Below are 43,570 nucleotides of genomic sequence, written 5' to 3'. Positions count from 1 at the left end.
GCTGGCATTGACCACCAGTAGATGGGGAACGCCAGCACCAGCGCGTCGGCGCGGTCTATGCGGGCCTGTTCGGCCTGCACGTCGGCTGGCGGCGTCGCCCGAGTACGGTGCACCCGATGGTCGGCGATGGTGTAGCGTGGATCGAACCCTTCAGCGGCAAGGTCGGCTATTTCAAAGGTGTGGCCAGAGGCGGTCAAGCCCGCGCCCACCTCGGCGGCCACACTGTGGGTGAGAGATTGCGGGTCGTGATGAGCAACTACGATCAGTGCGTGCATGACTTTGACTCCATTTGAGCTTAATCTACTTTTAGTAAGTTACGTCGAATAATACTTTGGGTATATAAGCATGTCAAGCAGTGAATCCCCTGCCCCACGTCGTCGTTTGTCCCGTGAAGATCGGGGTAACCGGAATATCTGGTTGATATCTCCTTTGCTGGCAGCCTGTAATTCCCACTTTCTCACCGGAGAATATGGTTGATCAGCCTCCCTTCGCGGGTTAGTATCAGTCCATCTATAGGAGGACGACCTCCCCCACCTTGGGAAGTAATGACCAGGACGACCTGGCCCCGTTATATTTCGGAGGGGTCAATGCCTTGGGTATATCTTCTCGTTGCCGGTGTCCTTGAGATTGTGTGGGCTTACACAATGAAGCAATCTCATGGCTTCAGTCGGCTCTTACCATCGATCATCACGATTTCTACAATGGTGGCCAGCTTCTGGCTGTTAGCAGTCGCCATGCGAACTATTCCACTCGGAACTGCCTACACAATCTGGACGGGAATAGGAGCTGTAGGCGCTTTTCTTGTCGGAATCGCATTTTTGGCTGAACCGGTTAATGCAGCGAGAATCATTGCTGCGATCCTCATTGTTTCAGGGTTGGTGTTAATGAAACTATCCAGCGCCTGACATCGAGGTTATTAATGATGGGTCTCGTTACTGGCCTTATTAACCTCTCAAATTATGAGGTCAGGGACTCCAAGTCGACAGACGACGAAATGCACTTCCAGGTGGACGCACCCGATCCCATCGCGTGCGAGAAATGTGGCGTGCAGGGTGAAATCGTGCGGTTCGGCAAGCGTGATGTTCCTTATCGTGATTTGCCCATCCACGGCAAGCGGGTCACCCTCTGGGTGGTTCGTCGCCGGTACACCTGCCGGGCCTGCAAGACCTCCTTCAGGCCCCAGCTACCGGAGATGGTGGACGGCTTCCGCATGACGCGGCGGCTGCATGAGTACGTGGAGAAAGAATCCTTCAACCACCCCTACACCTTCGTGGCGGCGCAGACTGGCCTGGACGAGAAGACGGTACGCGACATCTTCAGCGCTCGCGCCGAGTTCCTGGGGCGCTGGCACCGATTCGAGACGCCTCGCATTCTGGGTATAGACGAGCTGTACCTGAACAAGCGCTACCGCTGCATTCTGACCAACATCGAGGAGAGAACCCTGCTCGACCTGCTGACCACCCGCCGGCAGGACTTGGTGACCAACTACCTGATGAAGCTGAAAGACCGGCAGAAGGTCGAGATCGTCAGCATGGACATGTGGAACCCCTACCGTACGGCGGTCAAGACGGTGCTACCACAGGCCCGTATCGTGGTCGATAAATTCCATGTGGTGCGCATGGCCAATGATGCCTTGGAGAAGGTGCGCAAGGGCCTAAGAAAGGAGCTGAAACCCTCCCAGAGCCGAACCCTCAAGGGAGACCGGAAAATCCTGCTGAAACGCGCTCACGAAGTCTCAGACCGAGAGCGGCTGATCATGGAGACCTGGACAGGCGCATTCCCGCAACTGCTGGCCGCCTACGAGCACAAGGAGCACTTCTACGGCATCTGGGATGCCATCACGCGCTCCCAGGCAGAAGCCGCCCTGGACGAGTGGATAGCCACCGTCCCGAAAGGCCAGAAGGAAATCTGGAGCGATCTGGTCAGAGCGGTGGGCAACTGGCGCGAAGAGATCATGACCTACTTCGAGACGGATATGCCCGTCACCAATGCTTACACGGAATCCATCAACCGACTGGCCAAGGACAAGAACCGTGAAGGGCGTGGTTACTCCTTCGAGGTGATGCGGGCACGAATGCTCTACACCACGAAGCACAAGAAGAAGGCCTCAACTGCGAAGGTCTCTCCATTCTACAAGAAAACCATCTGTTACGGACTGTCGGATTTCGCAGAGGAACTCAATTACGGGGTCGATCTATCAACCATCTGAGGGTGGTATAAGGTTGGTGGGGTGAAGGAGCCCCATCAACCATTAAATCCGGATACCCGTTTTTTTCTGGCTGTGCTTACTTGGCGTTTCGCGTGCTGCGAAACATCAGCTTGAACAGCGAGCAAGCTGGGGGCACCAGTAGGGAGGCTATGCCGATCAGGATAAGCACGCTTGGCGTCTCAAATCCGGCGATATGCGATCCGGCGATAACTTGCACCATGCTTTCAAATGGCACGTCGGGATCAGATGGTGCGACCATTGAAAGGTTGATGCCCATACACAAGCCGAAGACGCCGGGGAACAACCAGAATCCGAAGTAGGCGGCAATATCGGCCACCATCTTGAACAGCGCGAAGACGATCAATGCCGGAACCATCAGGCAGAAAATCAGGAGTTCAAACAGTGCTGCCAACATGAGTAAGTCCCTGTCATAGTTGCTTAGAAAAAGAACGCGCCGAGCATTACGCCGACCACGAACGAGAAGAAGCCCGAAGACCCGCGCCGAGGTTCCCGCGCTTCCAGCACTTTGCGGCGCAGCTCGCGGCGGCGATCTTTCACAGCCTGACGTTCTGCCGCGATCCGTGCCGCTTCTTGGGCCTCGCGCCGCTCGATGCGGTATTGGTGCAGTCCGACCGTCAGCACGCGCGCTATCGTGTTGCCTGCGCCTGCCACAGCGGCGGCCGCGACGATCCAGACCGCGAAGCCCATCAGCCATTGCACAAGCCCTAAGCCCAGCTCGGCCGTGTAGGCCAGAGGGTTGAAATGGTCTACCGGCTTAGGCTGGCCATACGTTGTGTCCATGAAGTGACGCATAGCCTCGAACACCGGCATGGTCACATTCCCAATGTCGCCCAAACAGAACCGTACCGCTTGCCATGCCACCGCCAGCGCGGCGACCCCGGCCACCACCTTCACGGCACTTGCTGCTGTTGTCCGCTGCATACCGTTACCTCTCGTTTTTCCAGTAGGTCACACCGTCGTCGCACAGGTAGCCGGTCTTATCGGGCGTACTGTCACCCACGATCAGCGCTACGCTACCGCGTGTCGTGACACCGACGCCGTTGTTGCTATGGCCGTCACTCTTGCCCACGACCTTGCAGTTGTGCGCCTCTTTGAACACCGCCCATTCGTCCGGCTTGGGCTTGTAGCTGGCCCACATAGCCGATCCCATCAGCGCGATGGCGACCAGTGCCGGAGCGATTGGCAAGTTGTTGCCGCGAACAGCGTCCGCAGCGATCCACGCAAAGCACCCGATCAGTGCCAGGGCGAAGACGAGCACCACCCACGGGCTGAATTCTGCCGGGTTGATTCCACCGTCCATGCAATAAGCCTCAGTATGGAAGCACCGGGCCGTAGCCCGGTTGCCTCAGTCTCATTTGAGTAGCACCACCACCAGAGCGGCGACGGCCACCAGAGCCGCTACACCGGCCAACGCGGCCGCCATGTAGGCCCCGGTTTTGGCAGCCTGCGCATCACGGCCGCTGGCCACCGCTTCGCGGTTTGCGGCCTGTACCTCAGCAACTTGCCGCCGCAGGTCTTTGCCTGCGTCCTTGACCGCCTCGGCGACCGCCTGCCGCAACTGGTCGCTGACGTAGTTTGCGGCATCGGTGATGATCTTCCCGGCCGTGTCCTTCGACTGTTCGACCTGCTGTTGCAGGGTCAAGGTCAGCGTGCGGTTCGCTTCATCGTACTGTTCTGAAATCAGGTCGAGATAGCGACTAAGCACCAGCTCGTTGACCGTGACCGTGGCAAGGATAGGGTCATCCTTGCCGAGCAGTAGATTGTGGCGAATAGCGACTTCTTTTCGTATGTCGTCAAAGTCGATCATCACGACCCCCTTAGATGATCGTGTCGAGTTGCTGGAACAGTGAGGACTTGACTTTGTTCAAGCGCGACTTGGACATAAGACCGAAATCGGACGACTGTTGAATTTCGTCAAAGGTCAACTTGCTGTCGAGCATCAGCTTCACGTCTTCGCCATAGGTGCTGCCAGTTTGACGAGCAATGCGAACAATGCCATGGACGCGCTCTTTATTGGACTGGTAGACCTTCATTTCCTCGAACGACTTGCCTTCGGCTTCAATGTCGCCAAAGAACTCATTCATCCAAACAACCAAGCGTGCATCGCCCGGCATTTGTTCACACAGCGAAGCAAAACCGCCCAGCGTATCGCGCAACGCCTGACCGCCAGTAATAACCGTGTGGATATAAACCTGTTTGCCGTTTTCGGCGATCAGGTTTATAGCATCGTTCTCGGCCAGATAGTAAGAAAGCGGAATAAACGAAGCCGCGCCGTTATCAACCACGAAATCAGAATCTTGTTCTACGATTTGTTCAATGAGACGGTCGAAATTACGTTCGACAAGCGAACCATCGCGCATAAGTTCGAGGCGTTGAGTGTCCAGCGCCTTATAACCGGCGAGGGTGGCATTTACAGGGTCAGTGTCATAAACAACTACCGGGCGCGCTTTGCCTTTGATGTATTGCGCAATCACCGAAGCGATCAGAGATTTACCGACGCCGCCTTTACCTTGCAGGATGTAATGAACTTGGCGGACAAGTTCGGTAACGGTCGAAGGGGTCGTGTTATTAGCCATAAGTTTATCGCTCCTGTTAGATAAGGTCGTCGCGGTTATTTCCGCTATTTGGGTTGTGCTCGAATCCGGGGCGTTTTGCGCCGGGTTTTGGTGCCGTGGCTGGGGTTGCCTTGGCTTGGCCTCCTGCGCCTCCTGTAGAGGCTGGGGAGGGGCTTGGTTGGGCGATTTGCTCGCCGCCTTTCCTTTGGTGCCCATCGTCTTTTTCCTTCCGTATGAACTTGCCGACGTATTTCGTGAACTGCGGGTATCCGATGCCGAGGCGTTCGGCGTAGTCGTCATAGATCGCCCGCAATGGGTGCCCTGCGTCTAGCAGCTCACGGAAAGCATCGACATGGGCCAGAAAGGCAGCTCGGCCAGCGCCGCGATACACCTTCTTTGGCTCGGTTGTCATTGATTCCTCCTGTCGCTGTCGCCGCTTGTTGTCTGCGGCGACTCAAATATACCCCGCAAGGCAACTGTAGGCAACTTTAGGCAATTTTAGGCAAAAGCGCAAGCCATTTAGCGCAACTCTGAGAAATTAAGGGCAACTCAAGGCAATAGAAGGCAACACCGCCCGCTTAGGGCGGGCTTTTATCGCCTTTAGGCGATAATCCGCTGGCATGGTCAGCCACGATTGCCTAAAATAGCGCAGAGACAGACGGCAAGATGTGTGTTGTGGGCCTACGCTGCTCCGCAGCTACGACCCCCACCACCGCCCCTTACTCGCCTGCGGCTCGACGGATCTTGCTCTGCGAGGCTCACAGTCGCTGCCGCGACGAACAACTAGAAGCAAGGAGAACAGCATGAACAGCGAACAGCTCGAACAGCTCATGCGCCAAGGCGTAGACATTGAACTGACGGCCTCGGCCGTCCATCGGCTGATGAATGAGCGATACCTGCAAGCCATCTTGACCGCGATCAAGAAAGCGGCCCTGTCACAGGGCTGGCACTTCCAGCACACCAAAGAAGAACACCTGATGCCCTTTCGCCTCCGCGAGCATCTGGCGTCGGTGATTTGGCCCGCGTCTGTTGGGCATTGCCGCCCAAACTTGCGCAGCTCCATTGGCCCCGAAACTTATGAGGAATGGCGTCGAGACGCAGAGTTAGAAGGTTGGTCGGGAGCTTGGCTCGATGGCGTTCTGGACGCATTACGGCAACTTGGTATTCGCCCTGTGCCTTGTGAAAATGTCGAGGATTTAAATGCCCTTTAAAGAAACTCCTGATGCGGACAAAAAGCCTACGCCTCGGCGAAAGTTGCCGCCGATCAAAGTTTGGGTTTCCGAAGACGAGCGCGCAGAAATCGAGGACAAGGCTCGGCAAGCCAACATGTCGTTGTCCGCCTACCTGTCTGCTGTTGGCCGTAACAGTCCCATCCGATCCGTCGTTGACCTGCAAGCTGTTGCCGACCTGGGCAAAGTTAATGGCGACCTTGGAAGGGTGGCGGGACTGTTGAAACTTTGGCTCGCAGAGAAGCGCGGCCAAGGTGCGAGGCCGAAGGACGTGGAAGCGATGATGAATGACTTTCGCAAGTTGCAGGGCGAAGTCCTCGCTATTATGTCGCGGGTGGTTAAATGATCGCCAAACGGGTTCCAAGAGAAAAAGGAACATCCAGTGCCGCCCGATTAGTGCGGTATATGGTTGCTGCCGTTGGTGATATTGATCCCAATACTTGGGCTAGGACTTCCGATTATATCCTAGACACCAAAGAAAGTACGATTAAAGGCGAGAAGGTCGAGAGCTACCGGGTCACTAATTGCGGTACTGATGACCCAGCGGCCGCCGCTGTAATTATCGAAGCGATACAAGCTGCCAATACACGATCCACAGCGGATAAAACCTATCACATGGTTTATTCATTTCCGCCCGGCGAACACCCATCACTTGAAGTATTGCACGCGATTGAGGACGAACTTTGCGCCTCTATTGGATATGCAGACCATCATCGGGTTTCAGCCGTCCATAAAGACACTGACCACCTGCATGTACACGTAGCAATTAATAAGGTTCATCCGACCGGCCTGCAAAACATTGAACCTTATTACGACAAGAAAAAGCTGATGGAGGCGTGCGAACGCCTCGAAGTTAAATACGATCTTCAACGCACTAACCACGGACTACAGGATAAATCCCATGACAACGCCCGAGACGGACAACGAATCGAACTTAATCCCGGTCAACGACCAGAGCAACGAGATAGTAGATTTCGACGATATTTACGAGAGTCCGGTAATCTCTCGTTTGCCGATGAACCAGAGGCCAAAACCCTCAACGGTTTGCGAACGCTGTCCGGCTGCCGTTTGGTTCGCGCTTCCGAAAGAAGTCCGGTGTTACTGCCGCGTCATACACGCGGTGATCTACAGCAACGAGGAGAAGAACGCCCTGACAGCGTGCGACGGCCGGGACATGGCGATAGAGCAGCTACTAGCGAAACAGGCGGAAGCGGACGCACAAGAGTAGGCGGCAAAGCGGCAGACATTGAAGCCCAAAGCGGCATCGAGACTCTGACGGGCTACGCCGCCCGCGAGGTGGCCCCGGCCATGCGCGCCGCGACGAGCTGGCAGGAGTTGCACGACGCCGCAGCCGAGCATGGCCTACAGGTTCGCCAGCGCGGCGCGGGCCTTGTGATCGGCGATCCCGATCTAGACCTATGGGCTAAATGCAGCAACGTCGGCCGCGATCTATCAAGCAAGGCGTTGACCGACCGGCTCGGGCCATTCAAGCCGACGCAAGAGCAGGCCGAAGCCAAGGCCGCCCGGAAGCGATACGAGGTAAAACCGCGCCGCCCGGATCGACCAGATGGCCCGGCCACGTCCACGCTGTTCGCTCAGTATCAGCGGGAACGTCAAGCGGCCATCGTGGGCCGTCGTCAGGGCTTCGACAGCATCAGACGCGACAGTGCGTTGGCCAGCGCGCAGCTACGCAACTGGAAGCAGACGCAGCGTATGTTGGTCAAAGTGGCCGCAAAAGGCGCAGCCAAAAAGGTCATGCTTGCCACCATCAAGCAGCAGGCCGATGCCGCACGTAACACGAACCGGCAAAGCGCCGCCGCTCGACGTGATGCGCTGGTTAAGCAGACCGGAACACCATCGTGGGCCGACTGGCTTACGCAGCAGGCCGAGCGCGGCAACGCCGAAGCGCTGGCCGTCCTGCGTGATCGAGAAGAACGACAGCGCAAGTGGCAAGGCGATCTACTGACAGCCAACCGCGCAGACAGGGCCAAGTCCATCGTTCTCGACAAGCTCAAACCCAAGGCCCGCAAAGATGGCTCGATGGCCTACAGCACCATCGACGGCGGTATGGTGATCGACCGCAATACACACATTCAGGCCCAAAAAGCCACAACCGGCGCGGCACTGGTCGCGCTCGAATTGGCGTCCAAGCGCTTCGACGGGCAACCGCTTGTTGTCGAGGGCACAGCCGAGTTTCGGCAAGAGGTGGCCATGCTCGCCGGTATGCACGGCTTCAACGTGCGTTTCGCCGATCCCGACATGGAGCAACTGCGCCGGGATACCGCAGAGCACAAGGCGATGGAGCAAGAGGCCAATCGTTTCTCCGAGCTTGCGGACTTCGGCAAGGCCCCGTTCGAGCACGTCAAAGGCAACCGCAAAAGCTACTTTGTCACGCTGCGCGACCAGTCAGGCGAGGAACACACGATATGGGGTGTTGGCCTTGAATCGGCAATGGCGCGCAGCGGCGCAGCGGTCGGTGATCGGGTCAATGTCGAGCATGTCGGCAGCGAGAACGTGACCCTGCCAGACGGCCGCAACTTCGACCGCCACAACTGGAACGTCGAGGTGGCACCAAAGGACAGCCAGGCACCCAAGCCAACCCGCAAACCACCACGCGCTGCGCCCAATCCCGACGACATGGAAGCCGAGTTTTTGGCCGCTACTGGCCTGTCCGGCAAAACACCGAAAAACCGGACACCTGCAAAGACCGCGCAGCCCGTGGCATCTAGCCCGGCGGTCGAAAAATGGATTGAAGATCGCAATAAAAAGCGCGACAAAATATCGTCTTTAAACTATCATCGTGAGTGGCAGGCAACCGATGCAGGCAAGGTCAGCTATCAGGGCCGACGCCGCATGGAGGACGGCAGCGAAGTGCTGTTGTTGAAGCGTGGCGACGAGATGTTGGTGAAACCATCCACAGCAAGAGTCGTGGCGAAAGCCACCCAATGGAAGATCGGCAGCGAGGTCGAGTTAGACGCACGCGGTCGGTTCATTGATTCAACCAAAGGCAAAGGCAAAGGGAAGGGCAAAGGAGCATCCACACATGAGCTTTGAGGCCGTAGAAAAAGCACGAAGCGAAGTCCCACGAAAGGAGAACAAGGACATATGAGCAGCAAAATAGACAACGAAGAAAAGAACCAGTCCGGGGGTAAGCTACGGCTTATCGGGGCGGTCTACCTGATGCTGTACGTTTGCGTACTGAATAGCCTTTGCACGCAATTCATCGCGTACCGGGTGGCCTACCATCGGGCGCTTGGCACGCCGTTGTTCGGGAATATCTACTCACCGTTCGCGTGGTGGGATTGGATGTTCAAGTTCTACGACTACGCGCCGCAGTCGTACACCTACGCCTTTATCTTTTTCGCACTGGGCATCCTTGTCGGGATGCTGGTCTATGTGTTGTGGGTCGGCTTCAAATCCCGCAGCTCGCGCAAGCATGACGACCTGCATGGCTCGGCTCGCTTTGCTGACATGGACGACGTTCAAGATTCCGGCCTTTTGCCGCAGGAAGGCAAGAACGGGCAGGGGGTCTATTGCGGGGCGTTCGATGACCCGGAAACCGGGAACATTCACTATCTGCGACACGACGGCCCGGAGCATATTTGCGCACTGGCACCGACCCGTTCGGGTAAGGGTGTCGGCCTTGTCATACCGACCCTGCTTAGTTGGCCGCACTCGGTAGTCGTGCTGGATCGGAAGGGCGAAAACTACGCCATGACCTCGGGATGGCGGAAAAAGTACGCCAATAACGTGATTCTCCGTTTCGACCCTGCCAAGCCGGGCAATAGCTGCGCTTGGAACCCTGTCGAAGAAATCCAGTTCAAGACGCGCTTTCAGGTCAGCGACACACAGAGCATTGCCCTGATGATTGTGGACTCTGACGGCAAGGGCATCGAGAGCGATCACTTCCGTACAGCGGCCTACGAGCTGCTTGTGGGGCTGATGTTGCACGCGCTGTACAAGGGCGAGCAGATCGGCCGCACGCCGTGTCTGCAAGACGTGGCGCACATGCTGACCGGCGTAGGGGATTTCGCCGCGCCTGATACGGCGAACGAGCTGGCCGACGACGAAGACGGCGACCCCAAGGCGCTTGCCGGTCTGTTTGAGGAAATGCGCGAGGTTCGCATTGCTGGGACTGACCCGGCCACCGTTCAGGCCGACCGAGAGGCGCAAATCGTCATCACTGGCGTAGGCACGCGAATGGCCACCACCCCGGCCCGCGAGCTGGGCAGCATCATATCCACCGCCAACAACGCCTTGCAGCTTTACCGCGACCCCATCGTTGGGGAGAACACATCGCGCAGCGACTTCAAGATTGCTGACCTGATGGACCACGACCGGCCGGTGTCGCTGTACTTCATTTCGACGCTGAAAACGTCCCGCCGCCTCACGCCATTAACCCGGCTGCTGGTCACCATGATTGTGACCACCCTCGCCGATGAAATGGAGTTTGACGACGGCCGATCCAAGACCCTGCACAAGCACCGCTTGCTCATGTTGCTTGACGAGTTCCCAAGCCTTGGCCGTCTCGACGTGTTCGAGGAAGCCTTGGCCATGATCGGCGGCTACGGCATCAAGTGCTATCTCATCACCCAGGACGTGCAGCAGCTCTACAAGGCGTACACGAACTACGAGAGCATCATTTCCAACTGCCATATCCGGGTTGCCTACGCGCCCAACAACTACAACACCGCCGAATGGATGTCGAAAATGACCGGCATCACGACGGTTGTAGTCGAGCAGATCACCACATCCGGTAAGCGTTTCGGCGCAATCCTCGACAGCGTTTCGCGCAGCTTCTCACCTACCCAACGGCCACTGCTGACGGCCGACGAAGTGATGACATTGCCCGGCCCGACCAAGGACGTGACAGGCGAAAAAATCCTTGAGGCCGGGGAAATGCTGGTGTTCGTCGCCGGTAAGCCGGTGATCCGTGGCCGTCAAATTCTGTACTTCAAAGACCCGGTTTTCACCAAGCGCTCGAAAGTAAAACCCGTGCCGAGCGATGTTGTGCGCAAGGCGACCGGCAGGCTTTCGATCATCCCGGCCGCGCCGGAAGACGAAAGCATTAACAGCAACGGAGGCTTTGTCGTCTCATGAATCAACGCCGCTTCGGAATCGTCGCTGTCTGCGCTGCCGGGGTGATCGGCATCGCCATCACTGCCGCCACCTATGCAGGCGTGCGCCTCAACTTCACAGACTCGGCCCCCCACGGGCTTTGGCTTGTGCAGACCGCCGAAGCGGCCAGCATCAAGCGGGGCGAGCTGGTCGAGGTGTGCCCCCCAGCGTTGCCGGTTGTCCGCCTCATGGCCGACCGGCACTACCTCACGGCGGGGAACTGCGAAAGCACGGGCCTGACGCCCTTGCTCAAGCCGGTGTCGGCCGTGCCGGGCGATACCGTCCAGATCGAGCCGGGTAAGCCCGTGTCGGTCAACGGCGTGGCCCTGCCTAACACCGCCGCCATGCCAGCCGTGCCGGGCTGGCCAGCAGGCCGCTACGTCGTGCAGCCGGGCGAGGCGTGGCTGTTTTCCAGCTACAGCGCGGGCAGCTTCGACAGCCGCTATTTCGGCCCGGTCGAGCTGGCCACCGTTCGCGGCGTTGCTCGCCCGCTGGCAGTCAGCGGCGACCTTTCCGCCGTCACCACAGGAGTGACCAAGCAATGATCGGCCTCGACATGATGATGGCGTGCGCGCCGAACGTGGCCCCGGCCACCATGGAGAAAATCATTCAGGTAGAGAGCCGGGGCGACCCGCTGGCCCTGAATGTCAACGTCAAATGGGTGATCGAGCGGGACGAGAAAGGGCAGCCAATCATGGTTGCCGGTGACGATGGCCAGCCCACGCCAAAGCGCCGCAAGGTCGTGTTCAAGTGGCCCATCGAGGTCAAGACCAAACAGGACGCGGTAACGGTCGCATACGCCGCCATGGCCGCCGGGCACAGCGTCGATCTGTCCTACATGCAGGTCAACAGCAACAACCTGTCGGCCCTCGGCTACAGCGTCGAAGACATGTTTGACGACTGCAAGAATCTGGCCGCCGGTGCCCGCGTCCTGACCGCGTTCTACGCGGGAGCATTGAAGGTTCACCCGGAGCCGCAAAAAGCGCTTTGGGCGGCCCTGTCCGCCTACAACACGGGCGATTTCAACAAGGGTTACATCAACGGCTACTTGGCACGTTACGGCCTCGGTCAACCGGCCGCCGTCAGCGTGCCCGCCGTCAACTCCTACACGGCCGATACTGTCGTGTTTGTACGTCAACCACCAAAGAAGGAAGAAGCCATGAGCACCAAAGAGGAAGCGAGCAGCACCCCGCAAATCGCCGAAGCGGCGACCGCCTTGGCACCGCGTGTCGATCCGGTCGTAAGCAAGTCGTCGGAAGACGGCGCAACGCCCGGCGTGCAGGTCGAACACACAGCGGAGGAAGCGGAAGCCAACGGGGCGTTTCACGAAACTGCGATGACCGAGGCCGACGCATGGGAATCGAACGCCGACATGGACGACGATCCCAACGGAACGGCCATCATGCTCAAGGGCAAAGTCGTGCGTCAGACCGTCAAACGCGACACGTCCGACGTAGCAAAGATGAAGCCGGAAGCAGCAGCGGCGATCATCAATAACAGCTCGATCAGCATTCCGCTGAAAGGGGGTAACTGACCATGAAAAAGGAATACGCCGAAGAAGTCGCGGCGCGGATTGTCGAGCAACTGGAGCAGGGCACAGCGCCGTGGCAAAAGCCATGGCAGCCGGGCGAACTCCGCTTGCCGTACAACCCGACGACCGGAAAGGAATACAAGGGCATGAACAGCATGTGGCTGGCCATGCAGGGCCAGAGCGACCCCCGCTGGATGACCTACAACCAAGCGAGCGCCGAAGGGGGCCAGGTCAAGAAGGGTTCCAAGGGAACCCATATCGTCTACTGGAAATTCAACGAGGAACGCAAGGCGACCGACGAGCAGGGCCGCCCGATCCTCGACCCGGAAACCGGGAAGCAGAAGACGATTAACGTACAGCTCGAACGCCCGCGCTCATTCATGGCCGTGGTGTTCAACGCTTCGCAGATCGACGGCTTGCCGCCGCTTGAAGCGCGCCCGGTCATGCCGGAGCCGGAACGCCATGCACGCGCCGAGGCCATCTTGGCCAACTCCGGCGCACAGATTCAGCATGTGCCGGGCGACCGTGCCTACTACCGGCCGAGCACTGACAGCATCACCCTGCCAGAGCGCAACCAGTTCCCGGCCGCCGATGCCTACTACGCCACGGCGTTGCATGAGGTTGGCCACTGGACGGGGCACCCGTCACGCCTCGACCGTGACCTGTCGCACCCGTTCGGTTCCGAAGGGTATGCCCGCGAGGAACTGCGCGCCGAAATCGCATCGCTGATGCTGGGCGAACGTCTCGACATTGGCCACGATCCCGAGCAGCACACCGCCTATGTCGGGTCGTGGATCAAAGCCCTGAAAGAAGACCCGAAAGAGATTTTCCGGGCCGCCGCCGATGCCGAGCGCATCGCCGGTTATGTGATGGGCTTCGAGCAGGAACAGGTGCAGACGGTCGAGCGTCAGCCAGTCCAACAGGCGAATGACGCGGCTCCCAGCCCGGAGCGTGAAGGCATCACCGCACAGGAGCTGCCGCAGAACGAGCAGGAGCAGCAAGCGTACACGGTGCAAAGCCGTCGCACTGTGCCCGAGGACGCCGCACAACACGCAGGCAAACAAGCCGTGTATGTGCAGCTCGATGACGGCCGCCGGGCTTGGGGGTTCGGTGCCACCGACGAAGCCGCCGAGAAATCCGCCGTCACGCAAGCGCAGCATGTCGGCCTCGATGCCGACCGCCAAGCGTCCCGGCCTGTACTGCATGAACAACCGGAGAAACCTATGCCAGCACGCACCTATCTGGCCGTGCCCTTCGCCGAGAAGAACGAAGCGAAGGCGCTGGGGGCCAAGTGGGACAAGGACGCCAAGTCGTGGTACGCACCCGAAGGCGTGGACGTGGCCACCTCGGGCCTTGCCCGATGGAACGCCGATAAAGCCAACGTCGTGAACAGTGCGGAGCCTAAGCCGCCGCTCGATCAATTCTATGATGCCTTGCGTGACGCGGGGTTGGTCGTGAAATCGGGCGACGTTCCTACCAGCGGCGACGAACTCGGGAAGATGCAGCGCGTGCCTGTTGTCGGTGACAAAAGCGGCGCAACGAGTGGGGCCTATGCCTACCACACCGAGGGCAAAACCCCCGGCGGATTCATTCAGAACTACAAGACCGGCGAAGTGGTGCATTGGAAGCCAGACGGCAAAACCCCGGAGCTGACCGCCATGGAGCGGGCCAAGCTGGCCAACGAGGCCCGCGACCGCAAGCAGGAGCGCGACACGTCAACAGCAGCGAAGTACGAGGCAACCGCCACGGCTGCACAGGCGTTGTGGAAAGCGTCACCGGCGGCGACAGCAGACAACGCCTATTGCAAGGCCAAGGGCATTACCAGCCCGGTCGGTCTGCGTACCGTACCGGACGCCGTGTCGCCCGAGCTGGCCGCGCTGGGGATCAAGATCGCCAAGACTGCGAAGGATGCCAAAGAATTGCGCGAAGCCGATCCAGCAAACCGGGTGTTCAAGTCTGGCGATTTGCTCATTCCCGGCATGGACAGCGACGGCAAGCTATGGACGTTGCAAAGCGTCAATCCGTACTTCAAGTCGCTGATGAAAGGCGGCCGGAAAGCGGGCCTGTTCACCGTTGCCGGTGCTGACGATCCGGCGAAGGCGCTGGCCAGCAAAGACGCATCCCCTTTGGTGCTTGCCGAAGGCTATGCCACGGCCGACACGGTGTCGCGCCTCATGGGCGGCAAGCCGGTCGTCGTGGCGTTCGACAGCGGCAACATCGACGCCGTGGCCCGCGACCTGCGCGAGCGCAACCCGAACCGACCGCTGCTGATCGCCGCAGACAACGACCACAACGCGCCGAAGACGCTGGACGCCAACGGCAAGCCCAAGGTCAACGTCGGGCTTGTGAAGGCTCAGGAGGCCGCCAAAGCGCACGGCGGCGGCGTCATGGCTCCGCAGTTCAAAGACGGCGACAAGGGTTCGGACTGGAACGACGTAGCCGCTACCCAGGGCGACGACGCCGCACGCCGGATGCTCAACGAGCAGATGGCCGTGGCCAAACGTGACGCGGCCATTACAGCCGAGCGCCTGACCACCCTTGCGCGTACCCGCGACATGGAGGCCCGCAACGATCCGACCACCAGTGCGGACGACGCGGCCGTGTCCATCGAGCGCGGCCATGCCGCCGATGTGATGGCCGGTGCGCAGGCCATGTTGGGCGAAGTGCGCAGCATGGCGGCGGACAGCAAAGCAGGCGGCACCAAAGGGGCAGGGCGGTCGGCTTCATCGGCCGGTGCGGGTATCGCGCACAAGGTCGAGGCGATGCACGACAAGGCGAAGGACGAACGGCAGGACGTGTTGAACCACGCCCAGCCCGGCGCACTGGACGGCAGCACCGCCGGGGTGTCGTGGAAGCGGTTGCCCGAGCAGGTCAAGCAACAACTGATCGCAGACGTACAGAGCGGCAAGGACGTGCAACTACCGAAAGACGCACCGGCCAAGCTGAAACAGCAAGCAGGCATCGAGCCGACCCCGGCGCAGCGTTCGCGCAGCCGTGGCATGGACGCGGGCCTTTAACGAAATGAGACGACGCGGCCGGGCATACCGGCCGCTACTGGACTACAGGAGCTATACCCATGACTACATTGGTAATCGTTGAATCACCTAAAAAGGTTAAGACCATCGGCCCGATCCTCGGCGACCGTTACACCGTCATGGCCAGCGTTGGCCACGTCCGCGACTTGCCGAGCAATGAAATGGGCCTTGAGCCGCCATCGTTCGCGCTGACTTATGAGGCAACCGAGCGCGGCGCTAGTGTTCTGGCCAAACTGAAAGCGGCCGCCAAGCAAGCAGACGGCGTAATACTGGCGACCGACCCCGACCGTGAAGGCGAGGCGATTTCGTGGCACCTTGCCGAAGCGCTCAACCTCAAGAACCCGCAGCGCGTGACGTTCACGGCGATCACGAAAGACAAAATCCTTGCGGCCTTCGCAGCACCCCGGCCGCTGGATATGCAGCGCGTACACGCTCAGGAAGCACGGCGCGCACTCGACCGCATCATTGGCTATCGCGTCAGCCCGGCGCTGTCAGATGCCACCGGCCAGAAGGTCGGCGCGGGCCGCGTCCAGTCACCGGCCGTTCGACTGGTCGTTGACCTTGAACGCACCATTGCCGCGTTCAAATCGACCCAGCACTACGGGGCCGAGCTGACCTTTACCAACGACGACGCGACAAGCTGGAAAGCGCAGTTCGACACCAAACCGCACCTTGCAGACGGTGAAAAGTACCTGCTTGATGACAGCTTGGCCAAGAAGGCCGCCGCGATCCGCGACGTGACCGTGACCGAGTACAGCGACAGCGAGGAAAGCAAGGCACCGCAAGCACCGTTCACCACGTCCACGCTGCAACAGGCGGCAGGCCAGCGCCTCAAGCTCAAGCCGAAAGAGACGATGAAGATTGCCCAAAGCCTCTACGATCAGGGCCTAATCACCTACCTGCGCACGGACTCGCCAAACATTGACGACGAGGGTGTGGCCGACATTGCGGCCTATGCTCAGGGCGCGGGCCTGACGCTGACCGACAAACCGCGCAAGTGGAAGGCGAAGGAAGGCGCACAGGAAGGCCACGAAGCGATCAGACCGACGCACGCGGCAAACCTCGATTGCGGTGCCGACGATGCCGAGAAAGCGCTGTATCGGCTTATCTGGCAGCGTGCCGTGGCGTCCCAGCTCGCCGACGCGCTCTATGCTGTGCGCGCCGTGCGGCTCGCCGGTGATGCCGAAGGCACGCCGGTCGCATTCAAGGCCACCGGCAAAACGCTGGTGACGCCCGGCTGGCAGGCCGTCTACGCCGATGACGTAGCCGACGAAGACAGCGACAAAGACGAAACGAGCAGCAACCCGATCCCGGCCCTTGCCGTGGACGCGGCACTGGTGGCCAGCGACGGCCGCGTACTCAGCAAAAAGACCAAGCCGCCGGTTCGCTATAAGCTGCCCACGCTGGTCATGGAAATGGAAAAGCTGGGGATCGGCCGCCCGAGCACCTACGCGGCGATCCTCGACAACATCATGACCCGCGAGTACATCACCGAGGACAAGAAAGGCTACCTGCTGCCATCGACCACCGGCGAAATCCTGCGCGATGGTCTGGTAGACCGCTTTGCGTTCATCGACCTTGAATACACCCGTGGCCTTGAGGATCAGCTAGACCAGATCGCGGAAGGAAAGGCGCATTACATCGACGTGGTGTCCGCCGCGTGGGCTTCGCTCGATGACGAGCTGGCCAGCCTTGAGTCCGCCAATCTGCCGGTCGCGCACCCTTGCCCGACGTGCTCCAAAGGTCTGCGTCGGATCAAAGGCGAAAACGGGTTCTTTTGGGCGTGCTCCGACCGCGAGTGCAAAACCACGTTGCCGGATGCCAAAGGCAAACCGGGGGAGCGCAAAGCGCCGCCTGCACCTACCGGCATCGCGTGCCCGAAATGCGGCAAAGAGCTGGCCCACCGGGTCGGTACGAGCAAGCCGATTAAGCGCGGCATGAAGCCACGGCCCTACGACTTCTACAGTTGCACCGGGTATCCGAAGTGCGACGCGAAGTACAACACCGGGGCCGATGGCAAGCCCGTGTTTGGCGACGATGCCCCAGCCGCACAGGAGGCGAGCTAATGGTTAGTTTCCTCGACATGACACCGGCCGAACTGGACGAGCTACCCGACACCATCGAGCCGCTGACCGCCGTTGAACTGCGGTCGTTGGCTCTTGCCCTCGAAGGTGACACCTTCGCGCCCGGTTCGCTCTACGACCACGGGCTTGCCACCGCAACCGGCAAGCTGGATCGGATGCTTGACGAGGTGCGGGTAAAGATCAGTCGCGCCCGGCGCGGCCTGACGATGGAAGGCGCACCCGAGTAAGCTAAACACACCCACACAGGGGGCCACGCCGCAAGGCTGGCCCCTTTGCATTTTCTGCCCGGAGGACAGGCCGCCTATGTCACGGCTCAACCTGCAACAGACTTCGCATTCACAGCTCAACTACCGAATGCCTGCAAACCTGAAAGCCCGGCTTATTGCGACTGCCCGCGACAACAAGCGCAGCCTCACGTCGGAAATCACCGAGCGGCTAGAACGCTCTTTTGCCGAGCAGGACGCCGCCGCGATCCTTGCCGAGAACAACGCCATGCTGAAAGCGCTGTGCGCCCACCACGGCGTGCCGCTGCAATAGGGCAGAACACTACATCTTGTGTCGCCGGCAGCTGCTTTTGGCACTACATCTAGTGATAGGGAGGAAGACCAATGTTTGAGAAGTGGAGGAATAACCGCGCAATGCGTGTCGAGCTGCGCGAGCTGGCCGACAGCCAGGCCCCCGCCGAGCTGGCCAAGCCCGACGACACCACGCCCGGCCGTCTCCTTTGGTGCCTGCCGGTGCCCGGCAAGCCGGATGCGTTCATGCGGCTGGACGCTGGCCAAGCCGATCACGACCGGTTTGTGGTGCCGGTCAATGCCAAAGCCTTCAACCGGCTATGGCTGGCCGGTGGCCTCAACTCACCCGACCGCCCGGACGGGTGCCTGCTGCGCAAGGACATGACCAGCGACAGCAAATACCGGCACGCCGTGGACGGCTTCGCGGCCGGGCGTGCATCGCCGGTGCCGCTGGCCAACGTCGGGATCGAGCGCGGGCCGACGCCCTCGGTCAGATTCACCGACGGCGTGACCCGCACGCTTTGGCTGCTGGCCAATAACGTCGCCGCGTTCCCGGTCGTGATCGCAGGGGAGGACAACGCCAAGGCACTCGCCAAGCTGGCAGGCACAGACGGCAGCATCATGCGGGCATCGCAGGCATTCCGGGCGCAGGAGAAACCGCCACAAAGCGCGCAGGAGCCGTTAGGCACCAAAAGGGAAGGGGTAGGGCGGGAGCGAGCGCGAGAAACTTCACAGAAGGCCGCGCAGGGCCTCGGTAAGCCGTCGCGTGGCCGTGGCATAGGGATGGACTGACCAGACAGCAAAAAGCCCCGTTAAGGGGCTTTCTTGCGTATCACGTCAGCCCCTCGCCGGTAGTGGTATGTCCGGCCGCTTGGCACCTGTACACGGTGACGCTGGATGATTTGGGTTCGCCGCTATCTCGGCGCACCGTGCCTCGTAATCGGCCTGATCGGCCAATTTCTCGTAACGTTGTTGCAACCAGCCCACGGCGCAGAACGCGATAAGCAATCCGACTTTCGTGGAGCGCTTCATTCTGGCATTGCCCCCCACTGCACTGCGACTTCTGTTTGCTTTCGGCGATAGATTTCTTCCTGCTGATCGGGTGATGCTGCTGCCAACTCGGCCTGTATGATTTCGTCATCGTGGATTATTTCAACGGTAACGCTAAGGCCGAATTTCCTGCCGATTTTGCGAAGTAGACGGAAGCGCTTTAGTTCATCCTCGGTCAGCATCGCAAAGTCTTTGCCATGCAGCCCAGCGGCCAGCTCGGCAACCTCTAGAACATCGTTCCTCGGGCGCGATCCGAACGAAGCCGGAACGGGGATTGCGAAGGGCGCTATTTTGCTCAGGTCATAGCGTTTTCCAGCATCTGGAAATTCTGGCATCACGAAGCTGGCACCGTTACGGGTCGTTGCGAATATCACGCCGTGATCGGCCTCGATTTTGGCTTGTGCGCGGGCTGCCCGGTAGCGGTCATCGGTCGTCGCCAGTTCGGGCCATATTGCTTCGATCATGTCGCAGACTTGACCGGTGGCCATGCGCGAGTGACGTACCCGCTCGATGACGGCTTTCGCTAACCCATGACGGTTGATAGTGGCGGTATCGTGTAAGGCCACGAACTCGCGCCACATAGCGTTGTAGACCTCGTGGAGCTGGTCTTGTGTAAGGCTCAGAGCGTGTTTAGTCATTGTCATTTGGAACCCCTTAATTAATTTACGATTTCAAACTGGACGGCTTCGCACGCATCCCCACCACACAACAGCTTCAAGCCCGGCTTTCCCCATGCCTGCGCGCCGCAGCAGGGGCAGCGATACTTTTCCCGGTTCGACCTGTTGCCCGGTGCCATCGGCTCGATCATGCTTCCGCCCTCGCCGTCGTCGCCGCTATCGGCCTCGCCGAAGATCGCGGCGACTTCCGTCCCGGCAGGCGGATGCCGGTCGAACCATGAAATGCGAAAGTCAGTACCCAATAGCGCCTCAGTGGCCTGCATGAAGGGACCGCCCTCAATGGCATAGTCAGCCATCTTTTCTCCGGTCTTCTTGCCGCCCGGCTTGCCCGTGTCGGAAGGCATCAGGCCGATGGCTTCCATTTTGTCGGCCCACTCTTTGTTGTGATAGCCGCGTCGGCCCGGCTCGCCGAAATGGAACTGCCACGCATGGGCCATTTCATGGACGAGCGTTTGCAGGATTTCCAAAAGCGGGACAACACCAAAATAAGACGGGTTCATGGCGATTTCATCGGTCATCGTCTTGTCGTGTTTGTTGCCAAACCGGCGCGACGAGAAATAACCATAGGTGCGCTTTTCCCGCTGCATCGTGATAAGACAGTGCGGCAGTTTCCCGTCAAACAGCGCGTTGTTGTAGTGGACGTATGCGGCTTGCAGCTCGGCATAAGCCTGCGTTGTCGGATCAAGTAACTGCGCGCCCATCAATCCTCCTTATTCGTAGCTATGTACATGCAGGATACGAACAGGCAAAGCACGCCTATCCCGAGGGCTATCCATGTCAGCCAGGCTGTTGCTAGACCCAACTTATCAATTAGTGGTGTGCGAGAATTAAAAGGAATTGGCATATCACCCGTCGCTGCCATCAAAGCACAGGCCGCAGGTATGGCACCAAAAGTAAGAAGCCACAGCATCAAAATCGCAAACCATTGCGATGCTTGGAAATTGGCATTTCCCAGCTTGTACGCCACGCCAAAAGCCCAACCGGCTGCGACAAGGGAAACCCAATTGATCCAGAGTGCAGGTGTCACGCTGGAATAGTCGCTTGTGATAATTCGTGCCCAGCCATACCAGACTGGCGGCACGACCCGAGCTAAAAAAACCATCAGTGCAATGAACGCCACGCAGGCCGCGAGTATTCCCAAGCCAATTGCAACGTATTGCACTGATGACCACATGGATGACCGCATAGCCGAAATCACTTCGGGTTTTTCTCTTTCCTGTTGACCTTTCAAGTGGTCGATCATTTGCGCTTCCTCCTGACTGTCCGTGTGTTTCATATACACCTCCCTTTTGGTGCTTAACGTTGTTTGTGTTTGCACAGACCATGTTCCGCCATGACGTAATCCAAAGCTACCCGCGAGTAGTTATCGTCACTGCACGGACGCACCCGGCCTTGCTCGATCAGATACAAGTCCAGCAGGTGAAGTTGGCGAGCCATCCTTTCCAGATCGGCCGGGGCATTGCGTTGCTGCGTTGCGGTTGTCATGTCGGCATCCCTCTATAGGCGTTTTGGATTGCACAATCCAAATGATAGCGTAAAGGCGATATTTTGCAAGTCCGGAAAACGACCGTTTGGCGGACACGGCGAAAATGTCCGCAAAAAAAGCGTTGCAGACGTTTGGCGGACAAAGTAGAATAACGGACAGAAAGCGGACAAAAAGGAGTTTCACATGACGCAGCGAGTTGGCACCATCGACCTGACCCCTACGTGGGGCGAAGTCGGCAACATCGTCCGTCGCCTGATCCAAGGCGGCGAAACCAAGGCCATAGAGAAGATGGACGTTGACCTGGCCCGCGCCTTTGCCGCCGCTCAGGCACTGCAAGCCATCCAAAAAGACCTGCCCGATGACCTGCGCGAGAAAGCGTGCGCAGTCATCAACGCAGAAATGACGAAGCAGGGTCATGGCCCTGACACCCACACCAAAGGAAAGGAGTTCCAGCAATGAAAGTCGAACAACGCCAAATGATCGAGCGCGCCATTGCACGCGAAGCCATCCGGGGCCTGCTGGCCGATGGCTTCAAGGTTTCAGTATTCGACGGCGAAGAAACGGTGCTCAAGGACAGCATCGACCCGGCCGCCATCGAGGCCGCCATGTTCTCGACGGACGAGGATCAGTTTCACGTCCAGCGCGGCGCAGGCGCAGGCACCGAAAAAGGCTGGGTTCTGTTCATCTATGGCAATGATGGTCACGACGTGATCGCTGACAACACCGTGAACATCGAGCCGTCGCTGAAAGGCGCGACCGAGCTGGCCGACAAGATCGCCGAAGAAGACCCGGCCACCATGTCGCAACTGCTGGCCAACATGGCCTAAATTCGCCGCCGCTGGCCGCCTTCACTGGTGGCCAGCGCACGCCAAAGGGAAGTCCCGATGAAACATCGCATCAGCCGCAAACCGCTATTTTTCGCCGCTCTCGCTGTAGTAGTCGTTATCGGCCTTGTGGCCAATAAAGTGCTGATAAGAGACACGGCGCGTCAGATCGGGGCCGCTGCGCTCGAACTGGCCAACATCGACATGTCGCACATGACCATCCAAATCGCGCCGGGGATGAAGATCAGGAACGGTGAAGGGTATGCCACCGTTAGCGGCTTTCAGAAGTGCATGAGGGCTGATGGCATTGAACTGCTGGAGAACGATTGCATTGTGGTCGGCAAAGACACGCAGACCGTGCAGGTGCAGGTGCATACCCGCGAAGGCAACACCTACGAAAACTCGGTTGAAACGTGGACGGTCGTTCGCACGCCAGAGCACCCCGACCGCACGACACTGAAACGGCCGAGCGGGGAATACGTCATGGGCGCGGGCCATGGCAACGTCATCCCAACGAAAAAGGATTCTGGCCAGTAAGGCAGGAAAGGTGCCGGGCAGTGGTTGCACCCACTACCCGGCGAGTGGACAAGCCGACTTGAGGAACAAGCCATGTCCGAGCAGGAAATTACCACAGTTAAGGGCCTGACCGCAGCGCAGATCGGCAGCCCGGCACACCGGGAGCTGCTGAAACGCTACGCGGGTGAAATTGCGCCGCCGTGTGTCGCGGAAGCACTGATGAAAACCCTTGATCCCAGCCGCGCCGGTCGCTGCTGGTACGTCAAATAACGGAAGGAGCCACCGCGATGCTTTTACATATTGTCCCGCGTCTGTACGCCAGTCGAGCCAACGAGCCGCAGTGCGACTTGATCGACTTCCACTGTCCGGCACTTGGCCTCAAGCTGCGCAACGGCGTAGAGCTGACCGCTCGGCGGCCGTATCCCAACAAAAACTACCTTGTTGCGTGCCGCAAGGTCGGACAGAAGGCCATGAACGGTTTCCTGATCGAGACGACCGAGCGCGTGCGCGAGTTCACCACACTGACCCGCTGGGCCGTTGGAGGTGATCGCGTGGTCAACCACCAGGTGCAGTATTTCGTCCTCGATGACGAGCTGGACGCCATCACCGAGTGCATGGTGCTTTGGCACGGCATGTCGCCAAGCCTTGGCGGTTTCGCCCGGCGCTGGCCTTCCATCGCCGAGGACTGGACACCGGCGGCCGCACAGCCGCGCATGGAGCTTGTCAGCCGCGAACGGTCGGGCCACTACGCTGATCGCGTCGACCACGCAGGCCGCATCATCGAACGATCCGAAGTGTTCCAGTTGCCGACCGTCGAGCGCGAGCGCGTCCTGTTCCAAAGCAAAACGTCGCTTTATGAGCGTAACCCGACCGCCGACATGGCGTTTCAGGTCGCCATCTAAACCACAACCGCCGCCGGTGCGCCCGGCGGCATCAGGGAGGCATGAATGCGCGATCCAAGCGACAAGAGTACGGCCAGCATGGATATGTCCACGCTGATCGGCTACGCCCGTGTTTCGACTGCCGAGCAGTCGCTAGAAATGCAGATCGAGGCGTTGAAGAACGCCGGTTGCCATCAGGTGTTCACCGACGTGGCCAGTGGCGCAAAGGCCGACCGGCCGGGCCTTGAAAAAGCCCTTGAGTACCTGCGCGAAGGCGACACGCTGCTGGTGTGGAAGATCGACCGCCTTGGCCGCTCGCTTGCCCATTTGGTGCAAACCGTCGAGGCGCTACGCGAGCGCGGCGTAGGGTTCCGGTCGCTGACAGACGCCGGGATTGACACGACAACGCGCAACGGCAAGCTATTGTTTAATCTGTTCGCCACGCTGGCCGAGTTTGAGCGAGACTTGATAAGAGAGCGAACCAAGGCCGGGTTGGCCAACGCATCGGCCCGAGGCCGCAACGGCGGACGGCGGCCGGTAGTGACACCGGCGAAGTTAGCCAGAGCACAAAAGCTCATGCGAGCAGAAGCCGCCGGGGGCAAAGGACTGACCGTCCGCGAGGCGGCCGCCGCGATCAACGTAGGAAAGACAGCACTGTATGAAGCCTTGAAAGAGGCAGGAGATATTGGCGTCACACAGCAGAGTGACGAATAGGGCGGCCGTAGGCTTTCCCCGTTCGTTGGCCTGCTGATCGGCCAGTGTAGCGGCTGCGCGCTATTGCAACGCTTGCAGCGTCCGCCACTACGTTACGGCCCGGAGGGTGCAATACCGCTTTTCCAGCCGCTGACCACATGCCGACAGGCCAACAACCGAACGGAGAAACCACCATGAACAGCACCGCCCTTTACTCGACAATCTACCGCGCTCGCGGCCTCACTCGTACCGCCGCCAAGCTGTTCGCTTGGGTCTTTGGCGTACAGCTCGCAGCGCTGTACGTGCTGGCCACCGTCGCAGATGCGCCGCTGTTCACCCTTGCGGGTCACGGCCTGCGCTTCGCGGCCGCACTGGCGGTCATGGTCTACTCGCCCCGCATCTTCGATGCAGTGCTGGCCCGGATCGCGGCCCGCCATCGCCGGGCATAACACCTGCACCAAAAGGAAACTCCCCATAAAAAAAGGGCCATCACAGGCCCTTTTTTTGTATCTGTTCCAGTCCACCTACAATTGGCGGCATCGACCGCCCCCCGATAAAATTCCTCGAATTTGTCGCTGCGTGTGTTTCCTTTGTCCTGCATGGCCTTGTCTCCTAAGCCGGGCAAAAAAGGCCACCCCCAGGGCGGCCGTGTGACGCTTACAGGGATGCGCCGTTGCCTTTGGAGGCACTGCGCTGCTGTTGCGCGACATTCGCTGTCTGCGCGTTGCTGGCCACGCCCTTGCCACCGGCATAGGCAACGGTATAGCTGCGACCGTCTACGATCTTTTCGCCCTTGGCTTCCAGCTCGGCGAAGGCAGAGCGCGGGTGTTCGACCACACCCTTACCGGAAAGCTGGTAGACCGCCTTGCTGTCGCTAAACAGCACCTGCCCGGTGAATGAGGCGTCTTTGCCGCTGCTGCCCTTGCTGGCCTCGGCGAGCTGGTAGATACCCTTGGGCAAACCGTTCTCCGGCAGCACCTTGACGGTCATCCAACTACCTTGCACCACTTGGTCAATCTGGCGGCTGCCATTGAGGACGCACACCTTGCGCGATCCCTCGGGCTGCATCTTGGTGATTGGCCCGGTCGGGTTTAGTGAGTTTGGGGCTTGGTTGTTCGCCATACGATTTACTCCTTCAAGTCATAAAAGCGGCCGCGAACGGCCGCCCCTCAGTTGCAGCCTTTGCCGTTGTTTCCGGCCATCGGGTGACCTTCCCACGTCGGCAGGATAATGTCCTTAGTCACCATAATGTTGAACTCGTAACCCGGACGGATTTCGAGCGTCGGCTGAATATTCATGTTCTTCTGCGCCATCTGCATACCAATTTGGCCCATCTGCTGACCCAACGAACCGGCGATGATTTGCGAGCTGCTGTAGTTCTCGCCATTGCTCGCCTGCGGCTGCGAGAGCTGGATACCGGCCGAGAAGACCGACAACAGCAAGCCACTGCCGAAGATGCGAACGTAGTGGTTATCGACCTTATCGTTGAACCCAGCGTAGCCGCCCATGTCGGTGCCCGGCATGTTGTCAATCGAGATTGACGAGCCGTCCGGGTAGATGATCCGACGCCACACCGCGAGCGCTCGGGTCTGGCCGAGCGTCACGCCGCTGTCGTAGGTGCCGACGACGCGGGAACCCGGCGGGATCAGGCATTGCGTGCCGGTTGCGCTGTCGTACACAGGTTCGCGCACCTGCCCGATGATCTGGCCCGGCAAGTCGGAGTTGATGCCGGAAATCATCACGCCGGGGATCACCCAACCGGCTTTGATTTCCTGCGAAGGAGCAACGGCCGCTTTGCGTTGACGGGCCAAATAAACCTCAGCCTCGGGCGTGTTCGCTAGGAACGCGGCCTTGCGATCCTGCTGGTTCTCGGCCGCCATGCTGTTGCCACCCATGCCACCCATTCCGCCGCCGAATCCGTCCAGTCCGCCGCCACCCATTCCGCCGGCACGACCATTGGCCGCCATGTAGCGGTTCATGAGTTCGTCCGTGTTGAGGCGTGCTTGGCCTGCCACGGGCTGCATACCGGGCGCAGCCGGTGCGCCATTGGCATTACCGTTGCGGTTCTGTCGGCTCCCCATCTCAACCGCCGAGTCGGCATCGAGCGACTGCATGGCCAGCGAAAAGCGCCGGTCTTCAACCTGCTTGATTTTCTGCAACCGATCCTGCATCGCTTGCGAAATCTGCGGTTGCCCGTTGCCGCCGTTCTGCTGCTGGCCGCCACTGTCAACAGGCGCGTTACCTTGCTGCTGACCGTTTCCGGTCTGCGCCGTCTCGGTCGGCATTTCCGGCGCTGCCGGAGGGCCGTCAGCGTTTGGCCCCGGCTGCACGGGAGACGTGGCCACGCCGCCAACGGTGCGCGTCTGGCCTGCACCAGTGGCGGCCGCCATCTGCTGCTGTTGGCGGTCGTACATCGTATAGGTCACGCCAACCACAGCCAGGACGACAACGCCGCCGACGATGGCGAGCGGCAGACGGTTGAGGCGTCGAACACCCTTCCCCCTTTTTGGTGCCGCCAGAAAATCGGGCGACGGCGCGTCCGGCTGCATGTCCGGGTCATCGTCCGCAACGTCGTCAACTGGCGGGTCTTTGCGGGCTTTGTTCTGGTCGTTGTGGTGCTGCGCATCATCCAACGGCAGATCGTTGTCTTGATCGTTATCTTTGTCGTTTGTGCTCATTACTGGCCCCCTCGAACCGTGAACGGTGCGCCCGGCAAAAGCAGGCCATTGGAGCCGCGAGGGTAGTAGCGGCTCGCCTCAGTGCCTTGATACTGCAAACGCATCAGCACGCCGCTGTCGAGCGGCGATGCAAGGTAGCGCAACGCAATCCCCTGCCCGGCCGGGATGCCGGTCTTGGGGTCTGTCAGCGTCACGCCATAGCCACGCGCACGCAGTGCAGGAATCAGGGCCGCTGTCAGGTGGTCGTGATCCTTCGCGGCCGGAGGATCGAGCACAAGCGTAGTGCGCGCAGGCGGCAGAGCATCGGCCAAGAAGGCCACAGCCTCGCGTGAAAGGGTCTGTGAGTCAGTCGCCGACACGGATGGTTCGACGTAGGACATGCTCGGCCGTGTGGTAGCGCAGGCGCTCAGGAGCAGCGCGGCCGCCAGTGTGGCCATCAGTTGAAAGCGCGCCATCTTATTTGCCCCCCGTCCGGGTAATGGTGACTTCGGTCTGGTCACTGCCCACACCGACGATCAAGGACGCCTTGTCGATGACCTTATCGACCACGTAGCGATCGCCGATCGGGCGATAGTTGATTAGCTTGGTTGGTGCTTTCGAGAACCAACCGCCCTCACCCTTCGCCACAAGCGCCGGAGCCTCGCCGCCGAAGTTGGCGGACGGGAACTGAATGTAGGTCTTGGAACCGTCGCTGTAGACACGTACAGGCTTCCAGCTCGGGTTATCGCCGCCGACCTTGAAACTGAAATCGAGGTTAGCGAGGTTTTGGCCGGTCGGCATGGTGTTGCTGTAGGTCTGCTTGGCGTGACGCTCACGGTAGGACGCCCATGCACGTTCCATGTCGTCTGGATAGTCGAACGACAAGACCGGAATCCAGTCTTTTGCCTTGCTCACCAGTTTGATCGAATACAGCCGCCGGTCAGTGGTGACGGTCAGGCTTGTGGTCAGGCCTACGTCCACCGGCTTGACGACCAACACGGTCGCCTCGGTTTCGCCTGCGCCCATGGTGTCGGGGGTGATCTTCCAACGAGGCTTGTCACCGACGTGGACACCGTTCACCACTTCACCCGCCTGCAGGACGATATTGCACGGCTCCAGCGGGGCACATACCAACGTCGGTTGGGTGGCACCAAAAAGGTATTTCACGCTACCGTCAGCGCCGCGAATCGGCTTGTCAGGGTTGGCCTTCCACTGGTTGGCCAGCCGCACACCTTCGGCCTCTTTGGCGCTCAGTTTGACGCTATCCGGGGCAAACATCGGAATGGGCGGCAGTGCCTCGCCCTGCGGACTGGCAGCCAGCGCGGGCACGTCTTGAGCAAACACAGGAACAGCAAACGCGGCAACCGCAAGGCCCGCAATCCATTGGTTCTTTTTCATAAGGGTCACCAGTCAGGTCAGTTAGTACGAACGGGCCAAGAGAAGCTGCGGACGTAGAGGCCCGTAGGGTTCGCCATTAGCTGCTGTTCGGTTGCAGGTTGAGCCAACAGAATGTTGGCCGTCAGTTGGTAGGTGATCGGCTGGCCAATCACCTTGCCGGAAACGCGGTTGTGACGGGTTTCCGTCCACTCGACCAACCACGTATCCCCGGCCATGTTCACCGGCGTCTGCACGGAGACTTCTACCGTTTCCTCGGCAGCGCGCTTGTAGGGGTCATTGGCGCGGTGATAGTTGGCCAGCTCGGTGAAAGCCGCGCTGTCTGGCAACGTCATCGCGTAGGTGTAATCGACCGCCTTCTTGGTCGCCTTGTAGTCCGCAAACACCGTGCGCGCACCAATCACCCAATCCTGCAAGGCGCGGCGAATCTGCTGGGACTCAGGCGTTTTGTTGGCTTGGTCAGCGCGGAAAATCGAGCTGATCGCCCCGGCTTCGGTCAGGTTCACGTAATAGACCGCGATCTTTTCCGTGGCCACCTGATAGAAGTTCATGCTGATGGAAAGAGCGGAAACGACGCCAATTACCAGCGTAGCGAGACGCCAGCTATTGGCGTTCTTCACCACATCGCCATAGCGTTCGTTCCATTCCCGTCGTGCGTTGAGGTAGGGAGTGCTCGGCACGACACCTGACGCCTTCGGCGTGGCCCCCTTGTCGTCCTTCTTGCGTTGAAATTTCATAGTTTCGTCCGTCCGCTTGATAGTCTTTAAACGATATTATTGGCCAAAGTAAGCCCCCCTAGCAAGCGCTAGGAGGGTCTTTTTTTGGGGTTAAGAGCGGTCTTTGCGGCGCAGGCGCTCAGATTCTTCTAGGTCGTCCCACATTTCGCGGGAACGCTTGCTGCCAAGGAATGGGACGCGGCTCAGTGAGCGAGCCACGCCGACAAAGCCACCACTCAGCGGGCCGAGTACACGGGCAGTCACTCGCTGACCTTTCGACACTTTGGCGTCGATCTTGTCTAACCGATCACCATAGCCACGGCGGCGAAGCCACTGGCCAAGTGCCCAAAAGCCGATCCCTGCGAGGAACATGCCCACAAACATTGCGACGGCAAAAAGCGCGCTCATGGATTAATCCTCCCCTTTGGTGCCGGGTTTTGTACCGCCGTCGCTCGGCGGCGTGGCGTCCGCTGGACGGATCACGTTTTGCGGTTCGTTGGCCGAGCTGGGGGCCATTGACGGAGCGTCATCACCGCCATTGCCCGGCGTCGGTTGTGGCTGGCCAGAACCGAGGGACAGACCGGCCGCGCTTTCCATGCCCGGCACTGCGATAGCCGACATGAGGCCAGCGGCCCGCGTCACGCCTTCGGCGATTTGACGGCCTGACACGCCTTTGCCGCCGCTGTCGCTGCTGTCACCACCCTGACCGCTCGCTTGTTCCGAACTGGCAGGGGCTGCGCTGGACGGGGCCGAGCTGGACGAACCACTGTCGCCGCTCGATGCCGATCCCGACTGCGGGCTTGCAGAGCCAGGCGCAGGCTGTGACTTGTCGTCATCGCCCTGTCCGACCTTGCTGGCCTGCTTCGCGGCCTGCTGCACACCGCTACTCGGTGAAGACGCCGGGGCAGACGCGGACGAGGCAGGCGACGACGCACTGCCGCCCACCTTCGCGCCTGCGCTCTTGGCGGCCGCGCTGCCGCCGGTACTTGCACCAACCCCCGACGAGGCCGCACCGCCCATAGACGACGCCGCACCCGCACCGCTACTGGATGCACCGGCAAAGCTGGAATTAAGCGCACCAGCAAGGCCACCAGTTGCGCCGCTGGCAGCACCTGCCGCCCCGGCTGCGCCTGCCGCGCCCGCGCCGCCACTACCGGCTGCGGCCGCCAGTGCCGGAGCTGCGGCCCCGGCGGTGGCGATAGTGGCGATTGCCGCCGCTGCACCGGCCGCACCAGCCGCGGCCATGCCGCCAACGCTAGAGCCGCCACCCATCGACGAGCCGCTAATCATGCCCGCGACCAGCTCGGGGATGGTCTTAGCGAAGTACGCACACGCAAAGGCCAGACCGATCATCGTCCACATGCTCGCGTCATCGTGGTTGTACGCCGCCTGCCATTGCTTCGCCGAGTCGGTAATCAGGCCGACGATCAGCGTCAGAATGAACAGCTTGGCACCAACGGAAACGGCATAGCGCACGATGGCCATCGCGTATTCCCGCGTCCACTGCGAGGCCCCAAAGCCCATAAACAGCACCGACGCATTGATGACCACATAGGACTCGATGATGGTCAGGCCCATGAACGCCGCGATGAAGGCGAAGCACAGCAGAACCAACACACCAGCCAGAGCCACCATAAACGCCGTGAGCGGGTTCCACGTCTCCACGTCGCCAATGGTGTTGGCCAGCTCAATCGCGGTACCGAAAATATCACCCGGACGAATCGCGGTATCCCCCAGCCCGGCCGCCGATGCGCCAGCTTGTCGGAAGCTGTTCACCACCGCCTCGGCCCACTCGGACGCGAACTGCAACAGCGCCCAAAAGAAGCCGATCACCATGATGAAGCGCAGCAGCTCGCCGACGATTTCGCCGAGGTCGGCTTGCTTGAACACCAGCGGCATGAACGTCCAAATGAACTGGATCAGGGCCAGCATCCAAAACAGCCGTTCGGCGTAGCCTTTCAGCTTGCCGTCCCACTGCGATGCGCTGTTTTTCACCAGATCGAGAAGGCCGGTAAAGGAACCACTCGGGTCGTGCAGGTTCGTTGCAGCTATCGCGTCAGTTGACACCAAAAAGGACGCGAGCATCAGCAGCACGACCCACAACGTAAAGCGTTGCTCGCGCCGTTCCATGAGTTAGTACCCCTTGTCGCGGCCAGTATTGACCGGATCAACGTGCTTGAACGTCTCAGGCGGACGCTGAGACTCAGGCTTGCAATTGAGTACCGCCATTGCATCAGCGGACGCCGACGCGCTGTTGATGTAGACCGCTGTACCGGCCCCGCCAACGACGGCGGAACCGGCCAGCAACAGCACCAGTGTGACTACTTTGATGTTGAGCATTTAGTACCCCTTGTTTGTGCCGGTTTGTCGGATTTCACCGCTTCGACGCTGGGTGCGCAGAGCATCGTCCAGATCGCGGCGATTCTGTTCCTGCGCCATGTAGTTGCCTTGCATGTTGATTTGCGTGGCCACCAGATCGCGCAGCTTCTGCAACTGCTGGACGTTCTGCGAGTTGATTTCGTTGCCCGCCTGAATCGCCTGCATCCGGCCTGCGGCACTTTGCGAACGGGCCACCATGCGGTTGAGCTGCGCGTCTTCCGACTCGAAAGTGCTGGTGTTCATGTTCGCGGATTCCATGGCCGTCTTGACGTTATCGCGGCCTTGCTGCGACCACTTTTCGTAACGGTCAGGCATCGTCTGCGAGGCCGGATATTGGCCCGAGTTGGCCACTTCGTTCAGGTACTGCTGCCACCCCGGAACCTGCGTATTGAACTGCGAATCGAGGTTCTGAATATTGCGTCCCAGCGCCTGCGAGCGCTGGTAAATGTTCACGATCCCTTTCATGTCGGCCGCGATGCTGCCCCACATGGAGTTAGGCAGGCCGACGCCTTGCGTGACCATGTTCTGGTACTGCTGAATCTGCGTTTGCAGTTGCTCGGCAGTGTTCAAGGCCGTGTTGACCTGTTCGGCGTACTCGAACATCTGCTGATAGAACGTCGAGCAGTTGGAGCAGTAGATGGCATAAGCCTTGGTCGGCGTCGCGATGAAGCCCGCGCCGACAACGAGGGAGGCGGTCACGGCGGCCGACAAAGCGCCGTTACGCAGCTTTACGAGAAACGTACTGTTCATAGTTGACTCCTTTGTGTTCCAACCAATAAAGCGGCCAGTCATCGCCGTGATCGGCGATCAGGTGCCGCACCTCCGCCAAGTCTTCCTTGTCGGATACCGCAACGAAGGCCAGAGCCAGAGGCCCTAAGCCCAGCTCGAACACGCGGCGACCCAAGGGCGACTTGTAGTAATACTCGCGCTTGTATCGGCCGTGCTTGAGAATCTGGATTTCCTTCGCGTTCAGGCCAAACATGGTGTAGAGGTCGGCCGGGCCGGGCGTCTCTTTGGTGCCATGCAGGTGTGCTTCTTTGTTCGGCAGAAGGATTTTCGTCGGGCACTGTTCAAGCAGCACATCGAGCAGGCCGGACGACACCGCGTCGGACAGGCTTTGCGTGGCCATGATGACGAGGCAGTTTTTCTTACGCAGCTCTTTGAGCCATTCGCGGATCTTCGGAGCGAACACCGGGTGACCCAGCATCACCCAGGCTTCATCGAGCGACAGCATGGCCGGTTGCCCGGTCAGCGAGCGCTCAAAACGGCGGAACAGGTACAGCAGCACAGGGATGGCGTTCGTGTTGCCCATCTTCATCAGGTCGTCAATTTCGTAGACCGTGTAGGTGCTGGTTTGCAGCTTGTCTTCCACGCCATCAAGCAGGTGCCCCATTGAGCCGGACAGCGTGTAGTGCGTCAGCGCATCACGCACATGCTGATCCTGTACGGTCGAGACGAAGTTAGTCAGCGACCGGAAGTCGCGGGGAGCCTCGCGCAACAGGTTCATGGCCCGGTGAATCTCGGCCTTCTGTTGCGGGCTTGGCGGGACGTTCGCTTGCAGCTCGTAGCAAGTGGCAATCCATTCCTCGGCCCACAGGGCTTCCGATTCGCTGTCAATGTCCACCAACGGCGTCAGGGCGGGCGTGTCCGACTCATCGTTGCCAATGTCGTAATGCACCCCCTTGGTGGCCTTGCAGAGCGCGTACAGCGACCGGCCCTTGTCAAAGGCCGTAATCGTCGCCGGTACGCGGCTGCCGTCACGACGGCGGCGGCTGCGGTAGCGGCGGAACTGGGCGTGCATCATGGCCAACAGGGTTGACTTACCGGCGCCGGTGGGGCCGAACACAAGGCTGTGCCCGACGTCACCAACGTGAAGGTTCAGGCGAAACGGTGTCGCCCCGGTCGTGACCGTGTGCATGAGCGGCGGCGAGTTTGCCGGGTACAGATCACACGGGCATTCGCGCAGGCCGGGCCACAGGCTGGCCAGCGGCAGCAGATCGGCGAGGTTCAGGGTATGCACCAAAGGACGACGCACGTTCGGGAACGTGTGGCCGGGCAGCGTGCCTAGCCATGCCTCTACCGCGTTGACTGATTCGACGCGGGCCGCGAACCCTTTCCGCTCAAGCTCGCGTTTGACGTAGCGTGACTGTTCAGCGAGAAAGGCGCGGTCTTCGTGCATCAGAACAATGACCGGCGTGTAGTAGCCATAGGCGACAAGGCCCGAGGCGGCATCGTTGATGGCAATCTCGGATTCCTGCGCCATTTTCAGGGCGTCAGTGTTAATCATGCCTTTCTGCGACTTGAACACCTGCGACCAGAAGCCGCGAATTTTCTGTTGCCACTTCAAGCGGTAGCGGTTGAGCGCCGCGACCGCTTCGTGCTGTTCAAGGAAGATGAACCGCGACGACCAGCGATAGGCCATCGGCAGGCTGTCGAGCATGTCGAGAATGCCGGGGTATGAGTTGCCCGGAAAGCCCTCGATAGCCACGCAGGACACAAACTTATTGCCCACCTTCGGTGTGTCGCCCGGCCACAGCGCCGGATAGCCCAGCCACGCATCCAGATACATCGGGCAATCTGGAATGCGCAGGGCGATAGGGTCATCTGTCAGCGTGTAGTGCAGGTAGTTGACCAGTTCGTCACTTTCGTAGGCGTCGTCGCCTTCGCCGATAGTGATGGTGCCCATGCGGCGCATGTGCAGCAGATCGCCGAGGCCGTCGTGCAGGTCATCGAGCTTTTTCTTGAAATCCAGCAATAGACGGTCGGCCGGGTTTGTGTCGTCCATGCCGTCATCGTCATAGACCATTTCGCTCAGTTTCGAGTCACGGCGAGACGGCGGCAGGAAAGACAGAATGCACGCATATTCGCTCTCGAACAGCGTGTGATCCTTTTCAAAGGCGGTACGGCGCTCGGCGTCAATCATGGCCGTGACCGGCTCAGGAAAATGCGATTCATCCGGGGCCGGATAGCCGGGCGATGCCAAGCGGGATGCGTCAGTCCAGACAGACCAGCCCGCGCCGAAGCGCGACAGGTACTGATTGACCAACGCCGTTAGGTAGTTGCGTTCTGACGTGGTGGCGGATGCTGCGTCGTCACCACGAAAGAAGAAACCAGCCATCAGCGAGCCGTCTTTGCCCAACACTACGCCTTCATCAATCAGGGCGGCGTAATTGAGCAGATCAGGCAAGCCAGCGGCCTTGCTACGGAAGGGTGCTAACGCAAGCATATTCCGCTCCTTATCAGTAAATGCGTGGCGACTTGGCCACCCGATGGGGCCGTGAGAACGGCCCGTAATAGTTCCCGTACTTGAGCTGCCGAACGTAGACCTTGCTCATGTTGGGATCGGCCTTCGCCATCTTGCGAAGGCCATAGACGCAAACCAGCCAGATGCACGTACCGAGGATCGTGGCGGGCCAGTTCATGGCCGACACGATCAAACCGCCCGCAACCAGCATGGAGAACAGCATCAGCTCGCGCTCGCCTCCCCACACCTGTTGCGGCCGGTGCAGTGCCCGGTGGAAAGGCGTCAATCGACGCGCTTCCTCGGCTTGCATTAGCGACCCCCTGCACCCGTTTGAACGGTAGCCAGGTCGTCAGCGGTGATCGAAGCGTTAGCCGGGATCACAGCGCCCGAGAACATGGTGCCGGTCAGCAGGTTCTTGGCAAAAACGATGATGCAGACGACGAGAATCACGTAGATGATGCGGCGGGTGAACTCGGAGATTTCACCGCCCCAGATCAGTGTCGCGCCGCACGCGATGATGCCGAGCAGAGCGATACCGAAAGCCACCGGGCCGCTGATCGACTGGACGAGTTTTGCAATCGGGCCTTCCCACGGCAGGCCAGAGCCGCCGCCTTCGGTGGCGTTCGCTGCGTGCACAGGTTCGGCACCAAAAAGAAGGGCAATAACCACGGCCGTCATCAGCCAGAAGTAAGGGCTTGTCAGCAGCCCCCGCGCCTTCGACGCAAGAGTTGGGGCCGACGACGCCACAGGCGAAGCGAACAGAGCATTAGCAGTCATTTGATGATTTCCTATATCGGTTGGGTGATGTAGTTGGTTCCGTCGTGTCCGCTAACGGTTACGACCTCCTTGATGCGCCGACCCGTGGCTGTCTTTTCAATCGCAATGATCAAATCGACCGCCTCAGCGATCAGCGCTTGCATCGGCGCTGCCGTGGCTTCCGCCACTAGCTGTTCCATACGGATCAGCCCAGCATTCGCCGAATTCGCGTGAACAGTGGCCGCCCCGCCGGGGTGGCCAGTGTTCCAAGCCTTGAGCAACGCAAGCGCCGACCCGTCGCGGGCCTCCCCGACCAAAATCCGGTCAGGGCGCAGGCGCATGGTTGCTTTGAGAAGGCGGGTCATATCGACGTGATCGACAGCCCGCAATGGGACAACGTTCGGCGAGCTGCATTGCAACTCCCGCGTGTCCTCGATGATGACGATTCGATGCTCAGGGGTAACGGCATCAATCTCGGCAATGATGGCGTTCGTGAGCGTTGTCTTGCCGGTGCCGGTGCCGCCCACCACAAGGATGTTACGGCGCTCGATGACGGCCAGCTTGATCGCGGCGCATTGCGCCTCGGTCATGATGCCCGACGCGACGTAGTTGGCCAGCGTAAAGACAATGCTGGCCTTCTTGCGGATGGTGAAGGTGGGGCCGCTGACAATGGGGGGAATCAGCGCCTCGAAGCGCGAGCCATCAAGCGGCAGCTCACACTCAAGGATCGGGTTATGTGCCGTGATGTGCGTGCGCAGCGATGATGCCACGGTGCCCATCAGCGACTCGGCTTGAGACTTGGCCATTGTCCCAATCCGCTCCATCGGCTGACCCAGCCACTCACACCACAGTGAGCCGTCAGGGTTCAGCATGATCTCGATTACTTTGGTGTCTTCCAGCAGCTCGCACACCTGCGGGCCGAGTTCGCGGCGCAGCTTTTCAGCAATGCGCCGGTCGTGCTCGACCCGGTTGCTCATAAGGCTTGACGCCTTGTTGTCGTGGTTGTTTTCGTCCATTCCTTCCGTCCTTGCTGGGTTACAGCGATAGCTTAAGGCCGATCAGGCCCAACGCCATAATGATAGTCTAAAGACTATCAGCCGGACAAGAGAGAATGACGCTAGAAATGAAAAGACCCCACGTATTTGCGGGGTCTAGTCTGAAAATCAGGACGATTGTTGTTGCAGCGCAAGAGCGCGCTACGAAGGGACTAAAAGCTGCCAGAGAGGGACGCCGACACAGTGGGCCAGCTTGGCCATGTTGTCGATTGTGATAGCCATTTTCCCTGTCTCTATCTCGCTGACCCATGACTGCGCAAACCCCGTCTTATCCCTGACGTCTCGTTGACTTAGCTTCGCTGCGATGCGTGCCTTCCTAAAGTTTTTGGCAAAAATCAGGCGTTCCGCCGCCACTGGTTTATCGTCGGTTTCTTGTTGTATATCGGTGTCGCGTCGTCTAGGCATTTCGGCTCGGCACCTCCCCTTTCTATGGTGAATTTAACGGGTTGCAGTAGCAAAAACGGCTTGCAACACGCGCAGGAAATCGCAGTATGGTAGCAAAAAGGTTGCCCGAACCGGAGGGTTTTTGTCTACGGCCTCGATCAAAGATCGCACCAAAAAGAAGCTTTCCCCACGCGCAACGTTCGCCACATCACACTGTAGACGAATGCGCTATTATGCAATAATGAGATTTGCAAAATCCAACCATGCTGGACAGTCACTAGGGGGTGAGGCATGATTACGTTTGATTCTGATGCAGTCATCGACCCGGTATCGTTCAAGGAAGTGCTCGCCGCTGGAGGCGTCAACGCCGCCACTATCGGCAAGGCCGACAAGGGGTTGGTCGTGGTGCTCCGCATAGCGAAGAAAGATCGCATCCTTGGGCAGTACCGTGGCGGGCCGCGCTATTTTTCGTCGCTGGACGGTGCCGGATCGGTGCTTGTTCAGCACGGCATTTATCAGTGGGAAACCGACGCTCAAGGCTGGGTGCCGCGCACCTTGGCCAGAGCAAGTAAGCGACCCAACGACCGGATGGCTCCGGCTGTTGGATGACCAGAAATGCAAAAGCCCCGTTTGGCGACGGGGCTTTGGCGGATAGCAGAGCGACTTACAGAACCGTTTGGCGACGGGAACCGGAACAGACGCCCTTGGCGGGGTAAATTCAGGTTCATTCTAGTAGCTCGCTTTGCCTTTGACAAGAGGTACGCCCCCGTGGTGTGCCCGAAAGGCAGGAGCTTATGGCAAGTTCACAACTTGCGCTGTTCAGTTCTCAGGACGAGGCGCAGACGTACCATGACAGCACCCGGAGCGGGTTTTTCTCGCTGCTGGTCGATGTGCGTGGTGAAAAGCGCCAGTCCTCGCACCGCCTGTCTGACATGCCCACCATTCTCAATCTGGTGGACAAGACACGCGACACATGGATTTCTCAGGCCGAGTTCATGCGCCCCAACCGGCGCGTCGTGAACCTTTCCCGGCTGGGCCTGTTATTCGCAGACCTCGACACCTACCGCATCCCCGCACTGGCTGGCCGCGACCCTGAAAAATTGGCCGCCTCGGTGTTGTATTTTTGCGCCGAAGAAGGCGTGCCCGCGCCGTCCATGCTGATCTACAGCGGCCGGGGGATACAGGCCAAGTGGCTGCTAGAGGGCACGATTCCACGTCAGGCCCTGCCCCGCTGGAACGCCTGCCAGCGGTATCTAGTGGATCGCCTCGCGCATATCGGGGCCGATCCGATGGCCAAGGACGCAAGCCGGGTCTTGCGCACCGTGGAGACGGTCAACAGCAAGAGCGGCGAAGTCTGCCGCGTGGTGCATGTCACGAACGGCATTGATGGCCAGCCGATCCGATACAACTTCGAGTACATGGCCGAGGCACTGCTACCGACTGCCCGCTGGACTATCGAGCAGCAACGGCAGGAACAGAGCCAGCGGCGCGCCACGAAAAAGCCTTTCCTTTTGGTGCCCGGCGGCAAGGCCGACAATCTGCGCGGTTTCTCGGGCCGCCAGCTCGCTTGGGATCGCCTCGAAGACCTGCGCAAGCTCGCCGAGCTGCGCGGCGGCGTCGTGGAAGGCCAGCGGATGCAACACCTGTTCTGGCGGTTGAACTTCCTGTTGCTTTCCGGTGCAACCAACAGCAAGCAGATGTACCACGAAGCGGCCGCACTGGCCCGCGAGCTTGATCCGCAGTGGAATAGCCGCTCCAAAGAGCTGATGACCCTGTTCAGCAAGGCCAAAGCCTACGAGGCCGGGGAGAAAGTCAGCTTTGGCGGCAAGGAACACACGCCGCTTTACACGCCCAAGAACGACACCCTTATCAACCTGTTCAGGATCACGCCCGAGGAACAGCAGCAGCTCAAGACCATCGTTAGCCAGGCCGAGGCCGCAGAACGTCACAGGACGCGCGAGGAAGGCCGTAGGCGCGCTGCCGGTGCCATTGACCGGCAAACCTACGAACAAGCGTCATTGAGCCGCCAGAAGCCTTGGGAAGCCCTCGGAATGAGCCGGGCGAGCTGGTATCGCGCAGGAAAACCGACCCCGGCAGAGAGTGAGACAAGTCCATGCGTATTGCAGGACGAAGCCCCGGCCGAGGATGAAAAAACAGTGAGACAAGTCCGTGCGTATTACTAATGGCGAAGCCCCCGCGTTTTTGATCGGCGCAGCCGGGAGTAGCCCCCGTGATGAAATATCACGAGTAGCCGCAAGTCCGGTGCGTCAACGCAACGCGTTGTCCACGGGACGCGCAGCACCGAAGGTGCGGAGGCTTTGGGCTTGTGCAGGGATTGATAGAACGACCAACTGACGGGGAGTGAACCTAATGCGATCACGACGCTTTGATGATGCCCGGATAGCCTTCTTGCGTGAGGTGCCGGTACTGGCTGCCCTCGATGCGCTGGGGGTCTACTGGAAGCGTGATGCGACCTTTGAGCCGGTGAAGGACAAAGCCACCGTGCGCATACATGTATCGCTTGGCGGGGCCGTGGTTGAGCTGCTGGCCACCGGGCCTAAGTGGTTTGACACCAGAAGCGAGCAAGGCGGCGGGGGTGCGATTGACTTAGCCATGTACCTGCTGCGCGTCGATTTCGTTGCGGCGGTAAAACGGTTTCACGCGCTGCCGACCCCTGCAATTGCGTGAAATTGCCTAAAGTTTCCTTTGGTTGCCCATAGTTGCCTATCCGGCCCGTTCGAGGCCGTCGCTACGCCAAATCTGGCACCAAAAGGAAGGGCTACACAGCCACGGCGCACGCACAGGCGCGCCCTACCCTACTTGGCATTGACTTCGGCCGCCGGTGCTTTTGGTGCTCGGGGCTTCCTGACTCTCTTGGGCTGGGCCGGTTTCGGTTCGCCGGTTGAGTCAGCCAGTCCCACGGCCTCGGGCATGACCTCGGGCTGTGCCGGTTCTGGTTTGGCCTTCTTGACCGCCTTGGGCTTCGCATGACCGGCTTTGCGTAGCGCCTTAGCCACCTCCCCCATTCCCTGCCAGATCGCGTCGGCTTGCTCGGGCCTCAACGTCTGCCCACCACTGATTGCCTTGGCCAGCGTGGCCAGCCAGGAATCGGCAGACATGGCGGTATAGCGCGTGTTCGATTCCTCTGATTCCGCTTTGCGCTTGGCGAGAAGGTCTGTCAGTTGCTCGCGTTCGCCTTCTGTGAGCTTGGCCATTACGTCATCAGGTGGCGTGCCGGTGCTCCAGCGTGGCAGCGTGGCCACGACCACCTGCCGACCACGCCCAATGCTCTTGTCGTAGACCGTGCGAATGCACTGGATTTTGCGCGCTTGCTCACGAAACTGCATGGTGATCCCCTCACGGTTGGACGGATGAAAATCTATCAGCATATGCGGATAATATGCTATCCGCATACCGCTACGATATATCCGTATACAGACAGTATTCTATCACTACATTGGCGGATGAAAACCTATCCGCATGATGATATTTTTCTATCCTCATATGCTGATACATTTAATCCGCATATGATGCTGCTATTTTATCCGCATACTGATAGAAATCTATCCGTTGTCATGCGGACGTAATTCTATCCGCATACCGTTGAAATCTTAGCATTGTGCGGATAATCCGCCATCCGCATACAGCGTGCAAGCCATCAGCACGTAACAATCACGCGGACGCAACGCGGAATATGCTAAAGGCGATCAACAGCCGAGCCGATATGCGGATAAAAAACTATCCGTTTAGTGCTAATTGCATCTTGACCTTTTATCGTTTATAAACGACAATGTGCCTATGCAGAACATTCGGCACTACCTCGACCCCAATGGCCGCGACCACTTCGCAGAGTGGCGCGAGCAGGTACGCGACACCAAGGCGCGCATCGCCATAGACCGGCGCATCATGCGTGTGGAGCTGGGCAACTTCGGCGATCACAAGCCGCTGCGAGAAGGCGTGTGGGAGCTGCGCATAGACGTAGGGCCAGGCTATCGGGTGTATTACGCCAAAGCTGGCTTGACCGTCGTCCTGCTGCTTTGTGGTGGCGACAAGCGAAAGCAGAACAGTGACATTGACCGCGCCTGTGCGTACTGGCGCGACTGGCAGGAACGAACAGGAGATTGAGCGATGAAAGACAAACCGCATGACACGGCCATGGCCGAAGTGTTCCGCAGCGACCCGGCCTACGCGGTCGAGCTGCTGAACAGCATCCTTGAAGACGGCGAGCAAGCCGAGCTGCTGATTGCCCTTCGCCAGATGGCCGAGGCGTTCGGCGGGGTTCGCAGCGTGGCCAAGTCGGCCGAGCTGAATCCGTCTCAGCTCTACCGCACGTTGTCAGAGAAGGGAAACCCGGAGGTGCGCAGCCTGAGCGCTATCCTGCGCGTCATGGGCCTGCGACTGGCCATCCAGCCGATCCAGCCGGTGACGGCCGCGCACTGACCCTTTCCCCTTTTGGTGCCCAAGAAAAAGCCCGCTATCAAGCGGGCTTGTTTTTTTGGGTAACCGGAATATCTGGTTGATATCTCCTTTGCTGGCAGCCTGTAATTCCCACTTTCTCACCGGAGAATATGGTTGATCAGCCTCCCTTCGCGGGTTAGTATCAGTCCATCTATAGGAGGACGACCTCCCCCACCTTGGGAAGTAATGACCAGGACGACCTGGCCCCGTTATATTTCGGAGGGGTCAATGCCTTGGGTATATCTTCTCGTTGCCGGTGTCCTTGAGATTGTGTGGGCTTACACAATGAAGCAATCTCATGGCTTCAGTCGGCTCTTACCATCGATCATCACGATTTCTACAATGGTGGCCAGCTTCTGGCTGTTAGCAGTCGCCATGCGAACTATTCCACTCGGAACTGCCTACACAATCTGGACGGGAATAGGAGCTGTAGGCGCTTTTCTTGTCGGAATCGCATTTTTGGCTGAACCGGTTAATGCAGCGAGAATCATTGCTGCGATCCTCATTGTTTCAGGGTTGGTGTTAATGAAACTATCCAGCGCCTGACATCGAGGTTATTAATGATGGGTCTCGTTACTGGCCTTATTAACCTCTCAAATTATGAGGTCAGGGACTCCAAGTCGACAGACGACGAAATGCACTTCCAGGTGGACGCACCCGATCCCATCGCGTGCGAGAAATGTGGCGTGCAGGGTGAAATCGTGCGGTTCGGCAAGCGTGATGTTCCTTATCGTGATTTGCCCATCCACGGCAAGCGGGTCACCCTCTGGGTGGTTCGTCGCCGGTACACCTGCCGGGCCTGCAAGACCTCCTTCAGGCCCCAGCTACCGGAGATGGTGGACGGCTTCCGCATGACGCGGCGGCTGCATGAGTACGTGGAGAAAGAATCCTTCAACCACCCCTACACCTTCGTGGCGGCGCAGACTGGCCTGGACGAGAAGACGGTACGCGACATCTTCAGCGCTCGCGCCGAGTTCCTGGGGCGCTGGCACCGATTCGAGACGCCTCGCATTCTGGGTATAGACGAGCTGTACCTGAACAAGCGCTACCGCTGCATTCTGACCAACATCGAGGAGAGAACCCTGCTCGACCTGCTGACCACCCGCCGGCAGGACTTGGTGACCAACTACCTGATGAAGCTGAAAGACCGGCAGAAGGTCGAGATCGTCAGCATGGACATGTGGAACCCCTACCGTACGGCGGTCAAGACGGTGCTACCACAGGCCCGTATCGTGGTCGATAAATTCCATGTGGTGCGCATGGCCAATGATGCCTTGGAGAAGGTGCGCAAGGGCCTAAGAAAGGAGCTGAAACCCTCCCAGAGCCGAACCCTCAAGGGAGACCGGAAAATCCTGCTGAAACGCGCTCACGAAGTCTCAGACCGAGAGCGGCTGATCATGGAGACCTGGACAGGCGCATTCCCGCAACTGCTGGCCGCCTACGAGCACAAGGAGCACTTCTACGGCATCTGGGATGCCATCACGCGCTCCCAGGCAGAAGCCGCCCTGGACGAGTGGATAGCCACCGTCCCGAAAGGCCAGAAGGAAATCTGGAGCGATCTGGTCAGAGCGGTGGGCAACTGGCGCGAAGAGATCATGACCTACTTCGAGACGGATATGCCCGTCACCAATGCTTACACGGAATCCATCAACCGACTGGCCAAGGACAAGAACCGTGAAGGGCGTGGTTACTCCTTCGAGGTGATGCGGGCACGAATGCTCTACACCACGAAGCACAAGAAGAAGGCCTCAACTGCGAAGGTCTCTCCATTCTACAAGAAAACCATCTGTTACGGACTGTCGGATTTCGCAGAGGAACTCAATTACGGGGTCGATCTATCAACCATCTGAGGGTGGTATAAGGTTGGTGGGGTGAAGGAGCCCCATCAACCATTAAATCCGGATACCCTGCGCTTTAAGCCGCGCTGTGCGCGGCGCTCGACGTTTTAAGGAAATGCCATGCACGCCCAACCCCCCGCTCCCGCCGATTTCGAATTCATTGACGCCACCTTGCTCAAATACGGCGAAGACCACTCGGTGCTGAACATGGCCGAACTCGACGGTTATTTCACCGCCCTGGTTTCCAGCCCGGCCAAGGTGGAT

The 43,570-nt window shown here is 59.5% G+C and carries 53 protein-coding genes and 1 pseudogene; 28 read left to right on the top strand and 26 right to left on the bottom strand.

The features are described from left to right. Positions 1-275: NAD(P)H-dependent oxidoreductase (locus tag GIW79_RS23105; protein ID WP_236477417.1), on the bottom strand; the 275-nt coding region annotated here is incomplete at its 3' end. 312 nt (positions 276-587) lie between these two features. Here GIW79_RS23105 and GIW79_RS23100 point away from each other — a divergent pair. Together GIW79_RS23100 and GIW79_RS23095 are read left to right on the top strand one after the other, a co-directional pair. Beyond that, positions 588-905 (top strand): DMT family transporter, encoded by a 318-nt coding sequence (locus GIW79_RS23100; protein WP_032429244.1) that lies wholly within the window; start codon positions 588-590, stop codon positions 903-905. 14 nt (positions 906-919) lie between these two features. Beyond that, a complete protein-coding gene (locus GIW79_RS23095; protein WP_023343400.1) occupies positions 920-2,209 on the top strand; it encodes an ISL3 family transposase in 1,290 nt (429 codons plus the stop codon). A gap of 76 nt (positions 2,210-2,285) precedes the next feature. Here the strand turns inward: GIW79_RS23095 and GIW79_RS23090 are convergent, their stop codons facing one another. Genes GIW79_RS23090 through GIW79_RS23065 form a run of 6 tightly spaced genes read right to left on the bottom strand, consistent with a single transcriptional unit; the run spans position 2,286 to position 5,197 of the window. Continuing rightward, on the bottom strand, positions 2,286-2,624 hold the full coding sequence (locus tag GIW79_RS23090) for a hypothetical protein (protein WP_203053309.1): 339 nt from the start codon (positions 2,622-2,624) through the stop codon (positions 2,286-2,288). A gap of 23 nt (positions 2,625-2,647) precedes the next feature. After that, positions 2,648-3,151 (bottom strand): hypothetical protein, encoded by a 504-nt coding sequence (locus GIW79_RS23085; protein WP_203053312.1) that lies wholly within the window; start codon positions 3,149-3,151, stop codon positions 2,648-2,650. Between the two features lie 4 nt (positions 3,152-3,155). Next, complete coding sequence (locus GIW79_RS23080; RefSeq protein WP_203053314.1) at positions 3,156-3,530, bottom strand: hypothetical protein; 375 nt, start codon at positions 3,528-3,530, stop codon at positions 3,156-3,158. A 51-nt stretch (positions 3,531-3,581) separates the two neighbouring features. Then, complete coding sequence (locus GIW79_RS23075) at positions 3,582-4,037, bottom strand: conjugal transfer protein TraM (protein WP_203053317.1); 456 nt, start codon at positions 4,035-4,037, stop codon at positions 3,582-3,584. A 10-nt stretch (positions 4,038-4,047) separates the two neighbouring features. Further along, positions 4,048-4,806, bottom strand: coding sequence for a nucleotide-binding protein (locus GIW79_RS23070; RefSeq protein WP_236408456.1), 759 nt, complete (start codon positions 4,804-4,806; stop codon positions 4,048-4,050). Positions 4,807-4,822: 16 nt separating this feature from the next. Next, entirely contained in the window at positions 4,823-5,197 is a 375-nt protein-coding gene (locus tag GIW79_RS23065) for a TraK family protein (protein WP_236408457.1), read from the bottom strand. 391 nt (positions 5,198-5,588) lie between these two features. Here GIW79_RS23065 and GIW79_RS23060 point away from each other — a divergent pair, with 391 nt between their 5' ends. The 11 genes from GIW79_RS23060 (at position 5,589) to GIW79_RS23010 (ending at position 19,089) form a co-directional block, all read left to right on the top strand. Then, positions 5,589-5,996: a hypothetical protein gene (locus GIW79_RS23060; protein WP_203053323.1), complete on the top strand. Its 408-nt coding sequence runs from the start codon at positions 5,589-5,591 to the stop codon at positions 5,994-5,996. After that, positions 5,986-6,360 carry a plasmid mobilization protein gene (locus GIW79_RS23055; protein ID WP_203053328.1) on the top strand — a complete coding sequence of 125 codons (375 nt, stop codon included), beginning with the start codon at positions 5,986-5,988 and terminating at the stop codon, positions 6,358-6,360. Before GIW79_RS23060 ends, GIW79_RS23055 begins: the two co-directional genes overlap by 11 nt. Then, a complete protein-coding gene (gene traI, locus GIW79_RS23050) occupies positions 6,357-9,068 on the top strand; it encodes a TraI/MobA(P) family conjugative relaxase (RefSeq protein WP_203053331.1) in 2,712 nt (903 codons plus the stop codon). Before GIW79_RS23055 ends, traI begins: the two co-directional genes overlap by 4 nt. A 51-nt stretch (positions 9,069-9,119) precedes the next feature. Then, positions 9,120-11,114, top strand: a complete 1,995-nt coding sequence (locus GIW79_RS23045; RefSeq protein ID WP_203053334.1) for a type IV secretory system conjugative DNA transfer family protein — start codon at positions 9,120-9,122, stop codon at positions 11,112-11,114. Continuing rightward, positions 11,111-11,677, top strand: coding sequence for a S26 family signal peptidase (locus tag GIW79_RS23040; RefSeq protein WP_203053337.1), 567 nt, complete (start codon positions 11,111-11,113; stop codon positions 11,675-11,677). The genes GIW79_RS23045 and GIW79_RS23040 overlap by 4 nt, the downstream gene beginning before the upstream one ends. Beyond that, on the top strand, positions 11,674-12,666 hold the full coding sequence (locus tag GIW79_RS23035; RefSeq protein ID WP_203053339.1) for a lytic transglycosylase domain-containing protein: 993 nt from the start codon (positions 11,674-11,676) through the stop codon (positions 12,664-12,666). The genes GIW79_RS23040 and GIW79_RS23035 overlap by 4 nt, the downstream gene beginning before the upstream one ends. A gap of 2 nt (positions 12,667-12,668) precedes the next feature. Continuing rightward, positions 12,669-15,680, top strand: a complete 3,012-nt coding sequence (locus GIW79_RS23030; RefSeq protein ID WP_203053342.1) for a zincin-like metallopeptidase domain-containing protein — start codon at positions 12,669-12,671, stop codon at positions 15,678-15,680. A gap of 59 nt (positions 15,681-15,739) precedes the next feature. Further along, entirely contained in the window at positions 15,740-17,764 is a 2,025-nt protein-coding gene (gene topA, locus GIW79_RS23025) for a type I DNA topoisomerase (protein WP_203053346.1), read from the top strand. Then, on the top strand, positions 17,764-18,009 hold the full coding sequence (locus GIW79_RS23020) for a hypothetical protein (protein ID WP_203053349.1): 246 nt from the start codon (positions 17,764-17,766) through the stop codon (positions 18,007-18,009). The genes topA and GIW79_RS23020 overlap by 1 nt, the downstream gene beginning before the upstream one ends. A gap of 76 nt (positions 18,010-18,085) precedes the next feature. Then, the gene (locus tag GIW79_RS23015; RefSeq protein ID WP_203053353.1) at positions 18,086-18,319 is read left to right on the top strand and encodes an Arc family DNA-binding protein; all 234 of its coding nucleotides are present in this window, start codon (positions 18,086-18,088) and stop codon (positions 18,317-18,319) included. Between the two features lie 101 nt (positions 18,320-18,420). Then, positions 18,421-19,089, top strand: a complete 669-nt coding sequence (locus tag GIW79_RS23010) for a plasmid fertility inhibition factor family protein (RefSeq protein ID WP_236408458.1) — start codon at positions 18,421-18,423, stop codon at positions 19,087-19,089. Positions 19,090-19,325: 236 nt separating this feature from the next. Here GIW79_RS23010 and GIW79_RS23005 read toward each other — a convergent pair whose 3' ends face one another. From GIW79_RS23005 to GIW79_RS22990, 4 genes are read right to left on the bottom strand one after another with little or no spacing between them, the layout of a single operon-like run. Further along, positions 19,326-19,991 (bottom strand): hypothetical protein, encoded by a 666-nt coding sequence (locus GIW79_RS23005; RefSeq protein WP_203053358.1) that lies wholly within the window; start codon positions 19,989-19,991, stop codon positions 19,326-19,328. A gap of 14 nt (positions 19,992-20,005) precedes the next feature. Further along, positions 20,006-20,725: a SprT-like domain-containing protein gene (locus tag GIW79_RS23000; RefSeq protein ID WP_203053361.1), complete on the bottom strand. Its 720-nt coding sequence runs from the start codon at positions 20,723-20,725 to the stop codon at positions 20,006-20,008. Further along, on the bottom strand, positions 20,725-21,300 hold the full coding sequence (locus GIW79_RS22995) for a hypothetical protein (RefSeq protein WP_203053364.1): 576 nt from the start codon (positions 21,298-21,300) through the stop codon (positions 20,725-20,727). Before GIW79_RS22995 ends, GIW79_RS23000 begins: the two co-directional genes overlap by 1 nt. Before the next feature lie 20 nt (positions 21,301-21,320). Continuing rightward, positions 21,321-21,509, bottom strand: coding sequence for a hypothetical protein (locus tag GIW79_RS22990; RefSeq protein WP_203053366.1), 189 nt, complete (start codon positions 21,507-21,509; stop codon positions 21,321-21,323). Positions 21,510-21,693: 184 nt separating this feature from the next. Between GIW79_RS22990 and GIW79_RS22985 the strand changes: the two genes are divergently transcribed. From GIW79_RS22985 to GIW79_RS22955, 7 genes are all read left to right on the top strand, one after another. Next, the gene (locus GIW79_RS22985; RefSeq protein ID WP_203053368.1) at positions 21,694-21,969 is read left to right on the top strand and encodes a hypothetical protein; all 276 of its coding nucleotides are present in this window, start codon (positions 21,694-21,696) and stop codon (positions 21,967-21,969) included. After that, on the top strand, positions 21,966-22,337 hold the full coding sequence (locus tag GIW79_RS22980; protein ID WP_203053372.1) for a hypothetical protein: 372 nt from the start codon (positions 21,966-21,968) through the stop codon (positions 22,335-22,337). Before GIW79_RS22985 ends, GIW79_RS22980 begins: the two co-directional genes overlap by 4 nt. 57 nt (positions 22,338-22,394) lie before the next feature. Continuing rightward, entirely contained in the window at positions 22,395-22,871 is a 477-nt protein-coding gene (locus tag GIW79_RS22975; protein ID WP_203053375.1) for a hypothetical protein, read from the top strand. A 72-nt stretch (positions 22,872-22,943) separates the two neighbouring features. Continuing rightward, on the top strand, positions 22,944-23,120 hold the full coding sequence (locus tag GIW79_RS22970; RefSeq protein WP_203053378.1) for a hypothetical protein: 177 nt from the start codon (positions 22,944-22,946) through the stop codon (positions 23,118-23,120). A 17-nt stretch (positions 23,121-23,137) separates the two neighbouring features. Next, positions 23,138-23,752, top strand: coding sequence for a DUF6012 family protein (locus GIW79_RS22965; RefSeq protein WP_203053381.1), 615 nt, complete (start codon positions 23,138-23,140; stop codon positions 23,750-23,752). Between the two features lie 45 nt (positions 23,753-23,797). Then, positions 23,798-24,445 (top strand): recombinase family protein, encoded by a 648-nt coding sequence (locus GIW79_RS22960; protein WP_236408460.1) that lies wholly within the window; start codon positions 23,798-23,800, stop codon positions 24,443-24,445. A gap of 173 nt (positions 24,446-24,618) precedes the next feature. Next, on the top strand, positions 24,619-24,873 hold the full coding sequence (locus GIW79_RS22955) for a hypothetical protein (RefSeq protein ID WP_203053235.1): 255 nt from the start codon (positions 24,619-24,621) through the stop codon (positions 24,871-24,873). A gap of 208 nt (positions 24,874-25,081) precedes the next feature. On the opposite strand, the gene GIW79_RS22950 is transcribed toward GIW79_RS22955, so the two are convergent. The 14 genes from GIW79_RS22950 to GIW79_RS22885 form a co-directional block, all read right to left on the bottom strand. Continuing rightward, positions 25,082-25,546, bottom strand: a complete 465-nt coding sequence (locus tag GIW79_RS22950; RefSeq protein WP_203053238.1) for a KfrB domain-containing protein — start codon at positions 25,544-25,546, stop codon at positions 25,082-25,084. 47 nt (positions 25,547-25,593) lie between these two features. Continuing rightward, the gene (locus GIW79_RS22945; RefSeq protein WP_203053241.1) at positions 25,594-27,102 is read right to left on the bottom strand and encodes a TrbI/VirB10 family protein; all 1,509 of its coding nucleotides are present in this window, start codon (positions 27,100-27,102) and stop codon (positions 25,594-25,596) included. Next, positions 27,102-27,557: a conjugal transfer protein TrbH gene (locus tag GIW79_RS22940; protein WP_203053244.1), complete on the bottom strand. Its 456-nt coding sequence runs from the start codon at positions 27,555-27,557 to the stop codon at positions 27,102-27,104. Before GIW79_RS22940 ends, GIW79_RS22945 begins: the two co-directional genes overlap by 1 nt. Before the next feature lies 1 nt (position 27,558). Beyond that, entirely contained in the window at positions 27,559-28,479 is a 921-nt protein-coding gene (trbG, locus tag GIW79_RS22935; RefSeq protein WP_203053260.1) for a P-type conjugative transfer protein TrbG, read from the bottom strand. Between the two features lie 17 nt (positions 28,480-28,496). Continuing rightward, a complete protein-coding gene (locus tag GIW79_RS22930) occupies positions 28,497-29,213 on the bottom strand; it encodes a type IV secretion system protein (RefSeq protein WP_203053263.1) in 717 nt (238 codons plus the stop codon). 90 nt (positions 29,214-29,303) lie between these two features. Further along, complete coding sequence (locus GIW79_RS22925; protein WP_203053266.1) at positions 29,304-29,600, bottom strand: hypothetical protein; 297 nt, start codon at positions 29,598-29,600, stop codon at positions 29,304-29,306. Between the two features lie 3 nt (positions 29,601-29,603). Continuing rightward, complete coding sequence (gene trbL / locus GIW79_RS22920; RefSeq protein ID WP_203053269.1) at positions 29,604-31,322, bottom strand: P-type conjugative transfer protein TrbL; 1,719 nt, start codon at positions 31,320-31,322, stop codon at positions 29,604-29,606. 3 nt (positions 31,323-31,325) lie between these two features. Continuing rightward, positions 31,326-31,532, bottom strand: coding sequence for a hypothetical protein (locus GIW79_RS22915; protein ID WP_203053272.1), 207 nt, complete (start codon positions 31,530-31,532; stop codon positions 31,326-31,328). Further along, positions 31,533-32,321 (bottom strand): P-type conjugative transfer protein TrbJ, encoded by a 789-nt coding sequence (trbJ, locus tag GIW79_RS22910; protein ID WP_203053275.1) that lies wholly within the window; start codon positions 32,319-32,321, stop codon positions 31,533-31,535. Then, positions 32,290-34,797 carry a TraG/VirB4 family ATPase gene (locus tag GIW79_RS22905; RefSeq protein WP_203053278.1) on the bottom strand — a complete coding sequence of 836 codons (2,508 nt, stop codon included), beginning with the start codon at positions 34,795-34,797 and terminating at the stop codon, positions 32,290-32,292. Before GIW79_RS22905 ends, trbJ begins: the two co-directional genes overlap by 32 nt. A gap of 13 nt (positions 34,798-34,810) precedes the next feature. Continuing rightward, positions 34,811-35,101, bottom strand: a complete 291-nt coding sequence (locus tag GIW79_RS22900) for a conjugal transfer protein TrbD (RefSeq protein ID WP_236454564.1) — start codon at positions 35,099-35,101, stop codon at positions 34,811-34,813. 23 nt (positions 35,102-35,124) lie between these two features. Continuing rightward, the gene (locus GIW79_RS22895) at positions 35,125-35,592 is read right to left on the bottom strand and encodes a TrbC/VirB2 family protein (RefSeq protein WP_236454561.1); all 468 of its coding nucleotides are present in this window, start codon (positions 35,590-35,592) and stop codon (positions 35,125-35,127) included. Positions 35,593-35,603: 11 nt separating this feature from the next. Beyond that, the gene (gene trbB, locus GIW79_RS22890) at positions 35,604-36,587 is read right to left on the bottom strand and encodes a P-type conjugative transfer ATPase TrbB (protein ID WP_203053284.1); all 984 of its coding nucleotides are present in this window, start codon (positions 36,585-36,587) and stop codon (positions 35,604-35,606) included. A 180-nt stretch (positions 36,588-36,767) separates the two neighbouring features. After that, positions 36,768-37,031: a helix-turn-helix domain-containing protein gene (locus GIW79_RS22885; protein WP_203053287.1), complete on the bottom strand. Its 264-nt coding sequence runs from the start codon at positions 37,029-37,031 to the stop codon at positions 36,768-36,770. Positions 37,032-37,301: 270 nt separating this feature from the next. Here GIW79_RS22885 and parC point away from each other — a divergent pair, with 270 nt between their 5' ends. The 3 genes from parC to GIW79_RS22870 all read left to right on the top strand — a co-directional run bounded on the left by parC (position 37,302) and on the right by GIW79_RS22870 (position 39,698). Then, complete coding sequence (gene parC / locus GIW79_RS22880; RefSeq protein ID WP_203053291.1) at positions 37,302-37,619, top strand: ParC family partition-associated protein; 318 nt, start codon at positions 37,302-37,304, stop codon at positions 37,617-37,619. Positions 37,620-37,804: 185 nt separating this feature from the next. Further along, on the top strand, positions 37,805-39,193 hold the full coding sequence (locus GIW79_RS22875) for a replication protein (RefSeq protein ID WP_203053294.1): 1,389 nt from the start codon (positions 37,805-37,807) through the stop codon (positions 39,191-39,193). A gap of 187 nt (positions 39,194-39,380) precedes the next feature. Further along, positions 39,381-39,698 (top strand): hypothetical protein, encoded by a 318-nt coding sequence (locus tag GIW79_RS22870; RefSeq protein WP_203053297.1) that lies wholly within the window; start codon positions 39,381-39,383, stop codon positions 39,696-39,698. A 128-nt stretch (positions 39,699-39,826) separates the two neighbouring features. Here the strand turns inward: GIW79_RS22870 and GIW79_RS22865 are convergent, their stop codons facing one another. Next, the gene (locus GIW79_RS22865; RefSeq protein WP_203053300.1) at positions 39,827-40,357 is read right to left on the bottom strand and encodes a hypothetical protein; all 531 of its coding nucleotides are present in this window, start codon (positions 40,355-40,357) and stop codon (positions 39,827-39,829) included. Positions 40,358-40,808: 451 nt separating this feature from the next. Here GIW79_RS22865 and GIW79_RS22860 point away from each other — a divergent pair, with 451 nt between their 5' ends. The 5 genes and pseudogenes from GIW79_RS22860 to GIW79_RS22840 form a co-directional block, all read left to right on the top strand. Then, positions 40,809-41,135, top strand: a complete 327-nt coding sequence (locus GIW79_RS22860; protein WP_203053303.1) for a type II toxin-antitoxin system RelE/ParE family toxin — start codon at positions 40,809-40,811, stop codon at positions 41,133-41,135. A 3-nt stretch (positions 41,136-41,138) separates the two neighbouring features. Further along, on the top strand, positions 41,139-41,450 hold the full coding sequence (locus GIW79_RS22855) for a helix-turn-helix domain-containing transcriptional regulator (RefSeq protein ID WP_203053306.1): 312 nt from the start codon (positions 41,139-41,141) through the stop codon (positions 41,448-41,450). Between the two features lie 246 nt (positions 41,451-41,696). Then, the gene (locus tag GIW79_RS22850) at positions 41,697-42,014 is read left to right on the top strand and encodes a DMT family transporter (protein WP_032429244.1); all 318 of its coding nucleotides are present in this window, start codon (positions 41,697-41,699) and stop codon (positions 42,012-42,014) included. Between the two features lie 14 nt (positions 42,015-42,028). Beyond that, positions 42,029-43,318 carry an ISL3 family transposase gene (locus GIW79_RS22845; protein ID WP_023343400.1) on the top strand — a complete coding sequence of 430 codons (1,290 nt, stop codon included), beginning with the start codon at positions 42,029-42,031 and terminating at the stop codon, positions 43,316-43,318. 108 nt (positions 43,319-43,426) lie between these two features. Further along, positions 43,427-43,570: pseudogene (locus GIW79_RS22840) on the top strand (YecA family protein); the annotation flags it as partial.

The organism is Pseudomonas sp. PA-7-1E (genome assembly GCF_021605325.1).
GTDB lineage: Bacteria > Pseudomonadota > Gammaproteobacteria > Pseudomonadales > Pseudomonadaceae > Aquipseudomonas > Aquipseudomonas fluorescens_BV.
The sequence above is the reverse complement of the archived record's forward strand: the minus strand, read 5'-3'. Positions and strand labels throughout refer to the sequence as shown.

Excerpts from the sequence above, each read along its gene's own strand:
- GIW79_RS23070 (WP_236408456.1), bottom strand. The coding sequence starts at position 4,806 with ATGGCTAATAACACGACCCCTTCGACCGTTACCGAACTTGTCCGCCAA.
- GIW79_RS23045 (WP_203053334.1), top strand. The coding sequence starts at position 9,120 with ATGAGCAGCAAAATAGACAACGAAGAAAAGAACCAGTCCGGGGGTAAG.
- GIW79_RS22855 (WP_203053306.1), top strand. The coding sequence starts at position 41,139 with ATGAAAGACAAACCGCATGACACGGCCATGGCCGAAGTGTTCCGCAGC.
- GIW79_RS22960 (WP_236408460.1), top strand. The coding sequence starts at position 23,798 with ATGCGCGATCCAAGCGACAAGAGTACGGCCAGCATGGATATGTCCACG.
- GIW79_RS23080 (WP_203053314.1), bottom strand. The coding sequence starts at position 3,530 with ATGGACGGTGGAATCAACCCGGCAGAATTCAGCCCGTGGGTGGTGCTC.
- GIW79_RS23005 (WP_203053358.1), bottom strand. The coding sequence starts at position 19,991 with ATGACAATGACTAAACACGCTCTGAGCCTTACACAAGACCAGCTCCAC.
- trbJ (WP_203053275.1), bottom strand. The coding sequence starts at position 32,321 with ATGAACAGTACGTTTCTCGTAAAGCTGCGTAACGGCGCTTTGTCGGCC.
- GIW79_RS22895 (WP_236454561.1), bottom strand. The coding sequence starts at position 35,592 with ATGACTGCTAATGCTCTGTTCGCTTCGCCTGTGGCGTCGTCGGCCCCA.
- GIW79_RS23090 (WP_203053309.1), bottom strand. The coding sequence starts at position 2,624 with ATGTTGGCAGCACTGTTTGAACTCCTGATTTTCTGCCTGATGGTTCCG.
- GIW79_RS23085 (WP_203053312.1), bottom strand. The coding sequence starts at position 3,151 with ATGCAGCGGACAACAGCAGCAAGTGCCGTGAAGGTGGTGGCCGGGGTC.
- topA (WP_203053346.1), top strand. The coding sequence starts at position 15,740 with ATGACTACATTGGTAATCGTTGAATCACCTAAAAAGGTTAAGACCATC.
- GIW79_RS22915 (WP_203053272.1), bottom strand. The coding sequence starts at position 31,532 with ATGCTCAACATCAAAGTAGTCACACTGGTGCTGTTGCTGGCCGGTTCC.
- GIW79_RS22985 (WP_203053368.1), top strand. The coding sequence starts at position 21,694 with ATGACGCAGCGAGTTGGCACCATCGACCTGACCCCTACGTGGGGCGAA.
- GIW79_RS22995 (WP_203053364.1), bottom strand. The coding sequence starts at position 21,300 with ATGAAACACACGGACAGTCAGGAGGAAGCGCAAATGATCGACCACTTG.
- GIW79_RS22970 (WP_203053378.1), top strand. The coding sequence starts at position 22,944 with ATGTCCGAGCAGGAAATTACCACAGTTAAGGGCCTGACCGCAGCGCAG.
- GIW79_RS22930 (WP_203053263.1), bottom strand. The coding sequence starts at position 29,213 with ATGAAATTTCAACGCAAGAAGGACGACAAGGGGGCCACGCCGAAGGCG.
- GIW79_RS23035 (WP_203053339.1), top strand. The coding sequence starts at position 11,674 with ATGATCGGCCTCGACATGATGATGGCGTGCGCGCCGAACGTGGCCCCG.
- GIW79_RS22870 (WP_203053297.1), top strand. The coding sequence starts at position 39,381 with ATGCGATCACGACGCTTTGATGATGCCCGGATAGCCTTCTTGCGTGAG.
- GIW79_RS23030 (WP_203053342.1), top strand. The coding sequence starts at position 12,669 with ATGAAAAAGGAATACGCCGAAGAAGTCGCGGCGCGGATTGTCGAGCAA.
- GIW79_RS22860 (WP_203053303.1), top strand. The coding sequence starts at position 40,809 with ATGCAGAACATTCGGCACTACCTCGACCCCAATGGCCGCGACCACTTC.
- GIW79_RS22980 (WP_203053372.1), top strand. The coding sequence starts at position 21,966 with ATGAAAGTCGAACAACGCCAAATGATCGAGCGCGCCATTGCACGCGAA.
- GIW79_RS22845 (WP_023343400.1), top strand. The coding sequence starts at position 42,029 with ATGATGGGTCTCGTTACTGGCCTTATTAACCTCTCAAATTATGAGGTC.
- GIW79_RS22975 (WP_203053375.1), top strand. The coding sequence starts at position 22,395 with ATGAAACATCGCATCAGCCGCAAACCGCTATTTTTCGCCGCTCTCGCT.
- GIW79_RS23010 (WP_236408458.1), top strand. The coding sequence starts at position 18,421 with ATGCGTGTCGAGCTGCGCGAGCTGGCCGACAGCCAGGCCCCCGCCGAG.
- traI (WP_203053331.1), top strand. The coding sequence starts at position 6,357 with ATGATCGCCAAACGGGTTCCAAGAGAAAAAGGAACATCCAGTGCCGCC.
- GIW79_RS22950 (WP_203053238.1), bottom strand. The coding sequence starts at position 25,546 with ATGGCGAACAACCAAGCCCCAAACTCACTAAACCCGACCGGGCCAATC.
- GIW79_RS23095 (WP_023343400.1), top strand. The coding sequence starts at position 920 with ATGATGGGTCTCGTTACTGGCCTTATTAACCTCTCAAATTATGAGGTC.
- trbB (WP_203053284.1), bottom strand. The coding sequence starts at position 36,587 with ATGGACGAAAACAACCACGACAACAAGGCGTCAAGCCTTATGAGCAAC.
- GIW79_RS23065 (WP_236408457.1), bottom strand. The coding sequence starts at position 5,197 with ATGACAACCGAGCCAAAGAAGGTGTATCGCGGCGCTGGCCGAGCTGCC.
- GIW79_RS22925 (WP_203053266.1), bottom strand. The coding sequence starts at position 29,600 with ATGAGCGCGCTTTTTGCCGTCGCAATGTTTGTGGGCATGTTCCTCGCA.
- trbG (WP_203053260.1), bottom strand. The coding sequence starts at position 28,479 with ATGAAAAAGAACCAATGGATTGCGGGCCTTGCGGTTGCCGCGTTTGCT.
- GIW79_RS23100 (WP_032429244.1), top strand. The coding sequence starts at position 588 with ATGCCTTGGGTATATCTTCTCGTTGCCGGTGTCCTTGAGATTGTGTGG.
- GIW79_RS23040 (WP_203053337.1), top strand. The coding sequence starts at position 11,111 with ATGAATCAACGCCGCTTCGGAATCGTCGCTGTCTGCGCTGCCGGGGTG.
- GIW79_RS22940 (WP_203053244.1), bottom strand. The coding sequence starts at position 27,557 with ATGGCGCGCTTTCAACTGATGGCCACACTGGCGGCCGCGCTGCTCCTG.
- GIW79_RS22955 (WP_203053235.1), top strand. The coding sequence starts at position 24,619 with ATGAACAGCACCGCCCTTTACTCGACAATCTACCGCGCTCGCGGCCTC.
- GIW79_RS22865 (WP_203053300.1), bottom strand. The coding sequence starts at position 40,357 with ATGCAGTTTCGTGAGCAAGCGCGCAAAATCCAGTGCATTCGCACGGTC.
- GIW79_RS22850 (WP_032429244.1), top strand. The coding sequence starts at position 41,697 with ATGCCTTGGGTATATCTTCTCGTTGCCGGTGTCCTTGAGATTGTGTGG.
- GIW79_RS23055 (WP_203053328.1), top strand. The coding sequence starts at position 5,986 with ATGCCCTTTAAAGAAACTCCTGATGCGGACAAAAAGCCTACGCCTCGG.
- trbL (WP_203053269.1), bottom strand. The coding sequence starts at position 31,322 with ATGGAACGGCGCGAGCAACGCTTTACGTTGTGGGTCGTGCTGCTGATG.
- GIW79_RS22990 (WP_203053366.1), bottom strand. The coding sequence starts at position 21,509 with ATGACAACCGCAACGCAGCAACGCAATGCCCCGGCCGATCTGGAAAGG.
- GIW79_RS23020 (WP_203053349.1), top strand. The coding sequence starts at position 17,764 with ATGGTTAGTTTCCTCGACATGACACCGGCCGAACTGGACGAGCTACCC.
- GIW79_RS23000 (WP_203053361.1), bottom strand. The coding sequence starts at position 20,725 with ATGGGCGCGCAGTTACTTGATCCGACAACGCAGGCTTATGCCGAGCTG.
- GIW79_RS23075 (WP_203053317.1), bottom strand. The coding sequence starts at position 4,037 with ATGATCGACTTTGACGACATACGAAAAGAAGTCGCTATTCGCCACAAT.
- GIW79_RS22905 (WP_203053278.1), bottom strand. The coding sequence starts at position 34,797 with ATGCTTGCGTTAGCACCCTTCCGTAGCAAGGCCGCTGGCTTGCCTGAT.
- GIW79_RS22945 (WP_203053241.1), bottom strand. The coding sequence starts at position 27,102 with ATGAGCACAAACGACAAAGATAACGATCAAGACAACGATCTGCCGTTG.
- GIW79_RS23060 (WP_203053323.1), top strand. The coding sequence starts at position 5,589 with ATGAACAGCGAACAGCTCGAACAGCTCATGCGCCAAGGCGTAGACATT.
- GIW79_RS22885 (WP_203053287.1), bottom strand. The coding sequence starts at position 37,031 with ATGCCTAGACGACGCGACACCGATATACAACAAGAAACCGACGATAAA.
- GIW79_RS23015 (WP_203053353.1), top strand. The coding sequence starts at position 18,086 with ATGTCACGGCTCAACCTGCAACAGACTTCGCATTCACAGCTCAACTAC.
- GIW79_RS22965 (WP_203053381.1), top strand. The coding sequence starts at position 23,138 with ATGCTTTTACATATTGTCCCGCGTCTGTACGCCAGTCGAGCCAACGAG.
- parC (WP_203053291.1), top strand. The coding sequence starts at position 37,302 with ATGATTACGTTTGATTCTGATGCAGTCATCGACCCGGTATCGTTCAAG.
- GIW79_RS22875 (WP_203053294.1), top strand. The coding sequence starts at position 37,805 with ATGGCAAGTTCACAACTTGCGCTGTTCAGTTCTCAGGACGAGGCGCAG.